The sequence below is a fragment of the Mycobacterium sp. SMC-14 genome, assembly GCF_046250075.1.
GTDB lineage: Bacteria > Actinomycetota > Actinomycetes > Mycobacteriales > Mycobacteriaceae > Mycobacterium.
This window is the reverse complement of the sequence record NZ_CP176429.1, coordinates 2850400-2905882: the sequence shown is the minus strand read 5'-3', so window position 1 is coordinate 2905882 and position 55483 is coordinate 2850400. Positions and strand designations below refer to the sequence as shown.

The 55483-nt window shown below is 67.5% G+C and carries 56 protein-coding genes and 1 pseudogene (1 of these 57 cut by a window edge); 42 read left to right on the top strand and 15 right to left on the bottom strand.

Annotated elements, in window-relative coordinates; genetic code table 11:
• Together ACKY0W_RS13655 and mtr are read right to left on the bottom strand one after the other, a co-directional pair.
• On the bottom strand, positions 1 to 1408 hold the 5' portion of the coding sequence (locus ACKY0W_RS13655; RefSeq protein ID WP_409434495.1) for an acyl-CoA dehydrogenase. 389 nt of this gene lie to the left of the window's left edge; the window shows 1408 of its 1797 coding nt (coding positions 1–1408); it begins with the start codon at positions 1406 to 1408; its stop codon lies off the left edge, out of view.
• A gap of 12 nt (positions 1409 to 1420) precedes the next feature.
• Positions 1421 to 2800 carry a mycothione reductase gene (mtr, locus tag ACKY0W_RS13650; protein ID WP_409434494.1) on the bottom strand — a complete coding sequence of 460 codons (1380 nt, stop codon included), beginning with the start codon at positions 2798 to 2800 and terminating at the stop codon, positions 1421 to 1423.
• 62 nt (positions 2801 to 2862) lie between these two features.
• On the opposite strand from mtr, the gene mqo reads away from it, so the two are divergent.
• The 5 genes from mqo (at position 2863) to ACKY0W_RS13625 (ending at position 10671) form a co-directional block, all read left to right on the top strand.
• Complete coding sequence (gene mqo, locus ACKY0W_RS13645) at positions 2863 to 4308, top strand: malate dehydrogenase (quinone) (protein WP_409437780.1); 1446 nt, start codon at positions 2863 to 2865, stop codon at positions 4306 to 4308.
• A 182-nt stretch (positions 4309 to 4490) separates the two neighbouring features.
• On the top strand, positions 4491 to 5708 hold the full coding sequence (cobA, locus tag ACKY0W_RS13640; RefSeq protein WP_409434493.1) for a uroporphyrinogen-III C-methyltransferase: 1218 nt from the start codon (positions 4491 to 4493) through the stop codon (positions 5706 to 5708).
• Between the two features lie 33 nt (positions 5709 to 5741).
• Complete coding sequence (locus ACKY0W_RS13635) at positions 5742 to 7316, top strand: MFS transporter (RefSeq protein WP_409434492.1); 1575 nt, start codon at positions 5742 to 5744, stop codon at positions 7314 to 7316.
• 45 nt (positions 7317 to 7361) lie between these two features.
• Positions 7362 to 8855 (top strand): MFS transporter, encoded by a 1494-nt coding sequence (locus ACKY0W_RS13630; RefSeq protein WP_409434491.1) that lies wholly within the window; start codon positions 7362 to 7364, stop codon positions 8853 to 8855.
• 52 nt (positions 8856 to 8907) lie between these two features.
• Complete coding sequence (locus tag ACKY0W_RS13625; protein ID WP_409434490.1) at positions 8908 to 10671, top strand: proline--tRNA ligase; 1764 nt, start codon at positions 8908 to 8910, stop codon at positions 10669 to 10671.
• Here ACKY0W_RS13625 and ACKY0W_RS13620 read toward each other — a convergent pair.
• The 3 genes from ACKY0W_RS13620 to ACKY0W_RS13610 are packed head-to-tail and all read right to left on the bottom strand — an operon-like array spanning position 10668 to position 11934.
• The gene (locus ACKY0W_RS13620) at positions 10668 to 11030 is read right to left on the bottom strand and encodes a DUF732 domain-containing protein (RefSeq protein WP_409434489.1); all 363 of its coding nucleotides are present in this window, start codon (positions 11028 to 11030) and stop codon (positions 10668 to 10670) included. The genes ACKY0W_RS13625 and ACKY0W_RS13620 overlap by 4 nt on opposite strands.
• Positions 11027 to 11485 (bottom strand): ferritin-like domain-containing protein, encoded by a 459-nt coding sequence (locus tag ACKY0W_RS13615; RefSeq protein ID WP_409434488.1) that lies wholly within the window; start codon positions 11483 to 11485, stop codon positions 11027 to 11029. The genes ACKY0W_RS13620 and ACKY0W_RS13615 overlap by 4 nt, the downstream gene beginning before the upstream one ends.
• The gene (locus tag ACKY0W_RS13610; protein ID WP_409437779.1) at positions 11482 to 11934 is read right to left on the bottom strand and encodes a hypothetical protein; all 453 of its coding nucleotides are present in this window, start codon (positions 11932 to 11934) and stop codon (positions 11482 to 11484) included. The genes ACKY0W_RS13615 and ACKY0W_RS13610 overlap by 4 nt, the downstream gene beginning before the upstream one ends.
• A 247-nt stretch (positions 11935 to 12181) precedes the next feature.
• Between ACKY0W_RS13610 and rimP the strand changes: the two genes are divergently transcribed.
• The 8 genes from rimP (at position 12182) to ACKY0W_RS13570 (ending at position 20440) form a co-directional block, all read left to right on the top strand.
• The gene (gene rimP / locus ACKY0W_RS13605; protein WP_409434487.1) at positions 12182 to 12715 is read left to right on the top strand and encodes a ribosome maturation factor RimP; all 534 of its coding nucleotides are present in this window, start codon (positions 12182 to 12184) and stop codon (positions 12713 to 12715) included.
• Positions 12712 to 13755: a transcription termination factor NusA gene (nusA, locus tag ACKY0W_RS13600; protein WP_409434486.1), complete on the top strand. Its 1044-nt coding sequence runs from the start codon at positions 12712 to 12714 to the stop codon at positions 13753 to 13755. Before rimP ends, nusA begins: the two co-directional genes overlap by 4 nt.
• A gap of 211 nt (positions 13756 to 13966) precedes the next feature.
• A complete protein-coding gene (locus tag ACKY0W_RS13595; RefSeq protein WP_406759209.1) occupies positions 13967 to 14227 on the top strand; it encodes a DUF448 domain-containing protein in 261 nt (86 codons plus the stop codon).
• 66 nt (positions 14228 to 14293) lie between these two features.
• Entirely contained in the window at positions 14294 to 17083 is a 2790-nt protein-coding gene (infB, locus tag ACKY0W_RS13590) for a translation initiation factor IF-2 (protein WP_409434485.1), read from the top strand.
• Positions 17083 to 17562 (top strand): 30S ribosome-binding factor RbfA, encoded by a 480-nt coding sequence (gene rbfA / locus ACKY0W_RS13585; protein WP_409434484.1) that lies wholly within the window; start codon positions 17083 to 17085, stop codon positions 17560 to 17562. Before infB ends, rbfA begins: the two co-directional genes overlap by 1 nt.
• Complete coding sequence (locus ACKY0W_RS13580) at positions 17522 to 18535, top strand: DHH family phosphoesterase (protein ID WP_409434483.1); 1014 nt, start codon at positions 17522 to 17524, stop codon at positions 18533 to 18535. Before rbfA ends, ACKY0W_RS13580 begins: the two co-directional genes overlap by 41 nt.
• Positions 18528 to 19868 (top strand): MATE family efflux transporter, encoded by a 1341-nt coding sequence (locus tag ACKY0W_RS13575; RefSeq protein WP_409434482.1) that lies wholly within the window; start codon positions 18528 to 18530, stop codon positions 19866 to 19868. Before ACKY0W_RS13580 ends, ACKY0W_RS13575 begins: the two co-directional genes overlap by 8 nt.
• An 11-nt stretch (positions 19869 to 19879) precedes the next feature.
• A complete protein-coding gene (locus tag ACKY0W_RS13570) occupies positions 19880 to 20440 on the top strand; it encodes a sugar O-acetyltransferase (RefSeq protein WP_409434481.1) in 561 nt (186 codons plus the stop codon).
• 11 nt (positions 20441 to 20451) lie between these two features.
• Here the strand turns inward: ACKY0W_RS13570 and ACKY0W_RS13565 are convergent, their stop codons facing one another.
• A complete protein-coding gene (locus ACKY0W_RS13565) occupies positions 20452 to 20841 on the bottom strand; it encodes a hypothetical protein (protein ID WP_409434480.1) in 390 nt (129 codons plus the stop codon).
• Positions 20842 to 21071: 230 nt separating this feature from the next.
• Here ACKY0W_RS13565 and ACKY0W_RS13560 point away from each other — a divergent pair, with 230 nt between their 5' ends.
• On the top strand, positions 21072 to 22781 hold the full coding sequence (locus tag ACKY0W_RS13560) for a hypothetical protein (RefSeq protein ID WP_409434479.1): 1710 nt from the start codon (positions 21072 to 21074) through the stop codon (positions 22779 to 22781).
• A 61-nt stretch (positions 22782 to 22842) separates the two neighbouring features.
• Here ACKY0W_RS13560 and ACKY0W_RS13555 read toward each other — a convergent pair whose 3' ends face one another.
• Complete coding sequence (locus tag ACKY0W_RS13555) at positions 22843 to 23598, bottom strand: enoyl-CoA hydratase (protein ID WP_409434478.1); 756 nt, start codon at positions 23596 to 23598, stop codon at positions 22843 to 22845.
• A 33-nt stretch (positions 23599 to 23631) separates the two neighbouring features.
• On the opposite strand from ACKY0W_RS13555, the gene ACKY0W_RS13550 reads away from it, so the two are divergent.
• Positions 23632 to 24183 carry a DUF1802 family protein gene (locus tag ACKY0W_RS13550; RefSeq protein ID WP_409434477.1) on the top strand — a complete coding sequence of 184 codons (552 nt, stop codon included), beginning with the start codon at positions 23632 to 23634 and terminating at the stop codon, positions 24181 to 24183.
• Positions 24184 to 24208: 25 nt separating this feature from the next.
• Here the strand turns inward: ACKY0W_RS13550 and ACKY0W_RS13545 are convergent, their stop codons facing one another.
• On the bottom strand, positions 24209 to 24520 hold the full coding sequence (locus ACKY0W_RS13545) for a hypothetical protein (protein WP_409434476.1): 312 nt from the start codon (positions 24518 to 24520) through the stop codon (positions 24209 to 24211).
• A 492-nt stretch (positions 24521 to 25012) separates the two neighbouring features.
• Here ACKY0W_RS13545 and ACKY0W_RS13540 point away from each other — a divergent pair, with 492 nt between their 5' ends.
• Entirely contained in the window at positions 25013 to 25342 is a 330-nt protein-coding gene (locus ACKY0W_RS13540; RefSeq protein ID WP_409434475.1) for a hypothetical protein, read from the top strand.
• Positions 25315 to 26091, top strand: coding sequence for a DUF5642 family protein (locus tag ACKY0W_RS13535; protein ID WP_409434474.1), 777 nt, complete (start codon positions 25315 to 25317; stop codon positions 26089 to 26091). Before ACKY0W_RS13540 ends, ACKY0W_RS13535 begins: the two co-directional genes overlap by 28 nt.
• Here the strand turns inward: ACKY0W_RS13535 and ACKY0W_RS13530 are convergent.
• Together ACKY0W_RS13530 and ACKY0W_RS13525 are read right to left on the bottom strand one after the other, a co-directional pair.
• Positions 26038 to 27687 (bottom strand): CocE/NonD family hydrolase, encoded by a 1650-nt coding sequence (locus tag ACKY0W_RS13530; RefSeq protein WP_409434473.1) that lies wholly within the window; start codon positions 27685 to 27687, stop codon positions 26038 to 26040. The genes ACKY0W_RS13535 and ACKY0W_RS13530 overlap by 54 nt on opposite strands.
• Before the next feature lie 4 nt (positions 27688 to 27691).
• Complete coding sequence (locus ACKY0W_RS13525; RefSeq protein ID WP_308483552.1) at positions 27692 to 28276, bottom strand: DUF3558 domain-containing protein; 585 nt, start codon at positions 28274 to 28276, stop codon at positions 27692 to 27694.
• A gap of 109 nt (positions 28277 to 28385) precedes the next feature.
• Here ACKY0W_RS13525 and ACKY0W_RS13520 point away from each other — a divergent pair, with 109 nt between their 5' ends.
• From ACKY0W_RS13520 to ACKY0W_RS13475, 10 genes are all read left to right on the top strand, one after another.
• The gene (locus ACKY0W_RS13520) at positions 28386 to 29357 is read left to right on the top strand and encodes a metallophosphoesterase family protein (RefSeq protein ID WP_409437778.1); all 972 of its coding nucleotides are present in this window, start codon (positions 28386 to 28388) and stop codon (positions 29355 to 29357) included.
• Positions 29354 to 30013, top strand: coding sequence for a 4'-phosphopantetheinyl transferase (locus ACKY0W_RS13515; RefSeq protein WP_409434472.1), 660 nt, complete (start codon positions 29354 to 29356; stop codon positions 30011 to 30013). Before ACKY0W_RS13520 ends, ACKY0W_RS13515 begins: the two co-directional genes overlap by 4 nt.
• Positions 30010 to 30900, top strand: a complete 891-nt coding sequence (gene truB / locus ACKY0W_RS13510; protein ID WP_409434471.1) for a tRNA pseudouridine(55) synthase TruB — start codon at positions 30010 to 30012, stop codon at positions 30898 to 30900. The genes ACKY0W_RS13515 and truB overlap by 4 nt, the downstream gene beginning before the upstream one ends.
• A gap of 7 nt (positions 30901 to 30907) precedes the next feature.
• Positions 30908 to 31885: a DUF2804 domain-containing protein gene (locus ACKY0W_RS13505; protein ID WP_409434470.1), complete on the top strand. Its 978-nt coding sequence runs from the start codon at positions 30908 to 30910 to the stop codon at positions 31883 to 31885.
• Positions 31886 to 31985: 100 nt separating this feature from the next.
• Positions 31986 to 32621, top strand: coding sequence for a TetR/AcrR family transcriptional regulator (locus tag ACKY0W_RS13500; protein ID WP_409434469.1), 636 nt, complete (start codon positions 31986 to 31988; stop codon positions 32619 to 32621).
• Positions 32622 to 32736: 115 nt separating this feature from the next.
• Positions 32737 to 33942, top strand: a complete 1206-nt coding sequence (locus ACKY0W_RS13495; RefSeq protein WP_409434468.1) for a lipid-transfer protein — start codon at positions 32737 to 32739, stop codon at positions 33940 to 33942.
• A 27-nt stretch (positions 33943 to 33969) separates the two neighbouring features.
• The gene (locus ACKY0W_RS13490; RefSeq protein WP_409434467.1) at positions 33970 to 34422 is read left to right on the top strand and encodes an SRPBCC family protein; all 453 of its coding nucleotides are present in this window, start codon (positions 33970 to 33972) and stop codon (positions 34420 to 34422) included.
• Position 34423: 1 nt separating this feature from the next.
• Positions 34424 to 35290: a MaoC/PaaZ C-terminal domain-containing protein gene (locus tag ACKY0W_RS13485; protein ID WP_409434466.1), complete on the top strand. Its 867-nt coding sequence runs from the start codon at positions 34424 to 34426 to the stop codon at positions 35288 to 35290.
• A gap of 12 nt (positions 35291 to 35302) precedes the next feature.
• A complete protein-coding gene (locus ACKY0W_RS13480; RefSeq protein ID WP_409434465.1) occupies positions 35303 to 36169 on the top strand; it encodes an SDR family oxidoreductase in 867 nt (288 codons plus the stop codon).
• Positions 36166 to 37419: an acyl-CoA dehydrogenase family protein gene (locus ACKY0W_RS13475; protein WP_409434464.1), complete on the top strand. Its 1254-nt coding sequence runs from the start codon at positions 36166 to 36168 to the stop codon at positions 37417 to 37419. The genes ACKY0W_RS13480 and ACKY0W_RS13475 overlap by 4 nt, the downstream gene beginning before the upstream one ends.
• A 37-nt stretch (positions 37420 to 37456) precedes the next feature.
• On the opposite strand, the gene ACKY0W_RS13470 is transcribed toward ACKY0W_RS13475, so the two are convergent.
• The gene (locus ACKY0W_RS13470; protein ID WP_409434463.1) at positions 37457 to 37888 is read right to left on the bottom strand and encodes an SRPBCC family protein; all 432 of its coding nucleotides are present in this window, start codon (positions 37886 to 37888) and stop codon (positions 37457 to 37459) included.
• 55 nt (positions 37889 to 37943) lie between these two features.
• On the opposite strand from ACKY0W_RS13470, the gene ACKY0W_RS13465 reads away from it, so the two are divergent.
• Together ACKY0W_RS13465 and ACKY0W_RS13460 are read left to right on the top strand one after the other, a co-directional pair.
• On the top strand, positions 37944 to 38981 hold the full coding sequence (locus tag ACKY0W_RS13465) for an AraC family transcriptional regulator ligand-binding domain-containing protein (RefSeq protein ID WP_409434462.1): 1038 nt from the start codon (positions 37944 to 37946) through the stop codon (positions 38979 to 38981).
• Between the two features lie 92 nt (positions 38982 to 39073).
• Positions 39074 to 39946, top strand: a pseudogene (locus tag ACKY0W_RS13460) (metal-dependent hydrolase).
• A gap of 3 nt (positions 39947 to 39949) precedes the next feature.
• Here ACKY0W_RS13460 and mntR read toward each other — a convergent pair.
• Positions 39950 to 40639 (bottom strand): manganese-binding transcriptional regulator MntR, encoded by a 690-nt coding sequence (gene mntR, locus ACKY0W_RS13455; protein WP_409434461.1) that lies wholly within the window; start codon positions 40637 to 40639, stop codon positions 39950 to 39952.
• 23 nt (positions 40640 to 40662) lie between these two features.
• Here mntR and ACKY0W_RS13450 point away from each other — a divergent pair, with 23 nt between their 5' ends.
• The 5 genes from ACKY0W_RS13450 (at position 40663) to ACKY0W_RS13430 (ending at position 46920) form a co-directional block, all read left to right on the top strand.
• Positions 40663 to 41640 carry a bifunctional riboflavin kinase/FAD synthetase gene (locus tag ACKY0W_RS13450; RefSeq protein WP_409434460.1) on the top strand — a complete coding sequence of 326 codons (978 nt, stop codon included), beginning with the start codon at positions 40663 to 40665 and terminating at the stop codon, positions 41638 to 41640.
• Positions 41641 to 41756: 116 nt separating this feature from the next.
• Positions 41757 to 42026, top strand: a complete 270-nt coding sequence (gene rpsO, locus ACKY0W_RS13445) for a 30S ribosomal protein S15 (RefSeq protein ID WP_406759184.1) — start codon at positions 41757 to 41759, stop codon at positions 42024 to 42026.
• Between the two features lie 317 nt (positions 42027 to 42343).
• Entirely contained in the window at positions 42344 to 44593 is a 2250-nt protein-coding gene (locus tag ACKY0W_RS13440) for a polyribonucleotide nucleotidyltransferase (protein WP_409434459.1), read from the top strand.
• Positions 44571 to 45890 carry a M16 family metallopeptidase gene (locus ACKY0W_RS13435; protein ID WP_409434458.1) on the top strand — a complete coding sequence of 440 codons (1320 nt, stop codon included), beginning with the start codon at positions 44571 to 44573 and terminating at the stop codon, positions 45888 to 45890. Before ACKY0W_RS13440 ends, ACKY0W_RS13435 begins: the two co-directional genes overlap by 23 nt.
• A gap of 4 nt (positions 45891 to 45894) precedes the next feature.
• On the top strand, positions 45895 to 46920 hold the full coding sequence (locus ACKY0W_RS13430; protein ID WP_409434457.1) for a nitronate monooxygenase: 1026 nt from the start codon (positions 45895 to 45897) through the stop codon (positions 46918 to 46920).
• A 33-nt stretch (positions 46921 to 46953) separates the two neighbouring features.
• Here ACKY0W_RS13430 and ACKY0W_RS13425 read toward each other — a convergent pair whose 3' ends face one another.
• Both ACKY0W_RS13425 and ACKY0W_RS13420 read right to left on the bottom strand, forming a co-directional pair.
• Positions 46954 to 48120, bottom strand: a complete 1167-nt coding sequence (locus tag ACKY0W_RS13425) for a PPE family protein (RefSeq protein WP_409434456.1) — start codon at positions 48118 to 48120, stop codon at positions 46954 to 46956.
• A 14-nt stretch (positions 48121 to 48134) separates the two neighbouring features.
• Positions 48135 to 48434, bottom strand: a complete 300-nt coding sequence (locus ACKY0W_RS13420; RefSeq protein ID WP_409434455.1) for a PE family protein — start codon at positions 48432 to 48434, stop codon at positions 48135 to 48137.
• Positions 48435 to 48790: 356 nt separating this feature from the next.
• Here ACKY0W_RS13420 and ACKY0W_RS13415 point away from each other — a divergent pair, with 356 nt between their 5' ends.
• From ACKY0W_RS13415 to ACKY0W_RS13385, 7 genes are read left to right on the top strand one after another with little or no spacing between them, the layout of a single operon-like run.
• Entirely contained in the window at positions 48791 to 49699 is a 909-nt protein-coding gene (locus tag ACKY0W_RS13415) for a metal-dependent hydrolase (protein WP_409434454.1), read from the top strand.
• A 35-nt stretch (positions 49700 to 49734) separates the two neighbouring features.
• Positions 49735 to 50676, top strand: coding sequence for an alpha/beta fold hydrolase (locus ACKY0W_RS13410; protein WP_409434453.1), 942 nt, complete (start codon positions 49735 to 49737; stop codon positions 50674 to 50676).
• Position 50677: 1 nt separating this feature from the next.
• Positions 50678 to 51754, top strand: a complete 1077-nt coding sequence (locus ACKY0W_RS13405; protein ID WP_409434452.1) for a PDR/VanB family oxidoreductase — start codon at positions 50678 to 50680, stop codon at positions 51752 to 51754.
• Between the two features lie 33 nt (positions 51755 to 51787).
• Positions 51788 to 52792, top strand: a complete 1005-nt coding sequence (locus tag ACKY0W_RS13400) for an alpha/beta hydrolase (RefSeq protein ID WP_409434451.1) — start codon at positions 51788 to 51790, stop codon at positions 52790 to 52792.
• A 26-nt stretch (positions 52793 to 52818) separates the two neighbouring features.
• On the top strand, positions 52819 to 53556 hold the full coding sequence (gene dapB, locus ACKY0W_RS13395; protein WP_409434450.1) for a 4-hydroxy-tetrahydrodipicolinate reductase: 738 nt from the start codon (positions 52819 to 52821) through the stop codon (positions 53554 to 53556).
• Positions 53557 to 53606: 50 nt separating this feature from the next.
• Positions 53607 to 54023 (top strand): hypothetical protein, encoded by a 417-nt coding sequence (locus ACKY0W_RS13390; RefSeq protein WP_409437777.1) that lies wholly within the window; start codon positions 53607 to 53609, stop codon positions 54021 to 54023.
• 50 nt (positions 54024 to 54073) lie between these two features.
• The gene (locus tag ACKY0W_RS13385) at positions 54074 to 54475 is read left to right on the top strand and encodes a flavodoxin family protein (protein WP_409437776.1); all 402 of its coding nucleotides are present in this window, start codon (positions 54074 to 54076) and stop codon (positions 54473 to 54475) included.
• A 6-nt stretch (positions 54476 to 54481) separates the two neighbouring features.
• On the opposite strand, the gene ACKY0W_RS13380 is transcribed toward ACKY0W_RS13385, so the two are convergent.
• Positions 54482 to 54787 carry a hypothetical protein gene (locus ACKY0W_RS13380; RefSeq protein WP_409434449.1) on the bottom strand — a complete coding sequence of 102 codons (306 nt, stop codon included), beginning with the start codon at positions 54785 to 54787 and terminating at the stop codon, positions 54482 to 54484.
• A 123-nt stretch (positions 54788 to 54910) separates the two neighbouring features.
• Between ACKY0W_RS13380 and ACKY0W_RS13375 the strand changes: the two genes are divergently transcribed.
• On the top strand, positions 54911 to 55132 hold the full coding sequence (locus ACKY0W_RS13375) for a hypothetical protein (RefSeq protein ID WP_409434448.1): 222 nt from the start codon (positions 54911 to 54913) through the stop codon (positions 55130 to 55132).
• The last annotated feature ends 351 nt before the right edge of the window (positions 55133 to 55483 follow it).

The window sequence follows — 55483 nt, the reverse complement described above, 5'->3', positions numbered from 1 at the left end:
CGCCGTCGCGCTGCACCACCTTGCGGCCCAGCAGGTCCAGACTCTGGATGCCGTGGGTGCCCTCGTGGATCGGGTTGAGCCGGTTGTCCCGGTAGTGCTGTTCGACGTCGTACTCGCGGGTGTAGCCGTAGCCGCCGTGCACCTGAATCGCCAGGTCATTAGCGGTCAGGCACCACTGTGACGGCCAGCTCTTGGCGATCGGAGTGAGGATGTCCAGCAGCGCGGTGGCGTGCTCGCGCTCCTCGTCGGATTCGGCGGTGTTCTGGACGTCGACGAGCCGCGCGCAGTACAGCGCCAACGCGAGTGCCCCCTCGACATAGGACTTCTGCGCCAGCAGCATCCGCTTGACGTCCGCGTGCTCGATGATCGCAACTTGCGGCGCGGCAGGGTCTTTCGTCGTCGCCGGCCGGCCCTGCGGGCGGCTGCGGGCGTATTCCAGCGACTTCAGATAACCGGTGTAGCCGAGTGCGATCGCGCCCATGCCTACGCCCAGGCGTGCCTCGTTCATCATGTGGAACATGTAGTTCAAGCCGCGGTGCTCGTCGCCGACGAGATAGCCGACCGCGCCCGGCTCGCCACCGGGCTGGTGGCCGCCCTCGCCGAAGTTGAGCACAGTGTTGGTGATGCCGCGATAGCCCATCTTGTGGTTGAGCCCGGCCAGGACGACGTCGTTGCGCTCACCCAGCGTGCCGTCGGGATTCACCAGATACTTCGGCACGATGAACAGCGAAATCCCTTTGGTGCCAGCCGGACCACCGGGGATCTTGGCCAGCACCAGGTGGACGATGTTGTCGGTCAGGTCGTGTTCGCCACCGGAGATCCACATCTTCGACCCGAACAGCCGGAAGGTGCCATCGGCGCGAGGTTCGGCGCGGGTGGTGATGTCGGCCAGCGATGAACCGGCCTGGGTCTCCGACAGGCACATCGTCCCGAAGAAGCGGCCGGCGAGCATGGGCTTGACGAAGGTGGCGATCTGCTCTTCGCTGCCGAACTTGGCGAGCAGATTCGCATTGGCCATGGTCAGCATCGGATAGCCGGCGGTGCTGACATTGGCGGCGAACAGCCAGGCGAAGCCGGCCTGGGCCACCGTAGCCGGCAATTGCGCACCACCGAGTGAGTAGTCCATCGCCATGCCGATCAGCTCGGCGTCGGCGCACGCCGTCAACGCCTCCTTGACCTCGCCGATGATGGTGACTGTCGTCCCGTCGAAGGTGGGCTCGTGAGCGTCGCTCTTCTTGTTGTGTGGGGCGAAATAGCGAGTCGCCAGCTGCTCGCACAGATCGAGGGTGTCGGAGAAGGTCTCCCGGGAGTGCTCGGAGAATCGGTCCCGCCCGGTCAGTTCGTCGACGCGCAGCCAATCGAACAGCAGGAAATCGAGGTCTTGGCGGGACAGCAGGGTGGACTTCATCTTTCGAACCTTTCACTCCAGCCCAAGCAGTGCGTTCTCTACGACCTCGGGCAGCGCCGGGTGGATCCAGTATTGACCGCGAGCCATCTCCGGCGCCGTGAGACCGAAACTCATCGCCTGGATCAGCGGCTGGATGATCGACGACGCCTGGTAACCCATGATGTGCGCGCCCAGCAGCCGTCCGGTACCGCGCTCGGCGATGAGCTTGGCGAATCCGGTGCTGTCCTCCATAGCCCAGCCGTACGCGACGTCACCGTAGTCCTGGATCTTCACCGAGATATCGAGACCCTTTGCCAGCGCCTGTGTTTCGGTCAATCCGACCGCAGCGATCTGCGGATCGGTGAACACCGCGGCCGGCACGTAGCGATGGTCGGTCATCCGCATCGAGTCCACGTCGTCCCAGTCGCACAGCAGGTTGTGTTGCACCACCCTGGCCTCGTGGTTGGCGACATGCTTGAGCTCGTAGGGCGAGGACACGTCACCGAGCGCGAAAACTCCCCGCGCCGAGGTTCGTTGGTACTTGTCGACGGTCACCCGCCCGCCGGCGAGGGCGACACCGGCCTGCTCGGCGTCCAGCAGGTCACCGTTGGGCACGCGCCCAGTGGCCACCAGCATCGCGTCGGCTCGCAGGACCGAGCCGTCGTCGAGGTCCAGGACGACACCGTTCCCGTCGTTTCGGGCCGCTACCACGTTGCGGTGCGAGCGCAGCTCCCACTTGGCTGCGGCGATCCGGGTGAACCGTTCTGAAACCGTCTCGTCGCAGTGCCGCAGCAACGTCGCGCCGCGGATCACCACGGTGACGCGGACGCCCAAGGCGGAGAACACGTGGGCGAATTCGGCGGCGATGTAGCCGCCGCCGATGATCACCAGGTGCTCGGGCAGCTCCGCGATCCGCATCACGTCGTCGCTGGTGTAGTAGCGCGCCCCGCTGTTGGCGATGGCGGGGGGGATTGCCGAGCGCGACCCGGCCGCGATCACCACCTGCTCGGCGCTGAACTGCTCGCCACCGGCGGTGAGCAACAGGTACTGGCCGTCGGAGCCGACCGGGCCGAACCGGGTGTGCTCGCCGTAGACGTCGATGTTCGGCAGGCTGCGGCGGTATTGCTCGCCGCCCGCGGCGATCGGGTCGATCCGCCCGAACACCCGCGAGACGATGTCGTCCCAGCGCACCCCGTCGATGCGGGCGTCCACCCCGTAGCGCGAGGCCTCGCTCACCGTTTTGGCCACCTCGGCGGCGTACACGAACATCTTGGTCGGGATGCATCCCACATTGAGGCAGGTGCCGCCGAACGTGCTCTGCTCGCAGATCGCCACCCGCTTGTCCGCGTAGCGTTCGTCGAGAATGCTGTTACCCGAACCGGTTCCGATGATCGCCAGGTCGTAGCTCTCCATTGCGTCAGCCTAGAGGGTGTGCGGGCTAATCTAGGGGCGTGTCCCCATCGGTTCAGACCGAGATGACCGACGTAGCGCTGATCGGCGCGGGCATCATGAGCGCCACCTTGGGGGCGATGCTGCGCCGGCTGGAACCGCATGCAGCGATCACCGTCGTCGAGCGGCTGGATTCCGCCGCCGGCGAGAGCAGTGATCCCTGGAACAACGCCGGAACCGGCCACGCCGGGTTGTGCGAACTCTTCTACACACCGCAGCAGCCCGACGGCTCGATCGACGTCGCAAAGGCGGTACGCGTCAACGAGCAGTTCCAGGTGACCCGGCAGTTCTGGGCGTACGCCGTGGAGAACGGACTGCTCGAGGATCCACGCGACTTCCTGCATCCGATCCCGCACGTCAGCTTCGCGCACGGCGCCGGCGGCGTGGATTACCTGCAGCGGCGTCATCGTGCGCTGGCCGACAACCCGTTGTTCGGCGGAACCGAATTGATCATCGACTTTGGCGAGTTCGCCACGCGCTTGCCCGCGATGGCCGCCGGGAGGAATCCCGATGCACCGGTGGCCCTGGATTGGGCGCCGCACGGCACCGACGTCGACTTCGGAGCGCTGACTGACCAGCTGATCGGTTACGGGGTCAGACACGGCACCGTGGTGCGCTTCGGCCACGAGGTACGCGCGCTGGGCCGGGAGTCCGACGGCAGCTGGACGCTGCGTCTGGCCAACCGGCGAACCGGTGAAACCCGAAGGCTCAACGCTAAATTCGTGTTCCTCGGCGCCGGGGGAGCGACCCTGGGCTTGCTGCAGCGCTCGGGAATCCCCGAAGTGCGGGGCTTCGGCGGCTTCCCGATCGGCGGGGTGTTCCTGCGCTGCGGGGACGCCGGGCTCACCGCCGCACACCGGGCCAAGGTGTACGGCGCCCCGGTTCCAGGCGCGCCGTCGACGACCGCCCCGCACCTGGACGCCCGAATGGTCAACGGTGCGTCGTGGCTGCTGTTCGGACCGTTTGCTGGTTGGTCGCCGAAGTTCCTCAAACACGGTCGGGCCACGGACCTGCCGAGATCGGTGCGCTTCGACAACGTGCGGTCGCTGCTGGGCGCCGGGATCCGGGAGCGCGAATTGGTCGGGTACCTGCTCAGCCAACTGCGACGAACCCACAGCACCCGTGCCGCGGCATTGCGGGAGTTCCTCCCTAATGCGGATGATGCGGACTGGCATGAGATCCGGGCCGGTCAGCGGGTGCAGGTGATCCGCGGCGGGCAGCTCGATTTCGACACCACGATCGTCAGCGCCGGCGACGGCAGCATCGCGGGCTTGCTCGGTGCCTCGCCCGGCGCCTCGACCGCGGTGCCGGCCATGCTGGAGGTGCTGGCACGCTGTTTCGCCGGGAAGTTCGCCGACTGGCTGCCGACGCTCAAACAGATGGTGCCCTCGCTGGGCACACGCCTGTCCGACGAGCCCGCGTTGTTCGAGCAGGTGTGGGACTGGGGCAGCCGACAGCTTCAGCTCAGCTGATCGCCGTGGGATTGGTGGTGGCGACCCGTTGCGCCCGGCTTCGCCGCGCTGACGGTCGCACGGTGTTGGTGGTGGCGACCCGTTGCGCCCGGCTTCGCCGTGCTGACGGTCGCACGGTGTTGGTGGTGGCGACCCGTTGCGCCCGGCTTCGCCGTGCTGACGGTCGCCACTAGAGTTGTCGGGTGACCGAGAACCCCTACCTGGCCGGTTTACGGCTGGCCGGCCGCAAGGTTGTTGTTGTAGGCGCGGGAAGTGTCGCGCAGCGACGACTTCCGCTGTTGGTGGACAGCGGCGCCCAGGTGCTGGTGATCGCGCCCAGCGCCACCCCGGCGGTCGAAGCGCTGGGCGAGCGCAAGCCCGGAATCACGCTGGTCTCGCGTACCTACCGCGACGGGGACCTGGCCGATGCTTGGTATGCGATTGCGGCCACCAACGACCCGGAGATCAACGCCGCCATCGTGGCTGAGGCCGATCGCCGTCAGATCTTCTGTGTGCGTGCCGACCTGGCCGTCGAGGGATCTGCGGTCACCCCGGCGACCTTCGGCTACTCCGGACTGTCAGTGGGTGTGCTGGCCGGTGGCGAGCACAACCGGTCGGCGGCGATCCGCTCGGCCATCCGGGAGGCGTTGCAGAACGGCACGATCACCGTGGACGCAGCGGCGACCCCCGACGTGGTGCGCGGCGGTGTGGCGCTGGTGGGCGGCGGACCCGGTGATCCGGAACTGATCACGGTGCGCGGCCGCCGCATGCTCTCGCACGCCGATGTCGTGGTGGCCGACCGGCTCGCCCCGCCCGAGCTGCTCGCCGAACTGCCCCCGACCGTCGAAGTGATCGACGCCGCCAAGATCCCCTACGGGCGGGCGATGGCGCAGGACGCCATCAACGCGCTGATGATCGACCGTGCCAAAGCCGGCAAATTCGTGGTGCGCCTCAAGGGCGGCGATCCGTTCGTGTTCGCCCGCGGCTATGAAGAGGTCCTGGCCTGTGCCGACGCCGGGATTCCGGTGACGGTTGTGCCTGGTGTGACCAGTGCCATAGCGGTGCCGGCGCTGGCCGGGGTGCCGGTCACCCACCGGGCCGTGAATCACGAGTTCGTGGTGGTCAGCGGGCACGTCGCGCCCGACGATCCCGAATCGTTAGTGAATTGGGACGCCTTGGCCGCAATGCGCGGCACAATCGTGCTGCTGATGGCCATCGAACGCATCGAGCAATTCAGCGTGGTCCTGCAAAAGGGCGGTCGACCTGCGGATACGCCGGTCCTGGTGGTGCAACACGGCACCACGCCGGCCCAGCACACGCTGCGAGCAACCCTGGCCGACGCGCCCGAGAAAATCCGCGCGGAGGGCATCCGACCTCCCGCGATCGTCATTATCGGGGCCGTCGCCGGTTTTGGGGTTTAAACAGCTCTTAATATTACTGTAGGGTAGCCGGTTATGACTGCACTCGATGATGCAGGCCGGGCGACCGCGCAGCGGTCCGACGGCGCTGCCGGGTCGGTTCCCCCGGGGCGTACCGGTTCCGATCTCATGAGCTTGACCAGCAAGTATGTGTCGTCCTGGCTGCCTTCTCGCCGCTTCATCTATGCGGTGATCGCCATCGGTGGCATGCAACTGCTCGCCACCATGGACAGCACCGTCGCCATCGTCGCGCTTCCTAAGATCCAGGATGACCTGGGCCTGTCCGACGCGGGCCGCGGCTGGGTGATCAGCGCTTACGTGCTGACCTTCGGCGGCCTGATGCTGCTGGGTGGTCGCCTCGGCGACACCATCGGCCGCAAGCGCACCTTCATCAGCGGGGTCGCGCTGTTCACCATCGCGTCGGTGCTGTGCGCGGTGGCCTGGGATGCGCCCACGTTGGTGATCGCGCGACTGCTCCAAGGCGTCGGCTCAGCCATCGCCTCACCGACCGCGCTGGCGCTGATCGCCACCACCTTCCCGAAGGGGCCGGCCCGCAATGCCGCCACCGCGATATTCGGCGCGATGACAGCGGTCGGGTCGGTGATGGGCCTGGTAGTCGGCGGCGCGTTGACCGAGGTGTCGTGGCGGCTGGCGTTCGGGATCAACGTGCCGATCGGCCTGCTGATGATCTACCTGGCCCGCACCGCGCTGACCGAGACCAACCGGGAACGGATGAAGCTCGACGCCGCCGGCGCGCTGCTGGCGACCCTGGGCTGCACGGCCGCGGTGTTCGCGTTCACGATCGGCCCGGAGAAGGGCTGGATCTCGGTCTTCACCATCGGCTCGGGCGTCGTCGCGGTCTTGGCGCTCTTGGCTTTCGCCGTGGTGGAGCGCACCGCAGAGAACCCGGTGGTGCCGTTCAGCCTGTTCAAGGACCGCAATCGGCTGATGACCTTCGCGGCGATCTTCCTGGCCGGCGGGGTGCTGTTCACCTTGACCGTGACCATCGGTCTGTACGTGCAGGATCTGATGGGCTACTCGGCCTTGCGCGCCGGCGTGGGATTCATCCCGTTCGTCATCGGGCTGGGCGTCGGACTGGGGTTGTCCTCCCAGCTGGTGCGCCGGTTCCCGCCCCGGGTGCTGGTGATCGCCGGTGGCGTCGTGTTGCTGGGCGCGATGATCTACGGCTCGACGATCAACCGGAACCTCCCGTACTTCCCGAACTTCGTGACGTTGATCGTGCTCGGTGGGCTCGGGATCGGCGTGATCGTGGTGCCGCTGACCCTGTCGGCGATCGCCGGCGTGGGCTTCGACCAGATCGGTCCGACCTCGGCGATCGCACTGATGCTGCAGAACCTGGGCGGGCCGATCGTGCTGGCGGTCATCCAGGCCGTCATCACCTCGCGCACGCTGTACCTGGGCGGCACCAACATGCCGGTCAAGACGATGAATCCCGCGCAGATCGCCGCGTTGGACGCCGGCTACACCTACGGCTTGCTATGGATTGCCGCGGTGGCGCTCCTAGTCGGCGGGATCTCCCTGCTGATCGGTTACACCGCCAAGCAGGTCGCGCACGCCCAGGACGTGCAGGACGCCTTCGGCAACCTGTAACTTCGCCCGGACGCGCGCTGGCGCTCCCCGCTAAGCTGGCCAGCTATGGCCGCGCCGGGGGAATCCCAGTCGGCCGACCGCTCGTTGTCGTCCAGCGTGCTCGGTATCGCCATCGTGGCGATCACCGGCATGCAGCTGATGTCGACGCTGGACGGCACCATCGTCGTGGTGGCGTTGCCACGGATGCAGGCCGATCTCGATCTGTCCGATGCCGCCAAGAGCTGGGTCATCACCGCCTACGTCCTGACCTTCGGCGGCCTCCTGCTGCTCGGCGGCCGGGTGGGCGACGCCATTGGACAGAAGCGAGCGTTCATCTCCGGTGTGGGGCTGTTCACCCTCGCCTCGTTGGTCTGCGGGGTGGCCACCGACTCCGCCACCCTGATCGCCGCCCGGGCGGTCCAGGGCATGGGAGCCGCGGTTGCCGCACCGACTGGCCTGGCGCTCATCGCGACGACCTACGCGGCCGGGCAGGCCCGGAACCGGGCCATGGCGGTGTCGGCCGCCATGCAGGGCATCGGCTCGGTCATGGGCCTGGTGCTCGGTGGCGCCCTCACCGTCATCTCGTGGCGGCTGGCGTTCTTGATCAACATCCCGATCGGGATCGTCATTGTGGCCATCGCGGTGCTGCGGTTGACCGAGACCAGCACCGAACGGCTCCGGCTCGACCTCACCGGGGCGCTGCTGGCCACCGGCGGGTGCACCGCGGCGGTGCTGGTATTCACCCAGGGCCCGCCCCAGGGCTGGGCGAGCCCGTGGGTGATCGGTGCCGGGGCCGCCGCGGCGCTCTTCTTTCTTGCCTTCCTGCTCGTCGAGCGCAACGCCGCCAACCCACTGGTGCCGGCCGCGGTGTTCGACAACCCCAGCCGGGTCGCCACCTTCGTGGCGTACTTCATGGCCGGCGGCGTGATGCTCACGGTGAGCGTGATGATCGGCCTACTGGTTCAAGACGTGTTGGGCTACTCGGCACTGCGGGCCGGTATCTGCTTCATCCCGTTCGCGGTGGCGATGGGTGTCGGCAACCTGCTGACCAGCTGGGCGGCCGCGCTGATCGCGCCGCGCTGGCTCATCATCGGGGCCGGCAGCCTGGTCTGGGGCGCCATGCTGTTCGGGTCGACGCTGGATCGCGGCGTGCCGTACGTCCCCGACCTGGTGATGCTGTTCGTGGTCGGCGGCTTCGGAATCGGCGTGATCTCGGTGGTGCTGCCGCTGTGCGCGGTAGCCGAGGTCGGCCCACGCGAGATCGGCCCGGTGTCGGCGGTCACCTTGATGGTGTACAACCTGGGCGGTCCGGTGGTGCTGGTGATCATCCAGGCCGTGCAGACCTCTCGAACGCTGTACTTGGGCGGCACCACCGGCCCGGTGAAGAACATGACCGACGGTGAACTGGATGCGCTCGGCCACGGCTACACCTATTCGCTGCTGTGGGTGGCCGCGATCGCCGTGCTGGTGGGTGCGGCGGCACTGTTCATCAGGTTCTCGGCCGAACAGATCGCCCGCGCCCAACACACTCTGGAGGCTGTGGAGGCGGGGGAGCTGTAGGGGCGCCGGGCAAGTCCGCGTCTGCTCGCGGCTGAAGATAGGCTCTCGGCCTGTGATCACCCGGATGTCCGAACTGTTCCTGCGCACCCTGCGCGACGACCCCGCCGATGCCGAAGTTCCCAGCCACAAGCTGCTGATCCGGGCCGGCTACGTCCGGCCTATCGCACCCGGTCTGTACAGCTGGCTGCCGCTGGGCCTGCGGGTGCTGCGCAACATCGAGCGAGTGGTGCGCGAGGAGATGAACGCCATCGGCGGCCAGGAGATCCTGTTCCCGGCGCTGCTGCCGCGCGCACCCTACGAGACCACCAACCGCTGGACCGAATATGGCGACAGCCTGTTCCGGCTCAAGGACCGTCGTGACAATGACTACCTGCTGGGCCCCACCCACGAGGAACTGTTCACCCTGACGGTCAAGGGGGAGTACAGCTCCTACAAGGACTTCCCGGTGGTGCTGTATCAGATCCAGACCAAGTACCGCGATGAGGCGCGACCGCGAGCCGGCATCCTGCGCGGCCGCGAATTCGTGATGAAGGACTCCTATTCCTTCGACGTCAACGACGCCGGGCTGGCCACCGCCTACGATGCGCACCGGGCGGCCTATCAGAAGATCTTCGACCGGCTCGGTGTGCGGTACGTGATCGTCTCGGCGGTGTCCGGCGCCATGGGCGGATCGGCCTCCGAGGAATTCCTCGCCGAGAGTGCGGTCGGTGAAGACACCTTCGTGCGCTGCCACGAGTCCGGCTACGCCGCCAACGTCGAAGCGGTGACCACCGCCCGCCCCGAGCCGCGACCGGTCGATGGCTTGGCCGAGCCCCAGATTCACGACACCGGCGATACTCCGACGATCGCCACCCTGGTGGACTGGGCCAACTCTGCTGATCTGGGCCTCAGTCGCCTCGTCACCGCCGCCGACACCCTCAAGAACGTCCTGCTCAAGGTCCGTCAGCCCGATGGCGAGTGGGAGCTGCTGGGCATCGGGGTCCCGGGTGACCGCGAGATCGATGAGAAGCGGCTCGGGGCGGCGCTCGAACCCGCCGAGTACGCACTGCTCGGCGACGGTGATTTCGCCAAACACCCGTTCCTGGTGAAGGGCTACATCGGTCCGAAAGCACTGCAGGACAACGGGGTCCGCTACCTGGTCGACCCCCGTGTGGTGGACGGCACCAGCTGGATCACCGGCGCCGACGCGCCCAGCAAGCACGTCGTTGGGCTGGTCGCCGGGCGTGATTTCCACGCCGACGGCACCATCGAGGCGGCCGAGGTCCGCGACGGCGACCCGTCACCGGACGGGGCCGGCCCCCTGGTCAGTGCCCGGGGCATCGAGATCGCCCACATCTTCCAGCTCGGCCGCAAGTACACCGACGCGTTTGCTGTCGACGTCCTCGGTGAGGATGGCCGGCCGGTGCGGCTCACCATGGGTTCCTACGGTGTCGGCGTCTCGCGGTTGGTGGCTGTCATCGCCGAACAGCAGCATGACGAGCTGGGTCTGCGCTGGCCGTCGCAGGTCGCACCGTTCGACGTGCATGTGGTGATCGCCAACAAGGACGACGCCGCCCGCAACGGCGCGACCGAGCTGGTCGCCGAACTGGACCGGCTTGGTCTGGAGGTGCTCTTTGACGACCGGCAGGCCTCCCCGGGGGTGAAGTTCAAGGACGCCGAGTTGCTCGGGGTGCCGTGGATCGTCGTACTGGGGCGCGGCTGGGCCGACGGCGTTGTCGAGCTGCGGGATCGCTTCTCGGGGCAGACCCGCGAGCTGGCCGTCGGTGCGGAGTTGGCCGGGCAGATCATGGCCGCGGTCCGCGCTGAGGGCAGTTAACCCGGGGCCTGGGTGCACATGGTGCTGCGCGCCGCGCGCACCACGACGGCGGCCTGCTCGGGGCTGGCCCCGTACTGTGCAGCGACCTGGTCGGTCACCGCTCCCGCAGACTGGCCGGTGTAGAGCTGCCGGCAGACCTGCTTTCCGGCCAGCAGGAGCTGGTCGTCGTCGCCGGGAAAGTTGCCGCGGGTTGCATCGAGGTACCTGATGTCCTCGGAGGTGTAGGGGATCGGCCAGGCGGCGGCCGGTCCGGCACCCAACATCACCCCTGCTCCTACTACGGTCGCGATCAGGGCACCACGCTTGTGCACCGACATCATCCCTGCTCCCTTCGCCCGGTCGAGGTCAGTCTCGCTCAATCCTGGCCACCTGGAAAGGCCTGGGTGATCGGCCAACTCCCCAGTGCGCGGTTCCAGTGCGCGGCGAGCACGGCGCTCTGACCGAGCGCGGTCGCCGCGAATTCCCGATCGGTGGCCTCGCTGGCCTGCTCGACGACCGCACGCCAGGCCGCCGCGGTGTCGCTTTCCATCCGGACCGCCAGCCGCAGTGCATCGTTGGACGTGGTCACCGGCATAGGCAACTGATAGCCGGCAGCCGCAGGCGGCACGGCAATCGAGCGGCTGGTCAGTATCGCGATGGTGTGATCCCGGCGTTCGCGGTGCTGTCGAATGGTTGTGACCACCAGATCGTTGAATTCCGGTAGCGAATACGCCGACACCAGCCCGTAGCCGTAGACGACGCCGTATTCGGTGGCCAGCGCATCGGTCAGGGCCGCTTCGGGGCCGGAGCTCGGGCTGGGTTGCGGAGATGTCATGCCTGCGCCACCAGGGCAACTGCGTAGGAGGCCGTGCATGCCGCGGCGATGGAGGCCAGCAGCCCGGCGCGGTAACCCGACGAAGCGACCGCCAGTTTCCCGGCGCTGTCGGCGGCCTCCCGCAACGCGTTGATCACCTGCGAGGCCGTCGGAGCGGGCGCATCCGGCGCGGCGCCGGGCGTGGTGGTCTCGGTCTCGTCCGGCGTCTTTCTGGAGGCGCGGGCGATCTCGGCGGCCAGTGCCCGGGCGTGCTCGGTTCGCTCCTGCGACACCTGTTCCAGCGCCGCGGCCAGCGCCTTGGAGTCCGGGTCGGTCAGTGCTGCGGCGGCCGCCGCAGCCAGCTCACTGTCGCGCAGTGCCAACTGTCGTTGCGCTTCCAGGTCATCCACGACGGGCGCCGTCGGAGCCGAGCCGCAGGCCGGCGCCACAAGGGCCAGCAGGGCGAGCATCCCGGCGCCGGTGAGCACGCGCCGTCGGTCAATGGCGGACAGGGGGCCGGGCACCCTGACATCCTGCCATTGCGACTACGCCGTAAGGACGCGACGTGGCCGCGAACGGGTCGCGGTACGCTGACGGGCGCTTTTGCCGGTTTGCTGTGGGTGTGTTTCCCACGGCGTATCGTTGATGACTGGTTCCCGGCCGCGCCTGGCGCGTGGGAACGCGCCGAGAAGGACAACTCAAGATGAGGAGCTCGCCGTGGCCACCGGGCTACCTTCCCAGACACAGGTGATCGAGCTGCTCGATCCTGAGTTCACCCGCGCCGGATACGAGATCGAAGACGTTGTCGTCGACGATCGGGACCCGCTCCCGCGAATCACCGTGGTCGCCGACGGCGACACCCCGCTTGATCTGGACACCGCCGCCGCGTTGGCGCGCTCCGCATCGGACCTGCTTGACACCCTGGAATTCGACAGCCAATACGTGCTTGAGGTCAGCTCGCCCGGGGTGGGGCGGCCGCTGACCACCGCGAAGCATTTTCGGCGCGCGCACGGTCGCAAAGTTGAGCTGACGCTGTCCGACGGGTCTGGTCTGACCGGTCGGGTGGGCGTCGTCGATGACGACGTCCTGACGCTGGTGGTGCGCGCCGGGCGCGACTGGAACCGTCGCCGCCTGCCACTGAGCGAGATCAGCCGAGCGGTGGTGCAGGTCGAATTCGCACCGCCGAGTGAACGTGAGTTGGAGTTGGCGGGCCGGCAGGCCCCGGAGGCGGGAACGGAGGCCGGAGCATGAACATCGACATGGCCGCGCTGCATGCGATCGAGGCAGACAAGGGCATCTCGGTTGACGTGGTCGTGGACACGATCAAATCGGCATTGCTCACCGCATACCGCCACACCGAAGGCCATCAGGCCGACGCGGTGATCGACGTCGACCGCAAGACCGGCGTGGTGCGGGTGCTGGCCCGCGAGACCGACACCGACGGCAACGTGATCAGCGAATACGACGACACGCCCGAGGGTTTCGGCCGTATCGCGGCGACCACGGCCCGCCAGGTGATCCTGCAGCGACTGCGTGACGCCGAGAACGAGAAGGCCTACGGCGAATTCTCGGCGCGGGAGGGCGACATCGTCGCCGGCGTCGTTCAGCGCGACGCCCGGGAGAATGCCCGCGGTGTGATCGTGGTGCGGCTGGGCACCGAGGCCAAGGGCTTCGATGGCGTCATCCGCCCCGCGGAGCAGGCGCCCGGCGAGGCCTACGACCACGGCGACCGGCTGCGCTGCTACGTGATCGGCGTGACCCGGGGCCTGCGCGAACCGCGTATCGAGCTGTCGCGTACCCACCCGAACCTGGTGCGCAAGCTGTTCGCTTTGGAGGTCCCCGAGATCGCCGACGGGTCGGTGGAGATCGTCGCGGTCGCCCGCGAGGCCGGCCACCGGTCCAAGATCGCGGTGGCCTCGCAGGTTCCCGGGCTCAATGCCAAAGGTGCCTGCATCGGTCCGATGGGCCAGCGCGTGCGCAACGTGATGAGCGAGCTGGCCGGCGAGAAGATCGACATCATCGACTACGACGAGGACCCGGCGCGCTTCGTCGGCAACGCGCTGTCGCCCGCCAAGGTGATGTCGGTGACGGTGATAGACCAGGCGGCTCGTGCCGCCCGGGTGGTCGTCCCCGACTTCCAGCTTTCCTTGGCCATCGGCAAGGAAGGTCAGAACGCCCGGCTGGCAGCCCGGCTGACCGGTTGGCGCATCGATATCCGCAGTGACACCCCCGAGACTGATGCCGATGGCGCTGAACGCGCGGCAGGTCAGGGCGTGGGCCAGGAGCGCTGAGCGGGACGCGACCAGGAGCACCCGGTAGCGCAGCGCCGGGTTGGTTCGGGTGGTTCGGGTCATCGCCGTTGTATGGGTAGACTGAGCCGTGATCCAGCGCGAGACTTCGCCAGCCGCCTCGCGGACGCACCGTTCCCCAGATGGACCGGTGCGCACGTGTGTCGGATGCCGGAAACGTGCGTTGACCGTCGAATTGCGTCGGGTGGTCGCGGTGTCAACCGAGAACGGCAACGGTGCCGTGATCGTTGACCGCGCGGGCAACCAGCCGGGGCGAGGTGCTTGGTTGCATCCCGCGTCGGAGTGCCTGCACGCGGCGATTCGGAGACGGGCATTCGCGCGCGCGCTGCGGATCAGCGGTTCCCCGGATGTATCCGGGGTGGAGGAGTACTTCGAAGGAGTCGAAGATCAGCTCGCCGCCCCGGTCAACAGAACAGGTAGCGAAGAACATGAGCACACCGTGAAGTCCCGATGACCATGCGTCATAGCTAAACCCGAGGCGCGGCCCACCACCGCTGTCGCCTCATAGACAGGAGATGTAGTGGCAAAGGCCCGCGTACACGAGTTGGCCAAGGAACTCGGTGTCACCAGCAAGGAAGTTCTCGCCCGCCTGAGCGAACAGGGCGAATTCGTCAAATCGGCATCCTCAACCGTGGAAGCCCCCGTCGCGCGGCGGCTACGCGAGTCCTTCGGCGGCGGCAAGCCCGCGCCGAAGGCCGAAGCGCCCGCGGCCCCGGCGCCCGCCAAGGCCGCTCCGGCCCCGGCGGCCACTCCGGGACCGGCGAAGCCGGCACCGGCTGCTGCCGTTGAGGGCCAGGCTGTCAAGCCTGCCGCCCCCGTCCCGGCCGCAGCCAAGCCGGCGGCCCCGGCAGCTCCAGCGGCACCGGCCGCACCGGCCGCGCCCGCGGCCGAGACCCCGCCACCGGCCGCCGCAGCACCGTCGCCGGCAGCGCCGCCGGCGCCCGGCCCCCGGCCGGCAGCACCGGGTCCCAAGCCCGGAGCCCGCACCCCGCGCGTCGGCAACAACCCGTTCTCCTCGGCGCAGCCGGTCGAGCGCGCCATTCCGCGTCCGCACCCGCAGGCGGCGCCCCGGCCGGGAGGAGCCCCCCGGCCCGGCATGCCCCGTCCGGGCGGCGGCGCGACACCGGGCAACATGCCCGGACGCACCAGCAACTTCGGCGCGCAGGGTCGCCCGGCACGTCCCGGCGGCCCGCCGCGGCCCGGCGGCGGTGGCCGTCCCGGTGGCCCCGGTGGTCGTCCCGGCGGTCCCGGCGGCGGTCCGGGCGGTAACTACCGCGGCGGCGGCGCCGGCGGTCCCGGCGGCGCGGGTGGTCCCGCAGGCGCCGGAGCCGGAGGTTTCCGGGGGCGTCCCGGTGGCGGTGGCGGCGGCGGTCGTCCCGGCCAGCGCGGTGGCGCGGCCGGCGCGTTCGGTAGGCCCGGCGGTGCACCCAAGCGGGGACGCAAGTCGAAGCGGGCGAAACGCGCCGAGTACGAGAACATGCAGGCACCGGTCGTCGGTGGTGTGCGGTTGCCGCACGGCAACGGCGAGACCATCCGGCTTGCCCGCGGCGCATCGCTGAGCGACTTCGCCGACAAGATCAACGCCAACCCGGCCGCTCTGGTGCAGGCGCTGTTCAACCTCGGCGAGATGGTCACCGCCACCCAGTCGGTCGGCGACGAGACGCTGGAGCTGCTGGGCAGCGAGATGAATTTCGTGGTGCAGGTCGTCTCGCCCGAGGACGAGGACCGCGAGCTGCTGGAGTCCTTCGACCTGACCTACGGCGAGGACGAAGGCGGCGAGGAAGACCTGCAGAGCCGCCCGCCGGTGGTGACCGTCATGGGTCACGTCGACCACGGCAAGACCCGACTGCTGGACACCATCCGCAAGGCCAACGTCCGCGAGGGCGAGGCCGGTGGCATCACCCAGCACATCGGCGCCTATCAGGTGGGCGTCGACTTCGACGGCTCCGAGCGGCTGATCACCTTCATCGACACCCCGGGTCACGAGGCGTTCACCGCCATGCGTGCCCGTGGCGCCAAGGCCACCGACATCGCGATCCTGGTGGTGGCCGCCGACGACGGCGTGATGCCCCAGACGGTGGAGGCCATCAACCACGCCCAGGCTGCCGACGTGCCGATCGTGGTGGCGGTCAACAAGATCGACAAGGAAGGTGCCGACCCGGCCAAGATCCGCGGGCAGCTCACCGAGTACGGACTGGTTGCCGAGGACTTCGGCGGCGACACCATGTTCGTCGACATCTCCGCCAAGCAGGGCACCAACATCGCCGCGCTCGAGGAGGCGGTGCTGCTGACCGCCGACGCCGCCCTGGACCTGCGGGCCAACCCCGACATGGAGGCCCAGGGTGTGGCGATCGAGGCCCACCTGGACCGTGGTCGCGGCCCGGTGGCCACCGTGCTGATTCAGCGCGGCACGCTGCGGGTCGGCGACTCGATCGTCGCCGGCGACGCCTACGGCCGAGTCCGTCGGATGGTCGACGAGCACGGCGAGGATGTCGAAGAGGCGACCCCGTCGCGGCCGGTGCAGGTCATCGGCTTCACCTCGGTGCCCGGTGCCGGTGACAACCTGCTGGTTGTCGACGAGGACCGGATCGCCCGCCAGATCGCCGACAAGCGCAACGCCCGCAAGCGCAACGCGCTGGCCGCGCGATCGCGCAAGCGGATCTCCCTGGAGGACCTGGACTCGGCGCTGAAGGAAACCAGCCAGCTGAACCTGATCCTCAAGGGCGACAACGCCGGTACCGTCGAGGCGCTGGAAGAGGCCCTGATGGGGATCCAGATCGACGACGAGGTGCAGCTGCGGGTCATCGACCGCGGTGTCGGTGGCATCACCGAGACCAACGTCAACCTGGCATCGGCGTCGGACGCGATCATCATCGGGTTCAACGTCCGTGCCGAGGGCAAGGCCACTGAGCTGGCCAACCGCGAGGGTGTGGAGATCCGGTACTACTCGGTCATCTACCAGGCCATCGACGAGATCGAGAGCGCGCTCAAGGGCATGCTCAAGCCGATCTACGAGGAGAAGGAACTGGGGCGCGCCGAGATTCGCGCCATGTTCCGCTCCTCCAAGGTGGGCAACATCGCGGGCTGCCTGGTCACCTCGGGCATCATGCGTCGCAACGCCAAGGCGCGGTTGCTGCGTGACAACGTGGTGATCGCCGAGACCGTCACGATCTCCTCGTTGCGGCGGGAGAAGGACGATGTCACCGAGGTCCGCGACGGCTACGAATGTGGTCTGACACTGACCTACAACGACATCAAGGAAGGCGACGTCATCCAGGCCTACGAGCTCGTCGAGAAGGCGCGGACGTAGTGGCTGATCCGGCACGGGCACGCCGGCTGGCCAAGCGGATCTCCACGATCGTCGCCTCGGCGATCGAGTACGAGATCAAGGATCCGCGGCTGGCCGGCGTGACGATCACCGACGCGAAGGTGACCGCTGACCTGCACGACGCGACCCTGTACTACACGGTGCTGGGCCGCTCCCTGGACGAGGACCCCGACTACGGCGGCGCCGCTGCGGCGTTGGAGAGCGCCAAGGGCGTGCTGCGGTCCAAGGTCGGGGCAGGCACGGGGGTGCGGTTCACCCCGACCCTGACGTTCGTCCGGGACACCGTGCCCGACGCTGCCCATCGGATGTCGGAATTGCTGGCCGCAGCTCAAGCCGCCGACGCCGACCTGGCCCGGATACGGGAGGGCAAGCAGCCGGTCGGGGACGCCAACCCGTATCGCGAGGCACCGGGACAACCCGATGCCGACGACAGCGGTGACGGTGAGCAGTCGGGCGACTGACCCGCTGCCCACGAGTCGGCGGGTGGACGCCGCCGAAGCCGTGGAACTGCTGGCGGGCGCGAGCACGCTGGCGGTGATCTGTCATGTGCATCCCGACGCCGACACCATCGGTGCGGGGCTGGCGTTGGCGTCGGTCCTGCGACGGCGCGGCAAGACCGTCGAAGTCAGTTTTGCTCGGCCGGCGGCACTTCCGCAGTCGTTGCAATCGTTGCCGGGCGCCGAACTGCTGGTCGGTCCGGATGTGATGCGTCGTGACGTCGATCTGGTGGTGACGGTCGACGTCTCGAGCGCGGATCGGCTGGGGGAACTGGGGCAGCTGGCTGTCGGCCGCGAGCTGCTGGTGATCGACCATCACGCCTCGAACCAGTTATTCGGCACGGCCAATTTCATTGATGCATCGGCGGATTCGACGACGATGATGGTGGCGCAGCTGTTCGACGCCTGGGGCGAGCCGATAGACGCCGACGTGGCGCACTGCCTGTATGCGGGGCTGGCCACCGACACCGGGTCGTTCCGGTGGGCCAGTGCTCGCGCACATCGGCTGGCGGCGCGCCTGGTGGAAGCAGGGGTCGACAACGCGGCGGTCACCCGCACCGTCATGGACACCCATCCGTTCGGCTGGCTGACGATGCTGTCGCGGGTGCTGGCGGGCGCGCAACTGCTACCGGACGCGGCGGGCGGGCGCGGGCTGGTCTACGCGGTGGTCGACCATGCCGAGTGGACCGCGGCGCGGCCCGAGGAGGTGGAGAGCATCGTCGACATCGTGCGTACCACCGCTCAAGCCGAGGTGGCGGCGGTGTTCAAGGAGACCGAGCCGGGGTGCTGGGCAGTGTCGATGCGTGCCAAGTCGGCGGTGGACCTGAGCGCCGTGGCTGTGGCTTTCGGCGGCGGCGGTCACCGCCTGGCCGCCGGGTACACGGTCGCCGGTACGGCACAGGACGTGGTCGCCGCGCTGGTCGCCGGCCTTGGTTGAGGAGTCCGGCGCCGGGACGAAGTCCCCCGCAAGCGGGAGGTACCCCCAGATCGCGGCGCTGGCCCTGCCGGCGCTGGTGGTGTTGGCCGCCGAACCGCTGTATCTGCTGTTCGATACCGCTGTCGTCGGCCGGCTCGGCGCCGTGGGTCTGGCCGGTCTTGCGATCGGCGGGCTGATCCTGAGTCTGGTCGCCTCGCAGGCCACATTCCTGTCCTACGGAACGACGGCGCGCTCGTCGCGGCATTTCGGTGCCGGCGATCGTTCCGCGGCGGTCGCCGAGGGGGTGCAGGCCACCTGGCTCGCCTTGGGTCTGGGCGTGCTGGTCGTGCTTGTGGTGCAGGCAGTGGCGGTGCCGCTGGTCTCGGCCGTGTCCGGGCGTGACAGCATCGCGCAAGCAGCCCTGCCATGGCTGCGGATCGCCATTCTCGGCGCTCCGGCAATTCTGGTGTCGTTGGCGGGCAACGGATGGCTACGAGGGGTGCAGGACACGGCGCGGCCGCCGCGCTATGTGGTTGCGGGCTTCGCGCTTTCGGCATTGTTATGCCCGCTGCTGGTGTTCGGCGGTCTGGGCATGCCGCGCTGGGGTCTGGCGGGTTCGGCGGTGGCAAACTGCGCGGGCCAGTGGCTTGCCGCGCTGTTGTTCCTGCGTGCGCTGCGCTGCGAACCGGTGTCCTGCAAGCCCGACGGCGCGGTACTGCGGGCGCAATTGGTCATGGCACGCGATCTCATCGCGCGCTCGCTGGCCTTTCAGGTCAGCTTCGTCTCGGCTGCCGCGGTCGCGGCGCGCTTCGGTGCCGCGGCGTTGGCCGCCCACCAGATCGTGTTGCAGCTGTTCAACTTCCTGGCGTTGGCCCTTGATTCGCTGGCCATCGCCGCGCAGGCGTTGGTGGGCGCAGCGTTGGGCGCATCCGATGTCCGTCATGCCAAGTCGGTGGCGGGCCGGGTCACGCTGTTCTCCTTGGTCGCTGCTGCCGTGCTGGCGGCGGGATTGGCACTCGGTGCGCGCCTCCTACCGGGTTTGTTCACCAACGATGTCGCGGTGCTGACCGCCGTCGGGGTGCCTTGGTGGTTTCTGGTGGCCCAATTGCCCATTGCCGGAATCGTTTTCGCGCTCGATGGAGTGTTGCTGGGAGCCGGTGACACGGCGTTCATGCGTACCGCCACCGTAGTCAGCGCGCTGGTCGGTTTCCTGCCGCTGGTGTGGCTGTCGTTGGCCTTCGGTTGGGGGCTTGCCGGAATATGGTCGGGCCTGACCGCTTCTCTGGTGCTGCGGTTGTTGTTCGTCGGGTGGCGGGCGCTTTCCGGGCGCTGGGTGCGGGCCGGACGGCCGTAGGATCGGCTGGCGTGAGCAGTCAGCGAGAACGGATGCTGCGCGGCGAGTCGTATCGGCCCGATGACCCGGACCTGGTTTCCGGCCGGCAGGCATGTCAGCGTGTGGTGGCGGCGTTCAACGCCACCGGGCCGGACGACGCGGACACCCGCCGTGAACTGCTGGGTGAACTGTTCGGATCCTTCGGAGCGAACTCGGAGATATTGCCCCGATTCTGTTGCGACTACGGCATATACACCAGCATCGGCGCCAACTGCTTCGTCAACTACGACGCGGTCTTTCTGGACTGTGCGCCCATCACTATCGGTGACGACGTATCGATCGGACCCCGTGCCCAACTGCTTACGGCGCTGCACCCCGTCGACGACATCGACGCGCGGCGGGCCGGCTGGGAATCGGCCGCTCCGATCACCATTGGTGACAATGTCTGGCTGGCCGCGGGGGTGATCGTGTGCCCCGGGGTGTCGATCGGCGCCGACACCGTGGTGGGGGCCGGCAGCGTAGTGACCCGAGACCTACCGGCCGGCGTGCTCGCGGCAGGAAATCCCTGTCGGATCCTTCGACCGCTCGGCTAGCCCGCCAGCCGTCAGCCGCCCACGCCGGCGTTCAACAGGAAACCGCCGGTGACGAAGGTGGCGATGAAGATCAACCAGCCCAGTGCCGGCCAGGTGAGCATGCGGTTCCGTCGGCGCGCGCTGACGCTCATGCCCACCAGCGTGGTGAGCACGGCAGCACCGATGCCGCCCCAGGCCACCAGGTAGGCCGCATTGATCAGGTTGTCACTGCAGCGATGGGCACTGGAGCACACGTCGGTCGCCATGCCGGCGAACATCGAATAGATGAGACCCAGGCCGCAGGCCAGCAGCAGTAGCACCGCAAGGAGCGATGCGGCGATGACATCCCAGGCCTGCCGGCGTGGCGGCGGAGCGACGTTGCCGTAGGGCCACTGGGGGTAGGGCGGGTAGTTCTGAGCCACGACTGAGTCCACCTGGGTAGGTCCGGTTTGCTGTCTCACGGTAACCCTGCTGCAGGGCGTCGAGGCATTCCATTTGTCCAGTCAACTGACAGGAAAAATCTACACTGCCTATCTATACATTTAGGTTACTCGCGGGTAGCGTTCTGCGCGTTGTTACCAGTTACACACGCCTGACCCTGGGGATGTAACCCACTGGCTTGGGAATACGACGGAGATGGGGAAGCTCGAAAATGATGCATTACCGACTGATCGCCGCAGGTCTGGCCACCGGGGGTGGGCTACTTACTGCGGCGTTCCTACAGGCCGCGGTCGCCGTTGCAGGCCCGAGTGACGATGTTGTCGCGCCGAGTGCCACCGGCGCCGACGCCTTCACCATTGGCGGATACACGTTCGATCCTTTCAACGATGCCACCGGCGCGGAGGGTTTCTCCCTGGTCCACCCGCTCACCGGGTCTGCGCCACTGTTGACCTTGGGCGGCGGAAGCCCCGGTGGTCTGCTGCCGACCGCTCCCCAGAACTTCGAGGTGTACGGCGCGGACGGCACCAGCCTGGGCAGCGTCAACTCCAGCGTGGTCGTCACCAACCTTGCGGGCTTCACCAACACCCAGTTCACCGTCACGGACGTCACCGCGGCCTCCGGCGGGTCGGCAGCAGATCTGCCGACGTCAGGCTCGGTCTATGACGTGTTCAACTTCGGCGGGGGCTTTGCCAACGTCTACGTTGCCACCCCCGGCGAGGACGGGACGGTCACTGACACCTTCGTGACGCCCTGGGGCAGCATGGACCTGAGCTCGATGTTTGCCGGCTTCAATGCGGCGGACCCGCTGCTGCCGGGCGACGCCTTCGACGCGCTGCAGGCTGGGGCGTCCGGAGGTGGCGAGGACGCCTTCGCCATCGGTGGCCTCACCCTGGATCCGTTCACCGGCACCGGCGACTCTGCGGTGGAGGGTTTCGCCCCGATCACCGCTCTCGGTGGTGCGGCGCCGCTGTTGGCCATCGGCGGCGCTTCTCTGGGTGACCCGAGCCACCAAGGCAACGGTCTCGCCTCGCAGGACTTCAACGTGTACAGCGGCACGGGTGACGACGCCACCCAGCTCGGCACCATCAACACCGCCGTGGACGTGACCAACCTGCTGGGCATGACCAACACCCAGCTCATCGTCACCGACGGCTCGGACACCGGTGACGGCCTGCCTGCGGTGGGCACCGTCTATGACGCGTTCAACTTCGGAGGTGGCTTCGCGAACGTCTACGTCGCCACCCCGGGAGAAAACGGCACCATCACCGACACGTTCGTGACCCCGTTCGGCAGCATGGACCTGAGCTGGCTGTTCAGCGGCATGGCCGGCGGGATCTCGATGGACCCGGGAGCCGCGTTCGGCGCGCTGAGCGATAGTGCTGTGGGCCAGGACGCCTTCACCATCGGCGGCACCACCTTCGACCCGTTCACCGGGACCGGAGCCGACGCCACCCCGGGATTCGCGCCGGTCTTCCAAACGGTCGGTGCGCTGCCGTTCCTCAACATCGGCGGCGGTACGCCCGGCCTCGACCTCGGCGGCACTTACTTCCCGCTGCCGATCACGTCGCAGGACTTCAACATCTATGACGGCACCGACCTTTTGGGCACCGCACACGCGCAGGAGACCGTCACCCAGTTGTTGGGCCTGACCACCACCGAGTTCGTCATCGACAGCGTGACGCCAGGTGATGGCGACGCCGGGGACCTGCCGGCGCTGGGTTCGGTGTACAGCGTTTTGAACCTCGGCGGTGGTTTCGCCAACGTCTACTCCGCGATCCCCGGTCTGGACGGCGCCGACAGCACCGTCACCGACACCTTCGTCACCCCGTTCGGCGACTTCGACCTGAGCGGGTTGTTCGGTGGCTTCGACGCCTCGGCGTTGATGGACCCGGGCGCTGCATTCCTGGGGCTCGACTTCTAGTAGTTCGCCTCAACCGACACGTCCCGGACGGTGCCGCAAGTGCCGTCCGGGACGTGTTTTTTTACTGCACCTGGGCGCGCCCACGTTCCAGTACGGCCGCCCGGTTGGCGGCGACGTCGGCGCCGGTCACGGTGTTCAGCCACTGCTTGGCCGCCATCGCCTCCAGCCACAGTCCGGTGGCGGTCTGCGACTCGTCGATGCGGTGATAGGAGGCCAGCAGCGCACGCACCGCGGCCTGGTTGTTGCCGACGATCGAGGCGGCCACCCGGCGCGCCGCGGTCAGCAGCTCGGCGTGTGGCACCACCTCGGTGACCAACCCGGCCCGCAGCGCGTCGGCTGCCGACAGGTAGTCGCCGGTCAGGCTCATCCGGCGGGCCAAGCCCACTCCGACCTTCTGGGGGAGTCGAACGCTGAGACCCCAGGAAGGCAGCAGACCGACGCGAGCATGGGTGTCGGCGAACCGGGCCTGTTCCGAAGCGATCAGGACGTCGCAGTACAGCGCCAACTCGAGTCCGCCGGTGACCGCTGCGCCGTTGATGGCACCGATCACCGGCTTGGTCATCGGCGGCCACTGCGGGGAAATATCCGTCAGCCCAGTGGATTCGCCGAATTCCTTGAGATCCAGACCGGCGCAGAACACCGGATCGGCACCGGTCAGGATCAGCACGTCGACATCGGCGTCGGCGTCGGCATCGGCCAGCGCGCTGAAGATGGCCTCACGCAACGCGCCGGAGAGCGCATTACGCGCCTGCGGGCGGTTCAGGGTCAGGGTGCGGATTCGGTCCTGGGTCTGGACCTGCAGAATGTCGTCGCTCATCGGTTCACCGTAGCCCCGGCTACGCTGGACGGAATGCACGGTATGGCGTTGAAGGAGTGGAGCGCTGTCGTCGCCGCGCTGTTGGCCGGCCGGCAACGAATCCTGCTGCGTAAAGGCGGTATTCACGAGAAGCGCTTCGATGTCAGCGCCGAGGAATTCCTGCTGTTTCCGACATCGGTACACAGTCACGCCGAGCGGGTTCGTCCCGAACATCGCGATCTGATCGTGCCGGCGGCCGCCGATTCCACCGCGGAGCAGGTGCTGGTGCGGGCCGCAGCCAATGTCGTTGCGGCGCTGCCGGTTGAGCGGCCAGAGGCGTTGGAGGACATCGCGGACCTGCACATCTGGACCACTGAATCGGTGCGCGCCGATCGGGTTGATTTCCGGCCCAAACATCGGTTGACGGCCCTGGTGGTTCAGGTGTTCCCGCTGTCGGCGCCGGTGCGGTTGCTTCGCAGCCCCGACTACGCCGGCTGCGCCAGCTGGGTGCAGCTACCGATCGACGACCCGGAGCTGGGCGCCCCGGTTTATGCCGTCCACGAGCTCGACGCGGTGACTACCCGGATTCGCGACACCGTCGGTTGACGGCCTCGTGGGGCTCAGAGCTGGGCTATCGACGGGACCTCAGGGTCCGAATGATCTGCGCCGAGAGTTCGGGGTCGGCGAGCAGTTGGTCGATCAACGCCGTCATGACTTCCTGTCCGGTGATGCGAGCGCATCCCACCCGGTCGGCGGCGTCGCGTTGCCACAGGTCGAGCCCGCGATGTTGGGCCGGCGACAGATCGACAGTGCGGCGGGTGCGGGTTTGACGCAGCGGGATCGGCTCGGTCGGCTTCATTCCGGTTTCGCGGGGCGGTGTCCAGCCGGTGGCCGGGACACCCAACCTGCGGTTGTCGAGGGGATCGCTGGCAGCTGCTCTCATCGTATGGACCTTCGGTTGCGGTGGAACCTCACCCTGGGTACTCACGCCAGAGTAGCCCGTCAACCGTCGCGGTTGACCAGGGCGCCCGATCGGCGGCCGCGAGGGTGATCGTCTGAAGTCGCGCTGAGGGCTGCGTGGGCTTGTGGTGATCGCATGCGCGCATTCAGCGGTCAGTCGGAGGATGCCGAGTCCCGGTCAAGCCAGCGCGAATCTACCTGGCAACAATTTTTCGGGCCATTATCTATACAATATTAAAGAAATATTAGACCGGCTTGATCGATCATCATTCCATGAAATACGGACATCCGTGAGTCAGTGGATCAGTAGATCAGTAGATGGGCCTTGAACTGCGGAAATAGCAGCACAACATGCGATTGAAGCGAGATATTTGGAAAGCAAAAAAATTGTTAATCGGACCGTTGTCGAGTGCTTTTCGCGGTGCTAACCTGCGAATATCAAGATGATTCGGGAATCTTGACGAGGGAGGAAATCATGTTGATTTCACGCAATTCGTGTCGGCGCGTGGCCGCTGGGGCGATCGGCGCAGGGACATTGGCCGGCGCGCTGTTGGTCGGCGCGACGGGGCCGGCGCAGGCTTCCCCGGGGGAGGTTGCCGTACCACCGCCCGCCGCGGTCCACGTGGTCGGGAATCCGGACGGCGCCCCGGTCGCGCTGGGCAATCGCGTCGGTATCGATCGCGCACCGGCGGACACCGTGTTCGCCAGTGACATGCGCATGGCGCCCATGCCGCAATGGTGGGGTCGGCACCATCACTGGTGGCGCCATCACCATCTGTGGCATCGCTGGTGGTGGTGGTGGTGATCGAAGTGTCGGCCAAGCCACGTCTTGACCGCGGTCGACGATATGCCGCCAGGCACGGGCTGGTAGTGCTGGCCGCACTCGGCGTCGGGGCAACCCTCGCCGGGTGCGGCGCCAGCACCGAAGTCGCCCCGGCGGGGCCGGTTGCGTCCCAACCGCCCGCCGCGGAGCCGAGCCCGGCACCCTACGACATCTCGCAAGTCGGCGCCGTCGCCGACGACTTTCCGCAAGGCTTCACGGCGCAGGCGCACCCGGCAAAGACGCTGGGCCAGTCCGACATCGACGGGTCCGCGGTCGCGGCGTTCACCGACGCCCAGGTGGACCCGCCGCAGTGCCGGTCGGTGGTCATCCCGCCGTATGTCGATCCGACGGTCGGCACCGAAGCTGCCGGTGTGATCGGGCAGGGAGATCAGGGCAACATGTACGTTGTCGCCTTGCGATCGCCCAATCCCGTTGCGGCTGAGTCTGAACCGGCGGGCTGTGATCGGATCTCGCTGGCCGGTTCGCCGGAGGCGACCGGGACCGTGGAGCGGATCCCGGCCCCTGCCATCGCCGGCGCCACCACGACCGGGGTGAAGCTGAGTGTGGCGAACCCCGAGGAGGACCCCGACTATCTGTACACGGCGGCGCTCGACGAACGAACGTCGGTCGTGGTCATGGGCAGCGCGGATGAGCAGCTGGACCCGCAGCGGCTGATGTCAGACCTGCTGGTCAAAGCCGTCGCGGCGGTCCGTGGGCAGCAGCAACCGTGAGCCGGCCAGCCGCACCGTGTGCGTTGCCGGTCGCTGGGAGGCGCCGCTGATAGCGGGCTCGTCGGTGCCCAGGTTGCGTGCGAATCGGGGGTGACAGCCGCCGGCGATCAACAGCCGGATTCGTGAGCCTGCCGCGAATCGGTGGGCGATCTGGTCCAGCTCGATACGGACTGTCCCCGTGCTCTGGTTCAGCCGCCGGTAGCCGTCGCTGACATTGCGCGAGCGTCCGCGGGCGTCGACCTCGCTGACCCTGACGAACACGTCGACGTGCGGGTTGTCGCTGGAATGGGCCAGCTCCACCACCGGGCTGCCGAACACCTCGACATCCCCGGTCAGCGGCTCCCCGGTGAAGGCCAGCACGTCGGCGCGGCGCGCCAACACGTCGTCGCGCTGATAGCCGCCGCCCGGGGCAAGCAATCGCCCGCCCACCGTGGGAGTGGGGTCGGCGGGATCGTAGTGAAAGCTCGCCGAGTCTGTCGTACCGGCGGCCATGGGAGAGTCGGCCAGCCGCCCGCCGGGCCGCAGCCACCAGCTTCGGCCGGTTGACTCCGGAGGCCAATCCGGAAACTCACGCCAGCTCCCGCGGCCGGTGACGGCGACACGCACCGGGCTGGTCCGCGAGGCCTCGTCCGTGCCGGCCAGGTGAGTGCCGAGCCAGGCCAGGGATTCCGCAGTGACGGTGCGCAGTCCTTTGGTCAGCATCTCGGTGTGGGTCCAAGGGCCGACGGTCAACGCCACCTCGGCTCCCCGGTCGCGCAGTGTCGCGAACTGGGCCAGCGCCTGATCCAAGAACAGGTCTTGCCAGCCGCTGAGCAGCAGTACCGGCACCCGGGTCTGCTCCAGCGCCACCGGGTGACGCAACCTGTCCCAGAACGGGTCATCGCGATCAGGGTGCTCGACCCAGGACTCGTACCAGGGGGAGCGGCCGCCCAGCAGGGCCCGGCCGGCCGAGCCCAGCGGCAACGCAGCCGCGGCTCGCTTGACCCTGCGTTGGGCGGTCAGCTGTTGCAGGCCGGCTCGGATCCGTGGACGCACCTCCTGGTGGGCCATCATGTGGCTCCAGCCCAAAAAGTCGTTGAGCGCGAATGACCCCACGCCCCACGTCGACTGGTACAGATCGTGCGGTCCGACGGTGACGACCGCGGCGGTCAGCTCGGGCGGCGGGTCGGCGAGCAACGCCCACTGGGTGAAGCCCAGATACGACAGCCCGATGGTGCCGAAGGATCCGGTGAACCACGCCCTCGTGCGCAGCCAGGCGACGGTGTCGGCGCCGTCGGCGGCCTCGTTGACCATCGGCTCGAACACCCCGCCGGAACCGAAGGTGCCGCGCACACTCTGCAAGATCACCCGGTACCCGCGCGCGGCGTACATCCGAGCGAATACCAGCGAGAACGGGAACTTGCGGCCATAGGGGCAGCGCACCAGCAGGGTGCCGACCACGTCGCCGGTCGGTTGGTAGTGGTCGGCGCGCAGCGCGACCCCGTCGCGCATCGGGATGTGTTCCCGGAGCACGGTGTAGCCGGTGGTGGGCGGCGGCAGGCGCCGCAGCGCCCGGTTCACCACAACATCGGCAATGCGCGGCGAGGTGGTGGCCACGCGATCAGTACTTGTAGTGCGGGGCCAGCTGGTGAGCGCGCATCAGGTTCTCGGTGGGGCAGTCCACATCCGGGTTGGAGTACACCGGCGAGTAGTACAGCGACTGCTGGATCAGTCCGTAGCTGGTCTTGAACGCCACCATGCAGGAGAACCACCACCGGTTGTTCCACTCGGTGGGCTTCATGACCCAGTACTGCGCCGCCCGGTGCCCGTTGATGTCCATCTCGATTGCGTCGGCCGGAATCGACTCGTCGTAGCTGCGCCACACGAACGTCTCGACGGCCATCTGGTAGTTGCCGGAGTCGAATTCGCAGCGCACACCTTCGACCGGCTTGGGCGGAGTGAATGCCAGCCCCAACTGTGCGATGACGTCGTAGGGGATGTCCTCGCAGGCGTCGAACGGACGCGGGTTGGTGATGTTGACCGCCTTGCTCGAGGTGGTCGGGGGTGCCAGCGGTATCGCCGTGGAACGCAACTGCACCGCGGACCCGCCGGCGACGTCCCGGTTGGGGGGTGTCTGTTGCCAGACCATCACGACGGCCATCACCAGCGCTCCCAACGCGGTGATCAGACGCAGTTTGGTGAGCATGACACTCCTCGCTTCCACCCGGTGTTCTGCCGGGAGTGTACAAGTTGTGGCGGCGGCCACTGCCCGGAAGGCAAGAACACGTTCTAATTCTGCGCCTCCATTAGGCTGGATCCCCGTGACCACCCACGAGCGCAGGGCCGCAGACGGCCCCACCCTGTGGGCGATCTCCGACTTGCACACCGGTCACCTGGGCAATAAGCCGATCACCGAGGCGCTGCATCCGGCCACCGGTGACGACTGGCTGATCGTCGCCGGTGACGTCGCGGAGCGCACCGACGAGATCCGCTGGGCGCTGGATCTGCTGCGCAAGCGGTTCGCCAAGGTGATCTGGGTCCCGGGAAACCACGAGCTGTGGACCACCAACAAGGACCCGATGCAGGTGTTCGGCCGCTCGCGCTACGACTATCTGGTCGACATGTGCGACCAGATGGGCGTCATCACACCCGAGCACCCCTTTCCGGTCTGGACCGAGCAGGGTGGCCCGGCCACTATTGTGCCGATGTTCCTGCTCTACGACTACACGTTCCTTCCGGCCGGAGCGACGAGCAAGGCCGAGGGGCTGGCCATCGCGCGGGAGAACAACGTGGTGGCCACCGACGAGTTCCTGCTGTCGCCCGAGCCCTACGGCACCCGCGACGCTTGGTGCCGCGATCGGGTCGCGGTCACCCGTAAGCGGCTCGAAGACCTCGACTGGATGACGCCGACCGTGCTGGTCAACCATTTCCCGATGGTGCGCCAGCCCTGCGACGCACTGTTTTATCCGGAGTTCTCGCTGTGGTGCGGCACCGTCGAAACCGCCGACTGGCACACCCGCTACAACGCGACGTGTTCGGTCTACGGCCACCTGCATATCCCGCGTACCACGTACTACGACGGCGTGCGCTTCGAAGAGGTGTCGGTCGGCTATCCCCGAGAGTGGCGTCGACGCCCGCCGCACCGGTGGCTGCGCCAGATACTGCCCGATCCGCAATACCCGGCCGGTTACCTCAATGAGTTCGGTGGCCATTTCGCCATCACCGACGAAATGCGCGAGGCCAGTGCGAAATTCGCCGAGCGGCTGCGCCAGCGGCAGGCGCGATGAGCAAGCTGCTGGACCGGGTGCTCGAAGGAGCGCCGGCGGGCTCGCTGGCCTGGGCCGAACGCTACGACGATCCTCCGGGATTGGCTCCGCTGCCCGAGGAAGAGCCGCTGGTGGCCCGTTCGGTTGCCAAGCGCCGCAACGAATTCATCACCGCGCGTTACTGCGCTCGGCTGGCGTTGGAACAGCTCGGTCAACCGCCGGTCCCGATCCTCAAAGGGGAGAAGGGCGAGCCCACGTGGCCCGAGGGCGTTGTCGGCAGCCTGACGCACTGTGCGGGCTTTCGAGGCGCGGTGGTAGGCCGCAGCGGCGACGTGCGATCGGTGGGTATCGATGCCGAACCCCACGACGTGCTGCCCGACGGTGTGCTCAAAGCCGTCAGTCTGCCTGTCGAACGTGACGAACTCGCAGCGCTGCCGCAAGACTGGCATTGGGACCGAATCCTGTTCTGCGCCAAAGAAGCCACCTACAAGGTGTGGTTCCCGCTGACCCGGCGGTGGTTGGGCTTCGAGGACGCCCACATCACCTTCGACCCCGACGGCAGCTTTCGCTCCCGCATCCTGATCGATCCCGCGGCGCTGTCCGGACCTCCGCTGACGGAGTTGCGCGGGCGATGGTCGGTGGCAGGCGGCCTGGTGCTAACGGCGATCGTGCTGTGAGCGCGCCGCCGCCGGCCGGACTGGTGATCGTCGACAAGCCCGCCGGAATCACCAGCCACGACGTCGTTTCGCGGTGCCGAAGGTTCTTCGGGACCCGCAAGGTCGGCCACGCCGGCACGTTGGACCCGATGGCCACCGGGGTGCTGGTGGTCGGCATCGAACGGGCTACCAAGATTCTGGGGTTGCTGACCGCGTCGCAGAAGTCCTACGCCGCCACCATCCGGTTGGGGCAGACCACCTCGACCGAGGACGCCGAAGGCGAGGTGCTGACCACGACTTCGGCGGCGCACATCACCGACGGTCAGATCGCCGCGGCGATCGCCGGACTGCGCGGCGACATCGAGCAGGTGCCCTCGGCAGTCAGCGCCATCAAGGTCGCCGGCAAGCGGTCCTATCAGTTGGCCCGGGAGGGCCGCGCCGTTGAGCTGCCGGCCCGCCCGGTGCGTATCGAGCGTTTCGAGTTGTTGGCGGTACGGCGTGACGATCCCTTCGTCGATCTGGACGTCGAGGTGGACTGTTCGGCGGGGACCTACATCCGGGCACTGGCCCGTGACGTGGGCAGCGAGCTGGGGGTGGGCGGTCATCTGACCGCGTTGCGGCGTATCCGGGCCGGCAGCTTCGGGCTGGATCAGGCTCGCACCCTCGACGCGCTGGGGGAGAACCCGCAACTGAGCTACAGCCTGGATGACGCCTGCCTGCAGACCTTTCCGCGCCGGGACCTGGGCGTCGACGAGGCGCTCGACGTCAGCCACGGTCGGCCGTTGGCACCGGCGGACATCGACGGGATCTATGCCGCAACCGATGCCGATGGCCGGGTGATCGCGCTACTGGAGGATTCGGGGCGGCGGACCAAGTCGGTGGTCGTCATCCGGCCGGCGACGCTATAGTCCGCCGATGGCCACCGAGGAGCGCGAGATCACCGAGGCTGTCGATCTGTGCACCGCGTCCGGATTGCTGAACCCGGCTGCCGTCGGTTGGACCCGAACACCGCTGCACCGCTGCAACCTGCGTGGCTGGGGCCGCACCAAGCGGTGGGAGTACTGGTGTCTGACGACACCCACCCACCTGATCGCGATCACCGTCGCCGACCTCGACTACCTCGGGGTGAGCAACGTCTTCTTCCTGGACTATTCCGGGCGTGAGGTCGGTCGCAGTTGTCTGCACCCGGGCGGGTGGGGGATAACGTTGCCTACCAGCCTCGATGGCGGACCGGTCCGCGCTCGTGGCCTGGCCGCGATCGACCTCACCTCCGAACCCGACGGCACGCGGATCCGTTTCTCCTGCAAGACTTCTGACGGCCCGATGACCGGTGACCTGTTTGTGACCCTGCCGCCCGGCCACGAGACGCTGGCGGTGGTGGTGCCGTGGAGCGAGAAGAGATTCCAGTACACCGCCAAGCACACCGCGCGGCCGGCCTCGGGTGTCGTGCGGATCGGTGGCGACACCTACGACTTCGCCGGCGGGTGGGGGGTGCTCGACCACGGGCGCGGTCGCTGGCCGGCCAACATCGTGTGGAACTGGGGCGCGGCCTCTGGGCACACCGACGGCCGCACGGTCGGCCTGCAGCTCGGGGGCAAGTGGACGGTCGGCACCGAAAGCACCGAGAACGCGCTCTGCGTGGATGGCCGACTGACCAAGATCGGCGCCGAACTGGACTGGCATTACCCGGAATACTCCGGGCCGTGGACGATCCGCACGCCCGACTGTGACCAGGTGGAGCTGACGTTCACCCCGTTCCATCACCGGTCACCGTTGCCGGGGACCCATCAGTGCTTCGGGCACTACGACGGCCGGATTCGCACCGACGACGGGGCGAGTATTGCCGTGGGTGGCCTACTCGGTTGGGCCGAACAGGTGCACATGCTCTGGTGAACACTATCTAGTTACATGCCAACGAGAACGTATGTAAACGTGTCGCTGCGAAGTTATGCTGACGCGCGAGTTGTGGCCGGAAACTGGTGGAGGTGGCGGGATGGCGGCGAGCGGTAGTGCACCTGCGGTGCGGCGTACCCAGGCCGAACGCAGTGCCGCGATGCGGACCCGCCTGCTCGACGCCACCATCGAATGTCTGGTGAGCTACGGCTACTCCGGCACCACGACACCGCGTATCGCCGAACTGGCCGGCGTCACCCGGGGTGCCCAGATCCATCATTTCCGGTCGAAAGAGGACCTCGTCGTCGCCGCCGTCGAGCACCTGGCCCAGCAACGCACCCAGGCGGCCATTCGTGAACTCGGCCAGGTCCGGTCGATTCCGGACCCGGTCAAGACAGCCCTGGACTTCCTCTGGGAAGCCCACCAGGGGCCGATGTTCATTGCCACCGTGGAACTCTGGGTCGCCGCCCGCACCGACCGCGTCCTCGCGCAGCACATCGAACGGGTGGAAGGCGTCGTCAACGGGACCCTGGTCGCCGCGATCGCCCAGTTGATGCCCGGTCACCCGGCGCAGAAGGAGATTCGCAACGTCGTCTACACCGCGATGGATGCGCTGCGCGGCATCCTGGTGTCGAACTTCGTCGACGACGATGCGCAGCGCGCCCGGCGGCGCTGGGATCGCGCCTGTGTGCACCTGCGTCAGGTCGCGGCCGGCGTGCTGCCGCAATCCGGCTGAATTCGCAGGACGACAACTCACCGCAATCTTGCCCTCAGGGGCCCTTCGCGCATCCTTGTAAAGATGCAATCAGGTCTGTATGTTTCTAGCCACTGGTCGGACGCGAAAGGGAACCATGGCGAACAAGGTGTATGTGATCGGCGTCGGGATGACGAAGTTCGAGAAGCCAGGCCGGCGAACCAGCGATGACGGATCGGCATGGGACTACCCGGACATGGCCCGAGAATCCGGCACCAAGGCGCTGGCCGATGCCGGGATCGACTACCGCGAGGTGGAACAGGGCTACGTCGGTTACGTCTACGGCGAATCCACCTCCGGCCAACGGGCCCTCTACGAGCTGGGGCTGACCGGAATCCCGGTCGTCAACGTCAACAACAACTGTTCGACCGGGTCGACCGCCCTCTACCTTGCCGCCCAGGCGATCCGGGGCGGGCTGGCCGACTGCACCATCGCGCTGGGCTTCGAGAAGATGAAACCCGGCTCACTGGGGTCCACCTACGATGACCGCGCCCAGCCGATGGAAAAGCATGTGCTCGCACTGGCCGAGATCTCTGAAGTGCTGTTCCCGGTGGCGCCGTGGATGTTCGGTGCCGCCGGCCGCGAACACATCAAGCAACACGGTTCCACCGCCGAGCATTTCGCCAAGATCGGCTACAAGAACCACAAACATTCGGTCAACAATCCCTACGCCCAGTTCCAGGACGAATACAGCCTCGACGACATCCTGGGCTCGCGGATGATCTACGACCCGCTGACCAAACTCCAGTGCTCGCCGACCTCGGACGGCTCCGGTGCGGCGATCCTGGCCAGCGAGGCGTTCGTCGACAAGCACGGCCTGGCCGGTCGTGCGATCGAGATCGTCGGGCAGGCGATGACCACGGACTTCGGCTCCACCTTCGACGGCTCTGCCAAGAACCTGATCGGCTACGACATGAATGTGCAAGCCGCGCAACGTGTCTATCAGCAGTCCGGCCTGGGACCGGACGACTTCCAGGTGATCGAGCTGCACGACTGTTTCTCCGCCAACGAGCTGCTGCTCTACGAAGCATTGGGTCTCTGCGCCGAGGGCGACGCGCCCAGACTGATCGACAACGGCGACACCACCTACGGCGGGCGCTGGGTGGTCAACCCGTCCGGCGGCCTGATCTCCAAGGGACATCCGCTGGGCGCCACCGGATTGGCGCAGTGCTCCGAACTGACCTGGCAGCTACGCGGTGACGCCGACAAGCGCCAGGTGCCGGGTGTCACCGCAGCCCTCCAACACAACATCGGCCTCGGCGGCGCCGCCGTGGTCACCGCTTACCAGCGCGCCGAGCGCTAAACCATCGACAGCGCAGGAGAACACATCATGGGACACATCGAAGCCACCAAGAGCCTGGCCGTCAGCCCGAACGCGCTGTGGGACACCATCAGCGACCTGTCCAGCTGGGACAAATGGTTCACCATCCACGAGAAGTGGCTCACCGAGCCACCGGCCGCACTGGCCGAGGGATCGGCGCTGACCGCCAAGATCGTCATGCTGGGGATGGCGAACAAGATCGAATGGACCGTCGAGAAGGTCGTTGATGAGGACGGGGCCCCACGCAGCCTCACCATGTCGGGCACCGGTATGGCGGGCGTGAAGTGCCGCTTCGGCTTCACCGTCACGCCCGACGGTGACGGCTCCCAGTTCAGTGTGGCCGGCGACTTCGAGGGTGCGCTGATCAAGGGTGCGCTGGGCAAGGCGGTCGAGAAGGACGGCGCTAAGCAACTCGACAAGACCCTCGCCCAGCTCGAGGCGCTGGCGTCGGCGGCGGCCTGAGGTGGCTGACGAGCTGGCATTCGACGATGCCGGGCTGGACAAGTGGAGCGACGAGGACCGCTTCGAGGTCACCCGGGAGCGGATCGTTGAGTACGCCGAGGCGACCAACGACCCGATCGCCGCGCACCGCAGCGGCGACCTCGCACCGCCGGTGTTTGGGATCGTGCCGGTGTTCGAGTCACTACTGGTTCCCGCGGTCGAGGTGGCACCGGTCGAGCTGATCCCGCGAGTGGTGCACGGCGAACAGGACTTCTGGTTCCACCGGCCCATCCGGCCGGGAGACAAGCTGGTCTCTCGCGGCAAAATGATCGGCTACGAAGGACTGGAGAAGGGCACCCGCGCGGCGATTCTGCTCGAATGCCGCACCGAGGAGGGCGAACTGGTCAACGAGCAATACGTGACCTGTTTCTTCCGCGGCCACAATGCGGGCAAGAGGATCGGCGAACTGAGCCCCGGACACAAGTTCGACGACGCCCTGCGCGAGCAGGCGCCGGTGGCCAAGGTCGTCCAGCACGTCGATGCCGACCAGACGTTCCGCTATGGGCCGGCCGCGGGTGATCCGATGCCGATCCACCTGGACGAGGAAGTCGCCCGCGACGCCGGACTGCCGGGGATCATCGCGCACGGCCTGTGCACCATGGCGTTCACGTCCTGGGCGGTGCTCACCGAGGTCGCCGGCTCAGACGTCAGCCGGCTCCGCCGGTTGGCGGTGCGGTTCTCCAAGATGGTGCTGCCCGGTGACGACCTGGAGACCCGGATCTGGACCAGCGGCCGCGGCGATGACGCCACGACGTACGCATTCGAGACCGCGCGCGTAGGTGCCGGCGAAATGGCGATCACTGACGGTCTGGCCGTCATCGCCGACTGAAGGGAATATCAAATGGGCGTACTTGAAGGTCGTGTCGCCGTCATCACCGGCGCCGGGCGAGGGATCGGACGGGAGCACGCGTTGCTGTTCGCCAGTGAGGGTGCCTGCGTCGTCGTGAACGACCTGGGTGGAACCAACACCGGCGAGGGTTCCGACTCCACCACCGCACAGCAGGTCGTCGACGAGATCGTGGCGGCCGGCGGACGAGCGGTGGCCAACACCGACAGCGTCTCCGATTGGAATGCCGCGAAAGGCCTTGTCCAGCAGGCCATCGACGAGTTCGGCCGGTTGGACGTGTTGGTCAACAATGCCGGAATCCTGCGGGATGCGTTCATCCCCGGCATGGAAGAGGCACAGTGGGACGCCGTGGTCGCGGTTCACCTCAAGGGCCACTTCGCGATGCTGCACCACGCCGCGGCGTATTGGAAGGCGCAGTCCAAGGCAGGGGATCAGCCCAACGCCGCGGTGATCAACACCGCCTCGGGGTCCGGGGTCACCTTGCCCAACGCGGGGCAGGCGAACTACGGCGCGGCCAAGGCCGGGATCGCTGCACTGACCCTGATCGCCGCTGAGGAGTTGGACCGCTATGGGGTGCGGGTCAACGCCATCGCCCCCATCGCCCGTACCCGACTCACCCTGGCGACTCCCGGGATGGGCGCGCTGATGGCGGAGCCGGAAGACGGGGAGTTGGACCTGTTCAGCCCGGCCAACATCTCGCCGCTGGTGGCCTATCTGGCCACCGAGAAGTGTCCGATCACCGGTGCGGTGTATGCGGTGCAGGGCGGTGCCATCTCGCGGCTGGCCGGCTGGCACGACACCGACACCATTGAGACCGATGGCATCTGGCAGATCGACGACATCGCGGCGAGGTTGCCATGATCGAGTGGTCCGATACCGACGAGCTCATCCGGGACAGCGTCCGGGAATTCATCGACCGGGAGGTTCGGCCGAACCTCGACGCACTGGAGAGCGGTGAACTGCCGCCGTATCCGATCCTGCGGAAGCTGTTCGCCGACTTCGGGATCGACGTGCTTGCGGCCGAAGCCATCAAAAGCCGACTGGAAAAGGCGCAGGCGCGGCAGACCGCCGAAGGCGGGGGAAAGCCGGCTGCGTCGTCGGAAGGCGGCTTCGGCGATCTGGGTGCGCAGGCCTCGATGGGGTTGATCCTGGTCAGCGAGCTCGCCGGCGTCAGCTTGGGATTGGTTGCTGCGGTCGGCGTCAGTCTCGGCCTGGGGGCTGCCACGATCCTGTCGCGCGGCACGCCGGCGCAGCAGCAGCGCTGGGTGCCGGAGCTGGTCACCCTGGAAAAGATCGCCGCCTGGGCGATCACCGAGCCGGACGCGGGATCCGACGCGTTCGGCGGGATGAAGACCTATGTCCGGCGTGACGGTGATGACTACATCCTCAACGGCCAGAAGACGTTCATCACCAACGGCCCCTACGCCGACACCCTCATCGTCTACGCCAAGCTGGACGAACAGGACGGCACCGATCCACGCAACCGCAAGGTGCTCACCTTCGTCCTCGACGCCGGTATGCCGGGCCTGACCCAGGGCAAGCCGTTCAAGAAGATGGGCATGCACTCCTCGCCGACCGGTGAGTTGTTCTTCGACGACGTGCGGTTGGGCCGCGACCGGCTGCTGGGCGAGACCGAGGAGCACACCGGCGGCGACGGGCGTGACAGTGCCCGGGCCAACTTCGTCGCCGAACGAGTCGGAGTGGCCGCGCTGGCGCTGGGGATCATCAACGAGTGCCATCGGCTCTGCGTCGACTACGCCAAGAGCCGCACCCTGTGGGGCCAGAACATCGGCCAATTCCAGCTGATCCAACTCAAGCTGGCCAAGATGGAGGTGGCCCGGATCAACGTGCAGAACATGGTGTTCCAGACATTGGAGAAGGCCAAACACGGCAAGATCCCGACGCTGGCCGAGGCATCGGCGATCAAGCTGTACTCCTCGGAGGCGGCCACCGAGGTGGCGATGGAGGCGGTGCAGCTCTTCGGCGGCAACGGCTACATGACCGAGTACCGCGTGGAGCAGTTGGCTCGCGACGCGAAGTCGCTGATGATCTACGCCGGCAGCAACGAGGTTCAGGTCACCCACATCGCCAAGGGCCTGCTGAGCGGCTGAGTGCTGAGTCCGCTGCACCGATACGGCGGTTGACGCCTCAGCTGTAGAGCTGCTCGAATCGCTTGATCGATCCCTCGATGTCGCCCTTGACCGCGCGGGCGGCGGCCGCCCCGATCGGCCCGAACAGCGCCCGGCCGCCCAGGTCCATCCGCAGGACGAACTTCGATCCCGTTGCGGCGGGGCTGATCGCCAACGTCAGTGCGTACTTGGTACCGCCCACGCCGTCGCCGGTCAGTTCCAGCAGCGCCGGTGGGTCGAACTTGCGGACCGTCCAGGTGACTCGGTTGCGCATGCCCTTGGCTCCCGCCACCCCGACCAACGTGGTTCCGACGGTGAGCTCGGCCGGGATCTCGCAGCGCCAGCCCTGGTGCAGGGAAAGCCAGTCACCCAACTCGGCCAGATTCGACGCGTGGGCCCAGGCTTCGTCCGGCGGCAGTGACAGTTCGCGGGACAGGTCAAGTTTTGCCATCGGCAGATCGTAGAGCCGACGGCGTTTGCCGACACAATTTGATACATTCGGACACGTGTCGATCGGCGATGTCGCGCAGCCCGATTGGGACATTCCCCGGCCGGTGGCGACGTGTCGACATCTTCTGGAGGCCGCTCGCCTGCATGGCGTCGATGCCGCGGATTGCCTTGCGGGGACCGGTGTCACGCCTGCCGACATCGAGGACAGTGCGACCGAGGTCCAAGCCGGCCAGGAACTTGCGATCCTGCGGAACGTCCTTGGCCGCGTGAAAGATCCACACGAGTTAGCGCGCGACGTCGGTCTGCAGTACAACTTCGCCAACACCGGTGTGCTCGGCTATGCGCTGCTGGCGAGTCCGACTTTGGGTGATGCGGTCAACATGGCCTGCCGGTACGCGACGTTATCGTCGACGTTTCTGCGGCTGACCCGCCACGACACCCCCGACGGCGCGGTTCTTGAGTTCGACGACAGTGCCGTGCCGGCCGACGTCCGAAGCTTCATGATGGAACGGGATCTGTTCGCGCTGACCACCATGGTGCCGTTGCTGATCGGTCAGCTGAACTCGGGCGCGACGATCAAGGTCGAACTGCCCGGTATCGACTTTCCCGCCGAACGTCTCGAGTTTCCCTGGGTGGCAATTGAAGTCGATTTGGCCGCGACACGCAGCGCGATCACCCTGCCGTTCGAACTGCTGGCGCTGCCGATGCCGGCGGCCGACACCGCTGCGGCGCAGGCATGTGCGAGGGAGTGCGAAGAGCTCTTGCAGACGCGTCGCCGGCGTCGCGGCATCGCCGCACAGGTGCGTTCCCGGCTGGTCCGGGACCCCGGCGTGCTGCCGTCGATGGCGGTGATCGCTGACGAACTGTGCATCACCGAGCGCACCCTGCATCGCCGCTTGGTCGGCGAGCACACCAGCTACCGCGCGTTGGTCGACGAGGTGCGGGTGACCCTGGCGGTAGCCATGCTCGAATCGGGCCTCACTGTCGAAGAAACGGCCCGTCAACTGGGGTATTCGGAGACGGCCGCCTTCAGTCGTGCCTTCATCCGGTGGGTCGGTACGCCGCCCAGCAAGCACCGGGTCCGCCGGCCCTGACGCCCGGCTGTCCGAAAACATCAAATTCTTGTCCGGCTCGCCCATTCCGCCGGCCGGCGGGCGGACCTAGCGTCGTTGCCATGACGAATGTGATGACATACCCGGCCGTCCGACGACTGAACTTCGGGTTCAGTGAGCAGCCCGACGGCAACCGGTACTTCGCCGACGGCAGCATCGTGTTCAGCCATCTGGTAGCCATCTTGTCGGCGATCTTCCCGCCCGGCGAGGACATCTTCGTGCGTTCGGTGCGCCGCTACTCCGGCCAGCTTGCCGACCCCGAGTTGGCCAAGCGCGTCGCCGGCTTCATCGGGCAGGAGAAGACTCACGGCCTGCAGCATCGTGAGCTCAATGAGTAACTCTCGGCCATGGGTTATCCCACCGCGTGGTTCGAGTATCTGTTGAGCAGCACCGAGCGCATGGAGAAATTCCTCGACAAGCAGTACCCCAGCCCGGACCGGCTGCCCCGCCTTCGCCACTTCTTCCTCGGATTCACGGTGGCTGCCGAACATTTCACCGCGGTGTGGGCCGAGAACATCCTCAAACGCCCGGCGGTCCAGGCGATGATGTATGACCCCGAGATCCGCAATCTGCTGAATTGGCATGCGCTGGAAGAGCTGGAGCACAAGTCGGTCGCGTTCGATGTGTACCGGGCTGTGGGCGTTCCCGAGTCGACGCGCATCCGGTGGATGCGCTTCGCGCAGAACTGTGGAATCCCGATTCTGGTGCTGTTCTCCTGGCTCTCGATTGCCACCACCGATGTCGAGGGCCGCCGTCAACCGTTCCGGATCCTCAAGGAGTCGGTGCAGATGCTGCGTAACCCGATGTGGAAGGGCTTCTACTCCGACATGCGGCCGTTCAAGCGGCGGGATTTTCATCCCGACCAGATCGACACCGCCGAACTCATCACGTACTGGCAGCAGGAACTCTTCGGGGCTGAGGGTCAGCTGGCGGCGCACGTGAAGTAGTGGCTAGACCACCCAGATTGCCTGGGCGGCAGGACTTCCCAGGTCAATAGTGACCTGCTTGCCGTCGGACCCTTCGACGCCGACCGAGATGATTCCGGCGAAGTCGCGGCGAGTCAGCACCCGTAGGCGAGCGTCCAGGCTGATGCCCACCTGGGCAAAGTAGCGCAGCATCTCCGGATCGTTGTCGGAAATGCGTGCCACCGTGCCGGTCTCGCCGTCGGCGCATGCCCACAGTTGCCGGGCGGGGGGAGTGGGCACCTGCCCGTCCGGTGCCGGGATCGGGTCGCCGTGCGGGTCGCGCTGCGGGAAGCCCAGCTTGGCGTCGATGCGCGCGATCAGCCGGTCGGACACCGCGTGCTCGAGGACTTCGGCTTCGTCATGCACCTCGTCCCAGCCATAGCCGAGCTCACACACCAGGAAGGTCTCGATCAGCCGGTGCCGGCGCACCATCGCCAACGCTGCCCGGCGGCCTTCATCGGTCAGCGTCACCGCGCCGTACTTCTCGTGGTCCACCAAGCCGGCGTCGGCGAGTTTGCGGATCGACTCCGAGGCGGTGCTGGCGGACACGCCGATCTTCTCTGCCAGCATCTTGGTGCTGACCTTGTCGGGTGACCATTCCTGGGCGGTCCAGATGACTTTCAGATAGTCCTGGGCGACGCTACTCAGCCCGTCCGACTGCTCCCAAGGGCTCACGGGCAACAGTTTAGGCTGTCCTGGTGCAGCGGTGGCGGGGGCAGGATGAGATCCCCACAGACTGGGGCAGGTGCGTGCTCACCATCGGCGTGTTCGACGGTGTGCATCGTGGACATGCGGAACTGATCACCCATGCGGTGAAGGCCGGCCAGGCGCGCGGCGTGCCGACGGTGCTGATGACCTTCGATCCGCATCCGATGGAGGTCGTCTACCCCGGGAACCATCCCGCGCAGCTCACCACGCTGGCGCGGCGCGCCGAGCTGGTCGAGCAGTTCGGCATCGACGTCTTCCTGGTGATTCCGTTCACGCCCGAATTCATGAAGCTCACCCCGGACCGCTACATCCACCAACTGCTGGTCGAGCACCTGCACGTGGTGGAAGTGGTGGTGGGGGAGAACTTCACCTTCGGTCGCAAGGCGGCCGGCAACGTCGAGACCCTGCGCCGGGCCGGCGAGCAGTTCGGGTTCGGGGTCGAATCGGTGTCGCTGGTGGCCGAGCGCGCCGACGCCGCCCAGTCGGTCACCTTCTCCTCGACCTACATCCGGTCCTGTGTGGACGCCGGTGATGTGTCCGCGGCGGCCGAGGCGCTGGGTCGGCCGCACCGGGTCGAGGGACTGGTGGTGCGCGGTGACGGCCGTGGGCGCGGCCTGGGCTTCCCGACCGCCAACGTGGCACCGTCGGCCTTTGCGGCGATTCCGGCCGACGGCGTGTACGCCGCGTGGTTCACCGTGTTGGGACACGGCCAGGTGCCCGGCACCGTCGTCGCCGGTCAGCGGTGTCGGGCCGCGGTGTCGGTGGGCACCAACCCGACGTTTTCCGGACGGGCCCGCACCGTGGAGGCGTTCGTGATCGACGAAACCGCCGACCTGTACGGGCAGCGCGTGGCCGTCGACTTCGTCAGCCGGATCCGGGGCCAGGAGAAGTTCGACTCCGTGGCGGACCTGGTGGCGGTGATGAACACCGACGTCGAGAAGACCCGCGGCCTACTCGCCGGTGACTGACCACCCGCACGATTGGGAAGGGCGCCCAGGGCGCTGCTAGACTCGCCCCTCGGCGTGCTGCAGTCCGCGGTGGCCGCCGACTTGATATTCGCGGGACCGATTGATGGAGATTCTTCGTGGCGCTGACCGTCGAGCAGAAAAAAGAGATCCTGGCCAGCTACGGCCTGCACGAGACCGACACCGGCTCGCCCGAAGCTCAGGTCGCCCTGCTGACCAAGCGGATCGTCGACCTCACCGAGCACCTCAAGCAGCACAAGCACGACCACCACTCCCGCCGCGGCCTGCTGCTGCTGGTCGGTCGGCGGCGTCGTCTGCTCAAGTACCTGACCGCGACCGATGTGGCGCGCTACCGCTCGCTCATCGAGCGCCTCGGCCTGCGTCGCTGACGACGAATCGGGTCGGCGTCAGCCGCCTCCGTGTAGAGTGAGGCCGTCCCGGGCCGCCCAGGCCCGGGCATCGGTGTGGCCCCCGCATCCGCGTGCGCCACTCCGGCACGTCACGACGGGACACGTTCCTGCGATCAGCCAGACCTGAGTCGGGCGGTCTTCGGTAGTGGCAGCCGGGCCTGGCAGTGCTCTGACAGCACGTAAGCCAGGATCCGGCCGCTTCGATCGACGACCGTAGCCGCATCCAGGTCCATCACTGACGCACGTCCGACGCTGCGAAACAGTTGAACAAACCAGGAAAGGCCGTACGGGCTTTTATGTCTGCAATTGAAATTGAAGAAGGCGTATTCGAGGCCACCGCTGTCATCGACAACGGCAGCTTCGGCAAGCGCACCATCCGCTTCGAGACCGGCCGGCTGGCCCAGCAGGCCGCCGGCAGTGTCGTCGCCTACCTCGACGACGAAACCATGCTGCTGTCGGCGACCACCGCCAGCAAGGCGCCCAAGGATCACTTCGACTTCTTCCCGCTCACCGTCGACGTCGAGGAGCGGATGTATGCGGCCGGCCGTATCCCCGGCTCGTTCTTCCGCCGTGAAGGCCGGCCATCGACCGACGCGATCCTGACCTGCCGGCTCACCGACCGCCCGCTGCGCCCGTCGTTCGTCGACGGCCTGCGCAACGAGGTCCAGGTCGTGGTGACTGTGCTGAGCTTGAACCCGAACGACCTGTACGACGTGGTGGCGATCAACGCCGCCTCGGCCTCCACCCAGCTCGCAGGCCTGCCGTTCTCCGGCCCGGTCGGCGCGGCGCGGGTGGCGCTGATCAACGGCACCTGGGTGGCGTTCCCCACCGTCGAACAGCTCGAGGGTGCGGCCTTCGACATGGTGCTGGCGGGTCGCCTCCTCGACGACGGTGACGTCGCGATCATGATGGTCGAGGCCGAGGCCACCGAGAACGTCATCGAGCTGATCGAATCCGGCGCACAGGCGCCGACCGAGACCGTGGTGGCCGAGGGGCTGGAGGCGGCCAAGCCGTTCATCGCGGCGCTGTGCAAGGCCCAGCAGGAGCTCGGAGCCGCGGCCGCCCGCCCGACCGCCGACTACCCGCTGTTCCCGCCTTACGGTGACGACGTCTACTACTCGGTGGCATCGGTCGCGACCGACGAGCTGGCGAAGGCGCTGACCATCGCCGGCAAGGCCGAGCGTGACGAGCGCACCGAAGAGATCAAGGCCGAGGTCATCGAGCGCCTCGCCGAGACCTACGAGGGTCGCGAGAAGGAGATCAGCGCGGCTTACCGGAGCCTGACGAAGAAGCTGGTGCGTCAGCGCATCCTGACCGACCACTTCCGCATCGACGGCCGTGGCATCACCGACATTCGGGCGCTGTCCGCCGAGGTCGCGGTGATCCCGCGGGCGCACGGCAGCGCGCTGTTCGAGCGTGGCGAGACCCAGATCATGGGCGTGACCACGCTGGACATGATGAAGATGGCGCAGCAGATCGACTCGCTCGGTCCGGAGAAGTCCAAGCGCTACATGCACCACTACAACTTCCCGCCGTACTCGACCGGTGAGACCGGCCGGGTCGGTTCGCCCAAGCGTCGCGAGATCGGCCACGGCGCGCTGGCCGAGCGGGCCTTGGTCCCGGTGCTGCCCAGCGTCGAGGAGTTTCCGTACGCCATCCGGCAGGTGTCGGAAGCCCTGAGCTCCAACGGATCCACCTCGATGGGTTCGGTCTGCGCGTCCACGCTGGCGCTGCTCAACGCCGGTGTGCCGCTGAAGGCTCCGGTCGCCGGTATCGCGATGGGCCTGGTCTCCGATGACGTCGAGGTGGACGGCAAGACCGAGCGTCGCTTCGTCGCGCTCACCGACATCCTGGGCGCCGAGGACGCGTTCGGCGACATGGACTTCAAGGTCGCCGGCACCAAGGACTTCGTCACCGCGCTGCAGCTGGACACCAAGCTCGACGGCATCCCTTCGTCGGTCCTGGCGGGCGCTCTCGCGCAGGCCAAGGACGCCCGGATGACCATCCTGGATGTGATGGCCGAGGCCATCGACGAGCCCGACGAGATGAGCCCCTACGCGCCGCGGGTCACCACCATCAAGGTGCCGGTGGACAAGATCGGCGAGGTGATCGGGCCCAAGGGCAAGATGATCAACTCGATCACCGAGGAGACCGGCGCTCAGATCTCGATCGAGGACGACGGCACCGTGTTCGTCGGGGCCACCGACGGCCCGTCGGCGCAGGCCGCGATCGACAAGATCAACGCGATCGCCAACCCGCAGCTGCCGAAGATCGGCGAGCGGTTCCTGGGCACCGTGGTCAAGACCACCGACTTCGGCGCGTTCGTGTCGCTGCTGCCGGGCCGCGACGGTCTGGTGCACATCTCCAAGCTCGGCAAGGGCAAGCGGGTGGCCAAGGTCGAGGACGTGGTGAAGGTCGGCGACAAGCTGCGCGTGGAGATCGCCGACATCGACAACCGCGGCAAGATCTCGCTGGTGCCCGTGGACGAGTCGACCCCAGAGGCGGGGCCCGCTGAGTCTGCCGATGCCGCGGCTACCGAAAGCTGACATAGCGGCGCCACGCGCCACACTGCGACGCACCACCCTGCCGGGCGGGCTGCGGGTAGTCACTGAATACCTTCCCGCAGTTCGTTCGGCGTCGGTGGGCGTCTGGGTCGGCGTCGGATCGCGCGACGAGGGCGCCACGGTGGCCGGGGCGGCGCACTTCCTGGAACACCTGCTGTTCAAGGCGACCCCGACCCGCACGGCGGCCGGCATCGCCCAGGCGATGGACGCCGTCGGGGGCGAGCTGAACGCCTTCACTGGCAAAGAGCACACCTGCTATTACGCCCACGTGCTCGACACGGACCTGGAGCTGGCCGTCGCGCTGGTGAGCGACGTGGTGCTCAACGGGTCCTGCGCGGCTGCCGACGTCGACCTCGAACGCGATGTGGTTCTCGAGGAACTCGCGATGCGCGACGACGATCCCGAGGATGCGCTGGGCGACGTGTTCTTGTCGACGCTGTTCGGCGACCATCCGATCGGCCGGCCGGTGATCGGCAATGTCGACTCGGTGTCGTCGATGACTCGCGCACAGCTGCGGTCGTTCCACCAGCGCCGCTACACACCGGAGCGCATGGTGGTCGCCGTTGCCGGCAACATCGACCATGACACGGTGGTGGCGTTGGTGCGAGAACACTTCGGGCACCGTCTGGTTCGTGGCGAGAAGCCCGCCGAGCCGCGCCGTGGCACTGCCCGGGTACCGGGCTCGCCCGGGCTGACCGTGGTCAACCGCGACGCGGACCAGACGCACATGTCTTTGGGGGTACGTGCGCCGGGACGCTATTGGCAGCACCGTCAGGCGCTGGCGGTGCTCAACACCGCCCTCGGTGGGGGCCTGAGTTCCCGGCTGTTCCAACAGGTTCGGGAGACCCGCGGCCTGGCGTACTCGATCTACTCCTCGGTGGACACCTTCGCCGACGCCGGCGCACTGTCGGTGTACACCGCATGCCAGCCGGACCGGTTCGCCGAGGTGGCGGAAGTGACCGCCGAGGTGCTCGACTCGGTGGCACGCGAGGGAATCACCGCCGACGAGTGCCGGATCGCCAAGGGATCGTTGCGCGGGGGATTGGTGCTGGGCCTGGAGGATTCCGGGTCCCGGATGAACCGGCTGGGCCGTACCGAGTTGAACTACGGTCGGCATCGGCCGATCGCGCGCACCCTGCGGGAACTGTCCGCGGTGACCGTCGACGAGGTCAACGCGGTGGCCCGTCAGCTGCTGTGCCAGCCCTACGGCGTCGCTGTACTGGGTCCCTACCGCTCGAAAGGGGCGCTTCCGCGGCGTTTGCGGTCGATGGCAGGCTAGAGCAATGGCGTTCAGCTTCTCCGAGCTCACTGTCCCACTGGTCGGCGCCCCGATGGCGGGCGGTCCCAGCACACCGGCGCTGGCGGCCGCGGTGTCGGAGGCCGGCGGACTCGGGTTCGTCGCGGGAGGCTATCGCACCGCCGAACAGCTGGCCGACGAGATCACCGCCGCCCGCGCGGCCACCACCGGCCCGATCGGTGTCAATCTGTTTGTGCCCCAACCCAGCGGCGCGGACGTGGTGTTGCTCGACGAATACGCCGACCTCCTGGACACGCTGGCCGAGCACTACGGCGTAGAGCTGGGCCGGCCCCGCTTCGGCGACGACGACTGCTGGCCGGAGAAGCTCGAGGTGATTGCCGACCTGCGGCCCACGGTGGTGTCGTTCACGTTCGGGACACCGTCGCCCGACGACATAGAGGCGTTGCGGGCGTTGCGGATCCTGACGATGGTCACAGTGACGTCCGCCTACGAGGCCGGTGTCGCCCTGGGACATGGGGCCGAGGCGCTGGTGGTGCAGGGCCCCAAGGCCGGCGGGCATCGGGGCACCTTTGCGCCGGACGTACACCCGGGCACTGACTCCCTGGAGCATGTGCTGGCGGAGATCGCCCACGCCCACGGCCATGTCCCGTTGGTGGCAGCGGGTGGGCTCGGCACCGCGGCCGACGTGGCCGGGGTGCTGGGCGGCGGCGTGGTTGCAGCGCAGGTCGGTACCGCACTTCTGCTGGCGCACGAAGCCGGGACCAATCCCACGCACCGGGCGGCGCTGACCAACCCGGAATTCACCAACACCACGGTGACGTGCGCCTTCTCCGGCCGTTATGCGCGCGGCCTGGAGAACGACTTCACCCGCGCCTTCGAAGATCTGGCGCCGGTGGGATACCCGGAGATCAACCACATGACCGCCCCGATCCGGGCGGCGGCGGTGGCCGTGGACGACCCGCATGGGACGAGCTTGTGGGCTGGGACCGCCTATCGGACCGCCCGATCGGCTCCGGCCGCCGACATCATCGCCGACTTGGCGTCGGGTTGATCCCTGCGGGGATCGTCGACGGCCGGAGGCGCCTCACCACATGGACGACCGTCGTCCCTTGGCTGCTTTGCGCTTGGCCTCTTCGTTCTGGTCGTCCTTGGCCCGCGCTGCAGCGCTGCCACGCGGACCCAACCCCATCAGCGGCGGAGCGCATAGCAGCGGCGAGCCACCCATCATCGGCGCCCCTGCGGTGGCCAGCGCGGGCGCCGCGAATTCGGCCGCGGCCAAGCGCATTTCCGGCGCTGCGGTGGCCCACGCCTTGGGTACCGACAAGCCGCTGACGGAGGCCGCGTTGCCAACCCCGGCCGATGCTGCCGACGTTGCCGACGCCAGGCCGGCACTGCCCAGCGTTGGTGCCAGGCCCAAGGGCAGACCCGCCGCGATGGCAGCGGGAGCTGCCGCCTCCAGGCCGAACGGCGACGGGAGTGCCGCGCCGGCAATGAGGTACTCGGGTATGAACGCGGCAATGATGGCGGCGCTCATCATGGTTGAGACCGGAGCCGCACCCAACGTCGCCAGATCGCCGAAGATGGGCGGAAGGTTGAGCGCCCCCGCCTCGGCTGAGCCCGCCAGCGCACCCGGCAACGCCTCCATCGCCAGGTTGGTGGCGGCTTGGCCGGCTGCGGCCGCAGTCACCTCGGCGGTCGCAGCCTCCTGCGCCGCAATGCCGCCGGGGTTGGCTGTCTGCGGCGGCGTGGTGAAGGGCACCATCTGTGCTGCAGCCTGCGCGGCAGCGCTGTAGGAGTACATCGCGGCTGCGTCCTGGGCCCACATCTCGGCGTATTGGGCTTCGGTGGCCGCAATGGCCGGGGCGTTCTGCCCGAAGAAGTTTGTTGCGACCAGCGTGGCCAACTGTGCGCGGTTGGCAGCGATCAAGGGCGGGGGAATTGTCATGGCGAACGCGCTCGAGTGGGCCGTAGCGGCGGCCTTGGCCTGGGTGCTGGTGAGCTCCGCCTGTTCGGCCGTGGCGGTGAGCCAGGTGGCATACGGTGCGGCCGCCGCCGCCATCTTCGTTGATGACACGCCCAACCACGGGCCACTGGTCAGCTCGGTGACGACCGCGCGGTAGCTCGACGCCGCGGAATGCAGGTCGACGGCCAGCTCGTCCCAGGCTGCCGAGGCGGCCAGCAGCGACCCTGAACCAGGGCCGGCGTACATGCGTCCGGAGTTGATTTCCGGTGGTAGTGCTGCGAAATCCATTGCTGTGCCTCCTCTTATCCGGCCGCGATCACGTTGGCGGCCTCGGCGGCCGCGTAGGTGTTCGCACTGGTGTTGAGGGTGGCGACGAACATCTCGTGAATGGCGCTGGCTTGGGTGCTGACCTGGTGGTACAGCTGCGCCTGAACGGCGAACCGGGCGGCCAGCATGGCCGACACCTCGTCGGCGGACGGGGGGACCACTCCGGTGGTCACGAAATGCGCCGCCTCGTTTTGGGACGCGAGCGCCAAGCCGGTGCTCGACAGGGTGTCGGCAGCGGTGGTCAGGGTCTCAGGATGTGCATTGACGAACGACAAAGGCCTCTCCTTGAAAATGACGGCGGCAACAAAAAGGGCCGGCTTCTTTCGGAGTCGGACCCTGTTGCGCAACGTTTTGCTGGGAACATCCTCCAGATTTCCTGACAGCCCTGCCGGTATCCAAGCTGGTTAACAGCCTCTTAACGTTCGCAGCGAAACGTTTACACAACGGCGCGAAATTGGCTGATTTACCGGCTCTGCGCACTGCGGCATCGTGACGGGCCGGCCCGCCAGGGGAGTGGCGACGGTCACAATCCAATTTAGGCGGTACCGATGGTATCGTTGTACCCCACCGGGCTATCTGTCCATTGCGAAGACAATCGATAGGGTTTTGTAAAACCCGTGGGAGGTTCGCCATGCTCAAGGTCGATGACAGCGCCGCCGGCCCGCATGACGGGTCACTGGATCACGAGCGCATCGTCCTACAAGCCCGCGACGTCGGGTTCGACCTGTCGGACCTGCCGGTGCATTATGTGCCCGGCGAGCCCTTCGTCACCCACTTCTGCAATGTGCTGCACCTGTTGCTGCCGGCCGGCGAGGAGTTCTTTGTCGAGGTGTTCAAGCAGGCGTTACCGCTGATCAAGGACGACCAGCTGCGGCTCGACGTCCAGGGCTTCATCGGCCAGGAGGCCACCCACTCCCAGGCGCACACCGCCGTTGTGGACCACTTGGCCGCACGCGGCGTCGACATGTCGCCGTTCACCGGCCAGATCAAGTGGCTGTTCGACAAACTGCTCGGCGACCGGCCGACCTGGAGTGAGCGCCGTCAGCAGCGCTGGTTGCTGGAGCGGGTGGCTCTGGTGTCCGCCGTCGAGCACTACACGGCGATTCTCGGGGAGTGGGTCCTGGAAAGCCCCGCGTTGGACGAGGTCGGCACCCATCCGGCGATGCTGGACATGCTGCGCTGGCACGGCGCCGAAGAGGTTGAGCACAAGGCTGTCGCGTTCGACGTCATGAAGCACCTGCGGGCCGGGTTTTTCCGGCAGGTCCGTACCCAGTTGGCCGTCACACCCCTGATGCTGCTGCTGTGGGTGCGCGGCCTGCGGTTCATGTACAAGGTGGACCCGCAACTGCCGGCCGGAACCAAGCCGCGCTGGCGGGACTGGTTCATCGCGGCGCGCCGCGGGCTGGTGCCCTCGCCGTTCGAATTCCTGCCCGCGATCGCCTCGTACTACCGTCCCGGCTTCCACCCGGCGCAACTCGGCGGCGTGGAGAAGGCGGTCAACTACTTGGCCGTGTCGCCCGCCGCCCGCGCCACGCACTGACCCCAACCGCGGGCGAACAACGAGGAGCGCAGTTCATGACTACCCCGACCACCACCGCTGTGACGTCAGCCGACGGTGTCACCCTTGCGGTGCACGCGTACACCGAGCTGGACCCACAGCGGACGACCGTCCTGGCGATCCACGGCTACCCCGACAACCACCATGTCTGGGACGGGGTGGCTCGTGAGCTCATCGAGCAGAACCCGGGCCGTTACAACGTCGTCGCCTACGACGTACGTGGTGCGGGGACGTCCTCGGCGCCGACGGAGAAGTCCGGCTACCGATTCCCGCACCTGATCGCCGACGTCGCCGCGGTGATCGAGCACCTGGGCAAACTGGGTGTCGACAGGGTTCACCTGCTGGGGCACGATTGGGGTTCGATCCAGGGCTGGGCCGCTATCACCGACCCGGCCGTGGCGGCCAAAGTCGGCTCCTACACGTCGATTTCGGGTCCTCACCTGGACTACGCCGGCAGATTCCTGCGCTCGGTGCGCAACCTGCGGACGCTCGGCGATGTCGTCAGGCAGCTGCTGGAGTCGAGCTACATCTGGCTGTTCTTGACCCCGCGGGTTCCCGAGGCGGCTTTCCGGTCCGGTCTGGGCGTTCGAGTCTTGGGCTGGCTTGATCGTATCGGTCGTTCGGGCAACCCTCAGCCGGACATGCCCCGGGGGGAGAACGACTACGTCAACGGGCTCAACCTGTACCGCGCGAACATGCCGGGACCGTTTCTGAAGCCGGCGCGGCCGCTGCCCGCCACCGATGTCGCGGTGCAGGTGCTCGCGCCTCGCCTGGATCTGTTCGTCAGCCCGGCGCTGCAGCGCTACACGGGATCCATCCCGGCCAATCACCGGGTGCTTGATATCGACGGCGGCCACTGGGTGGTGACCGATCGCCCCGACGTGATCGCTCGGCTCACCGACGAGTGGGTGCAACACAGCGTGGCCGGTGAGCCCGGCAATGACGTGCGGCCGGCCTGATATGACTGCGCCGATCTGGAAATCGCGCCCCGCCGACCTTTACGGCCGGCGAAAGCATGACCGGCTGTTCAACGCGCTCTGGGGAGCGATCACCGTATTCGGTGGAATGGCCGCGCTTTCGCGGTGGAAGCCGTCCCGGGTGGCCCCGGTGTCACGGACGATCGCGGCCGTCATCACCAAGCGGGAGATGGTGACCAGCGACGTCGTGGCCCTCACCCTGGCCGACCCCGACGGCGGACTGTTGCCGTCCTGGACGCCGGGCGGTCACATCGACGTGCAGCTGCCCTCGGGCCGGCGCCGGCAGTACTCGCTGTGCGGTGTGCCGGGGCGTCGCACCGAGTACCGCATCGCGGTACGCCGACTCGACGACGGGGGCGGCGGATCGGTCGAGATGCACGAGTCCTACGCCGAGGGCGACACCTTGCTGTTCGAAGGTCCGCGCAATGCGTTCTACCTGGGCACCGGGGAGAGCGAGGTGCTGTTCGTCATCGGCGGAATCGGCGTCACCCCGATGCTGCCGATGCTGCGCGAGGCCGCCCAGCGCGGAATCGATTGGCGCGCGGTGTATGCCGGGCGCAGCCGGGCAGACATGCCGTTGCTCGATGAGGTGCTGGCGGTGGATGCCGAGCGGGTCACGGTGTGGGCCGACGACGAGCACGGGCGTTTCGCCGGCACCGAGGAGCTACTGGCCGGCGCCGGACCGCAGACCGCGGTGTACGTGTGCGGCCCGAGCGCGATGCTCGAAGCGGTGCGCGTCACCCGCGACGAACACGCGGACGCTCCGCTGCACTACGAGCGGTTCAGCCCGCCACCGGTGGTCGACGGGGTGCCCTTCGAGCTGGAGCTGGCTCGATCCCGGCGCGTATTGGTGATTCCCGCGGACCGTTCGGCACTAGACGTGATGCTCGACGCCGACCCGACGACCGCATGCTCGTGCCGGCAGGGGTTCTGCGGCACCTGCAAGGTCAAGGTGGTCTCCGGCGACGTCGACCGGCGCGGGCGCACCGCAGAGGGCTGCGACGAGATGCTGGTCTGCGTGTCGCGGGCCAACGGCGGACGCATCGTCATCGACGCCTGAGTCGAGCCGTGTCGGTGCAGATAGGATGCCCGGATGTCTGGTGTGGCTGAGATTCATTGTGGGAGTTTGCGGGCCAGGATCATCTACGCCGTCTTTTCGGCGGTAATGCCGCGGTTGGTCCGGTGGATCAGCCGTCGTGGGGGCCCCGAGGCCATGCCCGGCATGTTGGCGCAACTGGGCCGGCGCACCAACACCGTCGCCCGCCTGCAACGGCTGCGACCGTATTTCCGGATCCGCTTCACCCGCGACCTCGCGACGGGCGTTCCTGTCGAGATCGTTCGCAGGGCAGATTGCATCGCCCCGCTGAGCGACGGCGCCATCTTGTACTTTCACGGCGGCGGGTTCTTCACCGGCGGTCTGGACACCCACCTGCATGTCGTGGCGACCCTGGCCCGACGCACCCGGCTGCCGGTCGTGCACGTCGACTACCGGCAATTCCCCGACGTGAGCGTGGACGGCTCGGTGGAAGACTGCGTCGGCGCCTACCGCTGGCTGCTGGAACAGGGGGCCGACCCGGCCAAGACGGTGATCGCCGGAGACTCCGCAGGGGGCTTTCTCACGTTTGCCACCGCACTGCGAGCCCAGCAGGAAGGGCTGGCGGCCCCGGCCGGAGTCATCGGGATCTCGGCACTGCTGGAGCTCGACGGAACGGCCCGCAGTACCCACCCGAACATGGGCACCGACGCATTCGGCATCGCGGACGCGCTGCCGGACCTCGTCGAGCACGTGTGCCCGTCGGCGCCGATGCGTCACGAGCTGTCTCCGATCAACGGCCGACTCGAGACCATGCCGCCGGCGCTGTTGATCGCCGCCGAGTCGGAGATCCTGCGCTGCGACAACGAACGGCTGCACGCCGCGCTGCTGGCGGCGGGCCGGTCCAGCCGGCTCGAGCTGTGGGCACATCAGGTGCACGCGTTCCCGGCGCTGTTCGGATTCCTGCCCGAGAGTCGGGCGGCGTTTGACCTGATGGTCCGCTTCGTCGCCGAACGCCTTGCCGACCCCGGGGAGTCAGGTCAGGCCCGCCGCGAGGTGTCCTGAAGCTCGTTGCCGCTAGGGTGGCAGCCATGCAGGTAGCAGTGCTGGGCGCCAAGGGCAAAGTCGGCGCGACGATGGTTGCGGCGGTGGACGCCGCGGAAGATCTCACCCTGTCTGCGGCGGTCGACGCCGGCGACGAACTGAGCTTGTTGACCGACAGCGGCACCGAGGTGGTGATCGACTTCACCCACCCCGATGTCGTGATGGACAACCTGAAGTTCTTGATCGACAACGGGATCCATGCGGTGGTGGGCACCACCGGGTTCACGCAGGAGCGGCTGGCACAGGTGCGTTCCTGGATCGAGGCCACGCCCGGTTCGGCGGTGCTGATCGCACCCAACTTCGCCATCGGCGCGGTGCTGTCCATGCATTTCGCGACCCAGGCCGCAAAATACTTCGAATCGGTGGAGGTCATCGAGCTGCACCACCCGCACAAGGCCGATGCGCCGTCGGGTACCGCCGCTCGCACCGCCGCGCTGATCGCTGAAGCGCGAAAAGGACTGCCGCTGGGCCCCGACGCCACCAGCACTGGTCTGCCCGGAGCGCGCGGCGCGGACGTCGATGGTGTGCCGGTGCATTCGATCCGGCTGGCCGGGCTGGTCGCCCACCAAGAGGTGCTGTTCGGGACCATGGGGGAGACGCTGACCATCCGGCACGACAGCATCGATCGGACCTCGTTCGTTCCCGGGGTGCTGCTGGCGGTGCGCCGGGTCGCCGAATTCCCCGGACTCACGATCGGCATCGAACCCCTCCTCGACCTGAAGTAGTCGTGATCAAGGTGTCGCCGGCCACGCGGGTGAAGGTGCTCATCGCCTTCATGTGTGTGGCGCTGCTGATGTATCTGGCGTTTCTGGGCCGGATCGCGGTGCTGCTGATCGCTTCCGGTTCGGTGGCGGCGATCGGGATGGGGCTGGCGCTGCTGATCATGCCGTTCCTCGGTTTGTGGGCGATGATCGCCACCCTGCGGGACGGATTCGCCCACCAACGGCTGTCGCGGCTGATCGCCGAGGACGGCATGGAACTCGACGCCGGCGCCTTGCCGCGGCGGCCATCCGGACGCATCGAACGTGACGCCGCCGATGCCCTCTTCCACACGGTCCGCGCCGAACTCGACGCCGACCCGGACAACTGGCGGCGCTGGTACCGGCTGGCCCGGGCCTACGAGTTCGCCGGGGACCGTCGTCGCGCGCGGGAGGCGATGAAGACCGCGGTCGCGCTGCAGGCCCAGCAGTGAGCAAGGCGCTGCTGGTGGTGCACCACACGCCATCACCGTTCTGCCAGGCCATGTTCGAGGCGGTGCTGTCCGGGGCGACGGACCCGCAGATCGAGGGCGTCGAGGTGGTGCGCCGCGCCGCGCTCGAAGTGTCGGCCAGCGACATGCTGGCCGCCGACGGCTACCTGCTGGGCAGCCCGGCCAACCTGGGCTACATCAGCGGCGCGCTCAAGCATGCCCTTGACGTCTGTTACTACCCGATCCTGGATTCGACCCGCGGCAGGCCGTTCGGCCTCTACCTGCACGGCAACGAGGGAACCGAGGGCGCCGAACGGGCCGTCGACTCCATCACGACGGGCCTGGGATGGGTCAAAGCGGCCGACTACGTGGTGGTGTCGGGTAAGCCGGGCAAAACTGACCTGGACGCGTGCTGGGAGCTTGGCGCGACGGTGGCCGCGCAGCTGATGGACTGAGCCCCGTTACGGGTCGATGTGGTTCTCCGGCATGTAGAACGAGTGCAGTGGGTAATCCCGGCCGGGTCCCATGGAGTGGCAGTCCTGCTGCGACGGCGGTGATTTCGGCGGCTCGTAGTAGTAGATGACGCAGCGCTGCCAGCTGCCGTCGGGCTGAATCGGACCGTCGCACTTCTGGGCGGTGGAGAAGAACAGCAGCGGGTTGTCCTGGCAGCCCGCCTGGGCCGCCGGCGCCGCGGCGATCAGCCACCCGGTCGCCAGCCCGGTGGCCGCCAAAGCGGTGGTCAGGCCCCCGGTGAGGTAGCGCTTCACGGTCGACCCCTTCTCATCGCGTCGTGTTGTCGAGTGACTATGCCGGACGCGGCCGATGTTTGTCGCAGATTATGCCCGCGGTTTCCGCGCAGTTCCTATCGTGAGGCGATAGGCTGCGATGCCGTGACCCATGCAAACGACACTGCGACCACGACGGAGTCCACCACGGACCTGCTTGCGCGCACGCTGGAGTCCGTGCGCGTCGCCCACGAGAACATCGCGGAGCTGGCCCAGCATCAGAACGGCATGTATGCCGTGGCCCAGACCGCCAAGGGCACCGCGCTGATCCACGACCTGCGCAAGCAACTCGACCAGCTCAACAAGATCCTGCCCTTCAAGAGCTAGTTGCCCGCCCTCGTCAGGGTGGCGCCTTGTTGAGAGCACGTTCGCTGTTGATGCGGTGGGCGCGGTCGTGGATTCGGCTGTGCGTGCGGGTAGGCATCATCAGGCCGCGGTCGGCGGTCGATGTCGCCGGTGACGGTGTTACCGCTGCTGCGGCGGTGGCTAGGCACAGGGCAGGGAACAGCAGAGTGCTGCCAGGCCGGGTGGTGTACGTGTGGCCGGTGGGGCTGGTCCATTTCACCGTGCCGTCCGGGTATTGGATATCGCTCCAGCCGCGGGCACCGGTCCAAAAAGTCTTCAGCAAGTGATGTTTTCGGCATAGGCATCGCAGGTTGGCTGGGTGGGTGGCTCCAT

Excerpts from the sequence above, each read along its gene's own strand:
- ACKY0W_RS13390 (WP_409437777.1), top strand. The coding sequence starts at position 53,607 with ATGTGTGTGGCGCTGCTGATGTATCTGGCGTTTCTGGGCCGGATCGCG.
- mqo (WP_409437780.1), top strand. The coding sequence starts at position 2,863 with ATGACCGACGTAGCGCTGATCGGCGCGGGCATCATGAGCGCCACCTTG.
- ACKY0W_RS13495 (WP_409434468.1), top strand. The coding sequence starts at position 32,737 with ATGGCGAACAAGGTGTATGTGATCGGCGTCGGGATGACGAAGTTCGAG.
- ACKY0W_RS13410 (WP_409434453.1), top strand. The coding sequence starts at position 49,735 with ATGACTACCCCGACCACCACCGCTGTGACGTCAGCCGACGGTGTCACC.
- ACKY0W_RS13515 (WP_409434472.1), top strand. The coding sequence starts at position 29,354 with ATGAGCAAGCTGCTGGACCGGGTGCTCGAAGGAGCGCCGGCGGGCTCG.
- ACKY0W_RS13480 (WP_409434465.1), top strand. The coding sequence starts at position 35,303 with ATGGGCGTACTTGAAGGTCGTGTCGCCGTCATCACCGGCGCCGGGCGA.
- ACKY0W_RS13525 (WP_308483552.1), bottom strand. The coding sequence starts at position 28,276 with ATGCTCACCAAACTGCGTCTGATCACCGCGTTGGGAGCGCTGGTGATG.
- ACKY0W_RS13555 (WP_409434478.1), bottom strand. The coding sequence starts at position 23,598 with ATGAGCGACGACATTCTGCAGGTCCAGACCCAGGACCGAATCCGCACC.
- ACKY0W_RS13580 (WP_409434483.1), top strand. The coding sequence starts at position 17,522 with ATGCCGACGACAGCGGTGACGGTGAGCAGTCGGGCGACTGACCCGCTG.
- ACKY0W_RS13550 (WP_409434477.1), top strand. The coding sequence starts at position 23,632 with ATGCACGGTATGGCGTTGAAGGAGTGGAGCGCTGTCGTCGCCGCGCTG.
- ACKY0W_RS13490 (WP_409434467.1), top strand. The coding sequence starts at position 33,970 with ATGGGACACATCGAAGCCACCAAGAGCCTGGCCGTCAGCCCGAACGCG.
- ACKY0W_RS13635 (WP_409434492.1), top strand. The coding sequence starts at position 5,742 with ATGACTGCACTCGATGATGCAGGCCGGGCGACCGCGCAGCGGTCCGAC.
- ACKY0W_RS13385 (WP_409437776.1), top strand. The coding sequence starts at position 54,074 with ATGTTCGAGGCGGTGCTGTCCGGGGCGACGGACCCGCAGATCGAGGGC.
- ACKY0W_RS13425 (WP_409434456.1), bottom strand. The coding sequence starts at position 48,120 with ATGGATTTCGCAGCACTACCACCGGAAATCAACTCCGGACGCATGTAC.
- ACKY0W_RS13540 (WP_409434475.1), top strand. The coding sequence starts at position 25,013 with ATGTTGATTTCACGCAATTCGTGTCGGCGCGTGGCCGCTGGGGCGATC.
- ACKY0W_RS13500 (WP_409434469.1), top strand. The coding sequence starts at position 31,986 with ATGGCGGCGAGCGGTAGTGCACCTGCGGTGCGGCGTACCCAGGCCGAA.
- ACKY0W_RS13505 (WP_409434470.1), top strand. The coding sequence starts at position 30,908 with ATGGCCACCGAGGAGCGCGAGATCACCGAGGCTGTCGATCTGTGCACC.
- ACKY0W_RS13400 (WP_409434451.1), top strand. The coding sequence starts at position 51,788 with ATGTCTGGTGTGGCTGAGATTCATTGTGGGAGTTTGCGGGCCAGGATC.
- ACKY0W_RS13470 (WP_409434463.1), bottom strand. The coding sequence starts at position 37,888 with ATGGCAAAACTTGACCTGTCCCGCGAACTGTCACTGCCGCCGGACGAA.
- mtr (WP_409434494.1), bottom strand. The coding sequence starts at position 2,800 with ATGGAGAGCTACGACCTGGCGATCATCGGAACCGGTTCGGGTAACAGC.
- ACKY0W_RS13475 (WP_409434464.1), top strand. The coding sequence starts at position 36,166 with ATGATCGAGTGGTCCGATACCGACGAGCTCATCCGGGACAGCGTCCGG.
- ACKY0W_RS13430 (WP_409434457.1), top strand. The coding sequence starts at position 45,895 with ATGGCGTTCAGCTTCTCCGAGCTCACTGTCCCACTGGTCGGCGCCCCG.
- ACKY0W_RS13440 (WP_409434459.1), top strand. The coding sequence starts at position 42,344 with ATGTCTGCAATTGAAATTGAAGAAGGCGTATTCGAGGCCACCGCTGTC.
- ACKY0W_RS13615 (WP_409434488.1), bottom strand. The coding sequence starts at position 11,485 with ATGACATCTCCGCAACCCAGCCCGAGCTCCGGCCCCGAAGCGGCCCTG.
- ACKY0W_RS13560 (WP_409434479.1), top strand. The coding sequence starts at position 21,072 with ATGATGCATTACCGACTGATCGCCGCAGGTCTGGCCACCGGGGGTGGG.
- ACKY0W_RS13435 (WP_409434458.1), top strand. The coding sequence starts at position 44,571 with ATGCCGCGGCTACCGAAAGCTGACATAGCGGCGCCACGCGCCACACTG.
- ACKY0W_RS13630 (WP_409434491.1), top strand. The coding sequence starts at position 7,362 with ATGGCCGCGCCGGGGGAATCCCAGTCGGCCGACCGCTCGTTGTCGTCC.
- dapB (WP_409434450.1), top strand. The coding sequence starts at position 52,819 with ATGCAGGTAGCAGTGCTGGGCGCCAAGGGCAAAGTCGGCGCGACGATG.
- ACKY0W_RS13405 (WP_409434452.1), top strand. The coding sequence starts at position 50,678 with ATGACTGCGCCGATCTGGAAATCGCGCCCCGCCGACCTTTACGGCCGG.
- nusA (WP_409434486.1), top strand. The coding sequence starts at position 12,712 with ATGAACATCGACATGGCCGCGCTGCATGCGATCGAGGCAGACAAGGGC.
- ACKY0W_RS13610 (WP_409437779.1), bottom strand. The coding sequence starts at position 11,934 with ATGCTCGCCCTGCTGGCCCTTGTGGCGCCGGCCTGCGGCTCGGCTCCG.
- ACKY0W_RS13415 (WP_409434454.1), top strand. The coding sequence starts at position 48,791 with ATGCTCAAGGTCGATGACAGCGCCGCCGGCCCGCATGACGGGTCACTG.
- ACKY0W_RS13545 (WP_409434476.1), bottom strand. The coding sequence starts at position 24,520 with ATGAGAGCAGCTGCCAGCGATCCCCTCGACAACCGCAGGTTGGGTGTC.